The sequence below is a fragment of the Streptomyces sp. NPDC006655 genome (assembly GCF_040703965.1).
Lineage (GTDB): Bacteria > Actinomycetota > Actinomycetes > Streptomycetales > Streptomycetaceae > Streptomyces.
The window spans coordinates 57,307-112,727 of sequence record NZ_JBEYJU010000016.1; the positions used below are offsets into that span (position 1 = coordinate 57,307).

Below are 55,421 nucleotides of genomic sequence, written 5' to 3' on the forward strand. Positions count from 1 at the left end.
CCTACCGCCCCCGCACGGTCGCCGGTGCCGTCGCCCGCGGGGTCGGCCTGGTCCCCGGCGACCGCCTCCGCGAGGGCCTGCTCCCGCGGCTGACCGTGCGGGAGAACCTGCTGGCCAACCCCCGCGCGGACGGCGTCCCGGCGCTCGCCCTGATCCGCCCGCGCCGGGAACGGGCCGAGGCCGCCGCACTGATCAGGGCACTCGCGGTGCGCCCCCACGACCCCGAGGCGCCCGTCGCCACCCTCTCCGGCGGCAACCAGCAGAAGGTCATGATCGGCCGCTGGCTGCGGGTGGGCCCCCGGCTGCTGATCCTGGAGGAACCCACCGCCGGCGTCGACGTCGGCGCGAAGGACGCGATCCACCGGCTCCTCGACGAGGCCCTCGCCAAGGGGCTCGCGATCCTGCTCGTCTCCACCGACTTCGACGAGGTCGCCGACGTCTGCCGACGCGCCCTCGTCCTGGTCCGCGGCTCGGTGACGGCCGAGCCCGGCGGCGGCGCCCTCACCGCCGCGGCGCTCACCCGGGCCGCCTCGGCCGTGCCCCCGTCCGGAACCGGGGGCGGCCCATGACCGGTCGCACGCCCCGCCCCGCCGGCCACCTGATCGGCTCCTACGGCCTGCCGGCCCTCACCGTCCTGCTCGTCCTGGTCTTCTCGCTCGCGCTGCCCCGGACCTTCCCCACCTTCGACACCGCCGACTCGATCCTCTCCACCCAGTCCATCCCGGCCGTCCTCGCCCTCGCCGCCATGGTCCCCGTCGTCACCGGAGCCTTCGACCTCTCCCTCGGCTACGGCCTCGGACTCGCCCACGTCCTGGTGCTGAAGCTGATCGTCGACGAGGGCTGGCCCTGGCCGCTCGCCTGCCTCGCCGTGGCCGTGGGCGGCGCCGCCGCCGGGGCCCTCAACGGGGTCGTCGTGGAGTTCGGACGGATCGACTCCTTCATCGCCACCCTCGGCACCGGCAGCATGATGTACGCGCTCACCGGCTGGGTCACCGGCGGCAGCCGGATCGTGCCGGGCCCCCAGGGCCTGCCGCCCGCCTTCACCGACCTCTACGACGCCCGGTTCCTCGGCCTGCCGGTCCCCGCCTTCTACGTCCTCGCCCTCGCCGCCGTCCTCTGGCTGGTGCTGGAGCGGCTGCCGCTCGGCCGCTACCTGTACGTCGTCGGCTCCAACCCGCGCGCGGCCGAACTGGTCGGCGTGCGGACCCGTACCTGCACGGTGTACGCGTTCACCGCGGCGGGACTGCTCGTCGGCCTGGCCGGGGTGCTGCTCGCCGCCCAGCAGCGACAGGGCAACCCCAGCGTCGGCCTCGACTACCTGCTGCCCGCCTTCACCGGGGCCCTCCTCGGCTCGACGGCGATCCGGCCCGGCCGCCCGAACGTGCTCGGCACGATCGTCGCCGTCGCGGTGCTCGCCGTCGGCCTCACCGGCATCGGCCAGCTGGGCGCCGACTTCTGGACCGTGCCCCTCTTCTACGGCGGCACCCTGCTGATCGCCGTGGCCCTGGCCGGTTACGCGTCCCGGCGCCGGCTTCGCGCCGGTACCGTCTCCCCGCCCGGCCCGCCGCAGCCGGCGGAGGGCGGCGCCGAATGAGCCCCGGCCCGCCGCGCGCCGCCACCCCGTCCCGGAACGGGCTCCCCGGGGCCCGACCGGGCCGGGTCGCCCGGTGCGCCGTCGCCCTGCTGGCGACGGCGACCGTGCTCACCGGCTGCGACCACGGGTCGGCTCGGCACGCGCCGGGGGAGTCGGCCACCGGTCCGAGCGGCTGCCCCGCCGCCTACGACACCGCCCGCGCATCCGTCGCGCGCGCGGAACGCGCCGACGTCCCCTGGAACGGTCCCACCACCGGGCCACGCGCGGTGACCGGCAAGTCCCTCGTCTACGTGGCCCAGACCATGACCAACCCCGGGGTCGCCGGGGCCGAGCAGGGCGTCCGGGAGGCGGCGCGGATCGTCGGGTGGAACGTCCGGGTGATCGACGGCGGCGGCACCCCGGCCGGCATCCAGGCGGCGATGGGCCAGGCGGTCGCGCTCAGGCCCTCCGGCATCGTCGTCGGCGGCTTCGACCCCGGCACCACCTCGCAGCAGGTCGCCCGGGCCGCCGCCCAGCACATCCCGCTGGTCGGCTGGCACGCGGTCGCCGCCCCCGGCCCCAGCCGCAGGCCCCCGCTGTTCACCAACGTCACCACACACGTCCAGGACGTCGCCCGGATCAGCGCCCGGTGGATCATCCAGAACGCGCACGGGCGGGCCGGTGCCGTGATCTTCACCGACGACTCCATCCCGTTCGCCCGCACGAAGTCCCGGCTGATCGCGGCGGAACTCGCCACCTGCGCGGGCGTGCACGTCCTCGCCTACGAGAACATCCCCATCCCGGACGCGAGCACCCGGATCCCGCGCGAGGCCGCCTCGCTCCTGTCCCGGTTCGGCGCCCGCTGGACCCACTCCGTGGCCATCAACGACCTCTACTTCGCCGACGCCGCCCCCGCTCTCCGCGCGGCCGGCGCACCGGGTGCGGGACCGCCGTTCAACATCGGCGCGGGGGACGGCGATCCGTCGGCCTTCCAGCGCATCAACAGCGGTCAGTACCAGTCCGCCACCGTCCCGGAGCCGCTGACCCAGCAGGGCTGGCAGATCGTGGACGAGTTCAACCGCGCCTTCTCGCACGCCCGGCCCAGCGGATACGCGGCCCCGGTGCACGTCGCCACCGCGGGCGACTCCCACGGGGCGACCACGTGGGACCCGGCGGGCTACCGGCAGGCGTACCGGAAGATCTGGCGCGGCTGACGGCCGGGGCGTGTCAGACCGCCGACAGGTCGATCGCCCGGTCCAGGTCGCGGGGGCGCAGGACGCGCAGGATCGCCTCGAGGAGGTAGTGGCCGGCACAGGGGAGAGAGATCTCGACGCCGTCCTCGGCGGGGCGGTTGCGGGTGCAGCGGGCCACCACGGCCTCGGCGCGTGTGGAGGAGTCTTGCATGCCGACTCCGGTCCCGAACATACATGTGCGCAAAGTTCATGTACGTGACTGGGTGGGCGGCCGTCGAAGGCTCGCGATCCCCCCGGCCGGCACCTGCCGCCGCGTCGGCAGCGCGCTGTGTCGTGCCCCCGACCGCACCACGCTGTTCGCGACCCCGGACACCTTCGTCGGCGACGACAGCCCCATCTCCTACGGCGCCAGGTGCGGCGCGGGCGGGGTCCTCGGCCCGGCGGCCGGCGCCTGCGACACCGACGCGGCCAACCCGCCGTGGGCCTGGGACGACGCCGACGCGGCCAACCCGCCGTGGGCCTGGGACGACGCCGACGACCAGCCCGGCCGTGGCCACCTCGCCACCGACCCCGCCGAACTCGTCTGGGACTACTTCTCCTGGCCCGGCCGGCCCGCCGCACCGGACGTCGCCTACACCTGGGACCAGTACCACGGCATCACCTCGTGATCAGGGCTCGGCGCGCGTGATCGGTCCGGAGCTGGTGTGCTGGGGAGGAGGTTCCGGACCGTTTCCGTCGTACCCGCTCCGGGAGAGGCGCCATGAGTACCTACCGAGTCGCGCAGGTGTCCGCCGCGGGCGGGTCGTTCGAGATCGTCGAACGCGAGGTGCCCCGGCCGGGACCGCGCCACGTGCGGATCGCGGTCGAGGCCTGCGGCATCTGCCACAGCGACACCCTCTTCGTGGACGCGGTCGTACCGGGCATCACCTTCCCGGTGGTGCCCGGGCACGAGATCGCCGGGCGGATCGAGGAGATCGGCGAGGGCATCGAGGACTGGGGCTGGGCCGTCGGCGACCGGGTGGCGGTCGGCTGGTTCGGCGGCAGCTGCGGCCACTGCACGCCCTGTCGGCAGGGCGACTTCGTCGTGTGCGAGACGATGAAGACGCCCGGCTGGGCCTACGACGGCGGCTTCGGCACGAAGGTGATCGCCCCGGTCGACGCCCTGGCCCGGATCCCCGACGGGCTGACCGCGGCCGACGCCGGCCCCATGGCCTGCGCGGGCGTGACCACCTTCAACGGCCTCAGACGCAGCCCCGCCCAACCCGGTGACCTGGTCGCCGTCGTCGGCCTCGGCGGACTCGGCCACCTCGGCGTGAAGTATGCGCTGGCCATGGGCTTCGAGACGGTGGCCGTCGCCCGCGGCCCCGAGAAGGCCGACCTCGCCAAACAACTCGGCGCCCACCACTACGTCGACTCCACGGCCGCGACCCCCGTCGCGGAGGCCCTCCGGTCGCTCGGCGCCGCCAAGGTCGTCCTCGCCACCGCGGGCAACTCCCAGGCCATCTCGGCGGCCGTGGACGGGCTGGCACCCCGCGGTGAACTGGTGGTGATCGGCGCCGACCCCGAGCCCCTCGGCATCACCCCGTTCCACCTGATCATGCCCGGCCGGGTGGTCCGCGGCCACCCCTCCGGCACGGCGCAGGACGTGCAGGACACCATGGAGTTCAGCGCCCTGCACGGGATCCGCCCGACGATCGAGACCGTACCGCTGGAGCAGGCGGACGAGGCCTACCGGAAGATGCTCACGGGGGCCGCGCGCTTCCGCATGGTGCTCACCTACGACTGACCTCGGGATCACGTCCGCACGGCGCGGGCCGCGAGCAGCGCGATGTCGTCCTCCGAGCCGGCGGCGAGGCGGGACAGGACGGTGTCGACGATCTGGTCCAGCGGATCGGTGGGGCACAACGGCAGCGTCGTCAGCCGCGCCAGACCACGGTCGATGTCCTCCCCGCGCCGCTCCACCAGCCCGTCGGTGTACAGCAGCAGCACACCCCCGCGCTCCGGGGTGACCCGCTGCTCGTACCGGCCGAGCCCGCTGCCCAGCGGCGGGCCGACCGGCACCGGCACCAGCTGCATCGTGCCCTCGGGGGTCAGCCAGGCCGGCGGCAGGTGCCCGGCGCTCGCGTAGGTGAGCGTGGCGACGTCCGCGTCACCGAGCGCCAGGAAGCAGGTGGCCACCCGTTCGAAGCCGGAGTCCGCGACCATGCGGTCCGCGTGCTGAAGGATGTGGCGCGGCGCGAGCCCCGCGAGGGCCAGGGCGCGCAGCGTCGAACGGTAGTGGCTCATGGCCACGGCCGCGTCCACGCCGTGCCCCATCACGTCCCCGATGACCAGCATCGTCCGGCCGCCGGGCAGCGCCACGACGTCGTACCAGTCACCGCCGATCAGCGAACCGTCGTCGGCCGGCCGGTAGCGGGCGGTCGTCTCCACACCGGCGTACCGCTGCAACTGGCCCGGCTCGGAGAGCAGGGCTCGTTGCAGCTCCAGGGCCATGGTGTGCTCGCGCTGGAAGCGGACCGCCCGGTCGAGGGCACGGGCCGCGCGGGCGGCGAGTTCGCGGGCCACCGTGGCGTCCTCGGTCGAGAACGGCGCCGACTCCCCGGCCCGGGCCAGCAGCAGGATGCCGAGCACCCGGCCGTCCGCGACCACCGGTGCCAGCAGCACCGAGTGGACGCCCGCGGCCAGACAGGCCAGGGCGGGCGGCCAGCGTGGGACCAGCGACCGCCACTGCGCCTCGGTGATCGCGTTGCGCCGCCACACGCGGCCCGCCGCCAGGTTCCGCCGGGTGCCGGTGCCGCGCGGCCAGCCGACCAGCTCACCGCGCGCGTCCAGCGCGGCCAGGCCCATGGCCAGCCCGGGACGCGTGGCGTAGGCCGCGAGCCTGGTGGGTGTCCGCCGCGCCGCCACGGTGTCCGGCGGAGTGAGCTCCACCCCGGCCGCGTCCGCCAGCTCCGGTACGACGAACTCGGCCAGCTCCCGGCAGGTCTCGGCGACGTCGGTGCCGGTGCCGATCCGGGACGCGGCGGCGTCCAGCAGCGCCAGCCGCCGGTGGGCGCGCTCCAGCTCGTACACGTACTGCTGCGGCTCACTGATCTCCAGGCCCACCCCGGCGACCCCCACCACCCTGCCCGCGCTGTCCACGAGCCGGTGGTACACACAGCGCCACTCCCGGACCTGGTACGGCGAGTCGACCCAGGTCCGCCCGGTCACGACCAGCTCGCGCGGCCGTCCGTCGCGCAGGATGTCCCGCAGCACCTGCTCGGAGCGCTGGATGTGCGGCAGCACCTCGGGCAGCCGGTGCCCGAGGTAGGCGGCGGCGGGCAGCCCCGTCATCCGCGCCATGTGCGGATTGACGTACAGGTAGCGCAGCTCGGTGTCGAGGACGGCGAAACCGGCGCCGGAGTCCTCGACGATGCCGCGCAGCATGTCGACATAGGCGATACCGGCGGGCGGCGCGGCCGGTGCCGGGGAGGCGGCCGGTGCGGTGCCGGTGGCCGCTCGTCGTGAGGAGGTGTCCCTGTCCACCCGGTCCTCCTCGCCTGCCCCCTCCCACGGCCGCCCCCATCGTCCATCAGGTCGCCGGGACGCGCATCTCGTACGGCCGGGACGCGCATCTCGTACGGGTCCGCTCACAGCGCCGGGCACGGGTCTGTGCGGCGGGCTTAACCCCCGTCGATCGGGAGCGGTGACGCCCACGTAATCAGCGGTCCCTACGGTCGAGCCCGAACCGAAGAGGCCGACCAGCAGGAACAGGGGGCGCCCGTGGCCGCGCCGGACTCGCGCAGCACCGGCACCGACCGGGTGCGGACGGTCTGCTCGTACTGCGGGGTGGGCTGCGGCATGGTCCTGGACATCGGCCGGGGCCCGGACGGCCGCCGTACCGTCCTGAAGGCGTCCGGGGACAAGGAGCATCCCGCGAACTTCGGGCGGCTGTGCACCAAGGGCGCCACCACGGCCGACATGCTCGCCGCGCCCGGCCGGCTGACCACCGCCCTGCTGCGGCCCGAGCGGGGCGAGGAGGCCGTGCCCACCGCCGTGGACGCGGCGGTCGCCGAGACCGCGCGGCGGCTGCGCGCGATCGTCGACGAGCACGGCCCGGACGCGGTCGCCCTCTACGTCTCCGGGCAGCTGAGCCTCGAAGCGCAGTACCTCGCGAACAAGCTCACCAAGGGCTACCTGCGCACCAACAACATCGAGTCGAACTCCCGGCTGTGCATGGCGAGCGCGGGCACCGGCTACAAGCTCTCCCTCGGCGCCGACGGCCCGCCCGGCTCGTACGAGGACTTCGACAAGGCGGATGTCTTCCTGGTCATCGGCTCCAACATGGCCGACTGCCACCCCGTCCTCTTCCTGCGCATGACGGACCGGCTGAAGGCGGGCGCGAAGCTGATCGTCGTCGACCCGCGCCGCACCGCGACCGCGGCCAAGGCCGACCTCTTCCTCCAGGTCAGACCCGGCACCGACCTCGCCCTCCTCAACGGCCTGCTGCACCTCCTGCACGCGAACGGCCACACCGACCCCGACTTCGTCGCCGCGTACACCGAGGGCTGGGAGGCGATGCCGGAGTTCCTGGCCGACTACCCGCCCGCCGTCGTCGCCGAGATCACCGGCGTCCCCGAGGCCGACCTGCGCACGGCGGCCCGGCTGATCGGCGAGGCGGGGGAGTGGACCAGCTGCTGGACCATGGGCCTCAACCAGTCCACGCACGGCACCTGGAACACCAACGCCCTGATCAACCTGCACCTCGCGACCGGCAAGATCTGCCGTCCGGGCAGCGGACCGTTCTCGCTGACCGGGCAGCCCAACGCCATGGGCGGCCGGGAAATGGGTTACATGGGCCCCGGGCTGCCCGGCCAGCGGTCCGTCCTGGCGGACGCCGACCGCGCCTTCGTCGAGGAGGTGTGGGGTCTCGAGCCCGGCACGATCCGCGCCGACGGCGTCGGCAGGGGCACCGTCGAGATGTTCCGGAAGATGGCCGAGGGCGAGATCAAGGCCTGCTGGATCATCTGCACCAACCCGGTCGCCTCCGTCGGCAACCGCAGGACCGTCATCGAGGGCCTGGAGGCCGCCGAGTTCGTCGTCACCCAGGACGTCTTCGGCGACACCGAGACCAACGCCTACGCCGACGTGGTCCTGCCCGGCGCCCTGTGGACGGAGACCGAGGGCGTCCTCATCAACAGCGAACGCAACCTCACCCTCGCCCGGCCCGCCGCCGACGCCCCGGGCGAGGCCGTCGCCGACTGGCGGCTGATCGCGGAGGTCGCCCGTGCGATGGGCTACGAGGACGGCTTCCGGTACGACACCGCGGAGGAGATCTTCGAGGAGATCAAGCGCTTCCACAATCCGGGGACCGGCTACGACCTGCGGGGCGTGACCTACGACCGGCTCCGCGCGGGCCCCGTCCAGTGGCCCGCCGCCCCCGACGGTCCCGAGCGCAACCCCGTCCGGTACGTCGCCGCCGACGGAACCCTCACCTTCGCCACCGCCTCCGGACGCGCCGTCTTCCACGCCCGTCCGCACCTGGCACCTGCCGAGCTGCCCGACGACGACTACCCGTTCGTCCTGAACACCGGACGGCTCCAGCACCAGTGGCACACCCTCACCAAGACCGCCAAGGTCGCCAAGCTGAACAAGCTCGACCCGGGCCCCTTCGTGGAGATCCACCCCGCGGACGCGACCGCCCTCGGCATCGCCGGAGGCGACTCCGTCGAGGTGGCCTCGCGGCGCGGCCGGGCGGTGCTGCCGGCGCTCGTCACCGACCGGGTGCGGCCCGGCTCGTGCTTCGCGCCCTTCCACTGGAACGACCTGTTCGGCGAGTACCTCAGCGTCAACGCGGTGACCGGCGACGCCGTCGACCCGCTGTCCTTCCAGCCCGAGTTGAAGGTGTGCGCGGTCTCGCTGACCAAGGTGTCCACCCCGGTGACCGTGCAGGCGCCGGGCACCGAGGGGACCCCCGCCACCGTCCTCGCGCCCCCGGCCGTGCCGTCCGCCGTCGCCGGCGACGGAGCCGCCGTACCGCCTGCCGCCTCGGTCCTCGGGTCGGCCCCCGCCCCGCCGCCGGTCCTCACCGAGACCGAACGGCACTACCTGGCCGGTTTCCTCGCGGGCATCCCGGTCGGTTCCCCCGGCGTCCCCGTCCTGCCCCCCGACGCGCCCTTCAGCCCCGAGCACGCCCTGTGGGTCAACGGCACCCTCGCCGGCATGTACTCCCGCTCGTCACCGCCCGCCGGCCCGGCGCCCGCACCGGCCACCCGCCAGGTGGTGATCCTCTGGGCCTCGCAGACCGGCAACGCCGAGGACTTCGCCACGACCGCCGCCGAGCGGCTCACCTCCCGCGGCCACACCGCCTCCCTCGTCGCCATGGACGAGGCCGACCCGGCCGCCCTGCCCAGCGGCGCGGACCTGCTGCTGATCACCAGTACCTTCGGCGACGGCGACGCCCCCGACAACGGCGCCGGCTTCTGGGACGCCCTGGCCGCCCTCGAGTCCGGACGCCTCACCGGACGCCGGTTCGCCGTCCTGGCCTTCGGTGACTCCAGCTACGACGACTTCTGCGGGCACGGACGACGCCTGGACAGCCGTATGGACGAACTCGGCGCGGTCCGGCTCGCCCCGCGCACCGACTGCGAACCGGACTACGCGTCACAGGCGGAGGCCTGGCTCGACCAGGTGCTCACGGCGCTCAAGGACGCGCCCCCCACGCCTTCCCCCACCCCCACGCCTTCCCCCGCGCCCGCGGTCTCCTCCGCCCCCGCGGTTGCCGCCCCGTCCGCCCCAGACGCCCCGTCCGCCCCAGACGCCCTGTCCGCCCCAGCCGCCCCGTCCGCCCCGGCCGGGTCACGGCGCCCCGCCCCCACCGCCGCCCGTCTCGTCGGCAACCGGCTGCTCAGCCTGCCCGGCGCCGGGAAGGAGGTCCGCAGGTTCACCTTCGACATCGGCGACAGCGCGACCCCGCTCCTGTACGAGGCGGGCGACGCGCTGAGCGTGCGGCCCCGCAACTCGGCCTCGCTCGTGCGGGAGTGGCTGGACGTCACCGGGCTCGACGCCGCGACCGCCGTGGAGATCGACGGAGTCGGCGCCGTACCCCTCTCCGACGCGCTGTCGCGGCATCTGGACATCACCCGGATCACCCCCGGCCTGCTGCGTTTTGTCGCCGCCCGCGCCCGTGACCCGCGCGAGCTGCGGAAACTGCTGCGGCCCGACAACAAGGACGAGCTGGCCAAGTGGTCCTGGGGGCGGCAGGCGATCGACGTCGTCGCCGAGTTCGGGATCAGGGCCGGCGCCGGGGACTGGGCGGGCGTCCTCGGCAGGCTGCAACCGCGGCTGTACTCCATCTCCTCCAGCCCGCTGACCGACCCCCGCCAGGTCTCGCTCACCGTCTCCGTGGTCCGGTACGAGAACCTGCACGGCACCCCCCGGCAGGGGGTCTGCTCCCCGTTCCTCGCCGACGCCGAGCCCGGCACACCGGTCCCGGTGCACGTCCGGCGCTCCCCGCACTTCCGGCCGCCCGCCGACCCGGCGACCCCCATGGTGATGGTCGGCCCCGGCACCGGCGTGGCGCCCTTCGTCGGCTTCCTCGAGGAGCGCCGGGCCCGCGGCCACCGGGCCCCCAACTGGCTCTTCTTCGGCGAACAGCACCGGGCCACCGACTTCTACTACGAGGAGGAGCTCACGGCGCTGCGCGCGGAGGGCACCCTGAGCCGCCTCGACACCGCCTTCTCCCGCGACCAGCGCGCCAAGGTGTACGTCCAGGACCGGATGCGCGAGCACGGCGCGCACCTGTGGTCATGGCTCCAGGACGGCGCCCACTTCTACGTCTGCGGCGACGCCTCCCGGATGGCCAAGGACGTCGACCGCGCCCTGCGGGACGTCGCGACCGCGCACGGCGGACTCACCGAGGACGAGGCGACGGCGTACGTCAAACAACTGGCCTCGGACAAGCGCTACGTCCGGGACGTCTACTGACCTGGGGAGCCGCCGCCGCGGTCACCGATGCTTCATCGGGTGGCGCGGGTGCCCCGCGACGCGGCCGGAGGCGGACGCCGGCGGTGGCACGCGCAGGGGCCGGAGCTGAGCTCCGGCCCCTGCGTGCGGGACGTGGGTCAGGCGGCCACGCCCACGTTGCCGTGCAGACGCGCGACGACCTCGGTGAGCTGCGCGGCCACCTCGGCGTCGTCGGCCGGGTGGGTCTCGGCGAAGCGGACCACGGAGCCGGGGATGGACAGCTTGACGTCCTCCAGCACCTTGCCACCGGCGATGCCGACGGCCTTGCGGGTCTCGTCCTGCGCCCACACGCCGCCGAACTGGCCGAAGGCGGTGCCGACGACGGCGACCGGCTTGCCGCCGAAGGCGCCGGCGCCGTACGGGCGGGACAGCCAGTCGATGGCGTTCTTCAGGACGGCCGGGATGGTGCCGTTGTACTCGGGGGAGAAGAGCAGGAACGCGTCGGCGGCCTGGGCGGCCTCGCGCAGCTTCGCGGCCGCGGCCGGGACGCTGCCCTCGACGTCGATGTCCTCGTTGTAGAACGGGATGTCGGCAAGGCCCTCGAAGACCTCGACCTCGGCACCCTCGGGGGCCAGCTTGACAGCCGCCTCGGCGAGCTGGCGGTTGTGCGAACCGGCGCGGAGGCTGCCGACGAGAGCAAGGATGCGGACAGACATGGGGGAACTCCAAGGGGGCTGAAACACTGCTGTCACATAACCGGACCAAGGTCCGGTTAATTTCTAGCATCTCAAACGGACCGCGGTCCAGTTATGTTCCCGATGCTTTACGCTGTCTTCATGTCCAGCGCCCTGCCGCCCTTCCCGCAGCCCCAGGAGCCCTTCGACACCCCCGAGTTGCTCGAAGTGGGGCCCGCCCCGGAAGAGCCCTGCCTGCGCGCGGACGCGGCCCGCAACCGCGCCCGGCTGCTGGAGGCCGCCGCCCGGCTGATCGCCGAGCACGGAGTGGCCGGGGTCACCATGGAGGCCGTGGCCGCGGCCGCCGAGGTCGGCAAGGGCACGGTCTTCCGGCGCTTCGGCGACCGCACCGGACTGCTGATGGCGCTGCTCGACCATTCCTCGCGGCAGCTCCAGGCGGACTTCCTCGGCGGCCCGCCGCCCCTGGGCCCCGGCGCGCCGCCGGTGGACCGGCTGCGGGCGTTCGGCATCGCCGTGCTGTACCGCACGGCCGAGCAGCTGGACCTCAGGCTGGCCGCCGAGCAGGAGCCCGCCCGGCGCTACGCGCACCCCTCGCTGCGGGCCCTGCGCATCCACGTCGTGATGCTGCTGCGGCAGATCCAGCCGGACGCCGACTGCGAACTGCTCGCCCAGACGCTGCTCGGCTATCTGGACCCCGCCCAGATCCACCACCTGACCAGGCAGTGCGGGATGCCGATGGAGCGCCTGGAGGCAGGCTGGACCGACCTGGTCGCCCGGGTCACCCGCACGGACCCGCCCCACTGAGCGCCGCCGCCTCCGGGACGGAGCCCGACGGCGTGTCCGGCCCGGTGGAGGACGCCCAGTTCGTCCAACGGTGAACCACCTCGCCCCGCGCGTCCCCCCTCGCAGGCCTTCTGCCACTATGCCGTACGTCATGGTGCAGATACCGAAACCGCCCTCGGCGGCGTCGCCGACACCGCGCTCGGTCCCCACGAGCGCCGATGTGGCCCGTCTGGCCGGCGTCTCCCGCGCGACCGTCTCCTACGTCCTCAACAACACCAGTGCCGTACGGATCAGCGAACCCACCCGCCGCCGGGTCCACCAGGCCGCGAAGGAACTGGGGTACGTCCCGCACGCGGCCGCCCGCACCCTGCGCGCCGGCCACAGCCGCATGGTCCTGATGCCCGCCCCGGCCATCCCGGTGGGCCCGCTGTACGGCCAGTTCATCAACGATCTCCAGTGGGCCCTCAGCCGCCTCGACTACACGGTCGTCCAGTACGGCACCGCGGGCGTCCGCGGCGACGAAGCCGCCCGCGCCTGGGCCGAGTTGAGGCCGGTGGCGGTACTGGTGCCCGGCTCGGGACTCGGCCCGGAGGGGGTCGCGGTCCTCAAGCGGGCCGGTGCCCGGGCCGTGGTGACCCTCGGACCCGAACGCGTCCACGGCGCCCACGCCCTGCTGATGGACCACGGCGTCGTGGGCCACTGCGCCGGCGCCCACCTCTACGCCCGCGGCCGGCGGCGGATCGGCGTGGTCGTCCCGGACGACGCCGGCCTGGAGACCTTCTCCCGGCCCCGGCTCGAAGGCGTCCGCCAGGCCCTGCGTGGCACCGACGCGACGGTGACCGAGCTGCCGCTCGGCTACACCGAGCGCTCGGCGGCCGAACTCATCTCCCGCTGGCCGGAGTTGGGCATCGATGCGGTGTTCGCCTACAACGACGAGTACGCCATGCTGGTCATGCGTGCCCTCCAGGACGCGGGCGTGCGGGTCCCCGACGAGACGGCCGTGGTCGGCGCCGACGACCTGATGCTCGGCCGACTGCTGCGCCCCCGCCTCTCCACGGTCCGCATCGACCTGCCGTCCGGCCGTGAACTCGCCGAACTGGTCGACCGCGTGGTGCGCGACTGCGGCGACGAGCCCGAGACGCACAGGGTCCTCGGCGCCTCGGTGGTGCGGCGCGAGTCCAGCTGAGGGGCCACGCTGGTCGGGGGCGGTGCGTTTCCCGGCCCCCGGACTAGGATGTTGCGCGCTCAACCAACGGTTCACGGGTGCCGTGGGCCGCGCCGTCCCGGCGATCGAACGGAGAGCCGTCATGCCGTTGCTCGACCCGAAGGCCTGGCAGGCGAATGCCCTGTCCGGCGCGCAGTACGACGTCACCGAGCCCGCCACCGGCGACGCGCTCGGCACGGTCGTCCTCGCCGCCCCCGCCGATGTCTCCCCGGCGGCCACGACCGCCCACGCCGCGCACCGCGACTGGGCCAGCGCACCGCACTTCGTGCGCGCCCAGGTCCTGCGCAGGGCGGGCGACCTGTTCACGGAGCACGCCGCCGAACTGCGCGAGTGGATCGTCCGCGAGTCCGGCTCCGTACCCGGCAAGGCCGACTTCGAACTGCACGTCGCCGCCCAGGAGTGCTACGAGGCCGCCGCCCTCGCCTCCCGGCCGGCCGGCCAGGTGCTGCCCAGCGAGGCGCCGAGACTGTCGTACACCCGCCGGGTGCCGGTCGGCGTGGTCGGGGTGATCGCCCCGTTCAACGCGCCGCTGATCCTCTCCATCCGCTCGGTCGCGCCCGCCCTCGCCCTCGGCAACGGCGTGGTGCTCAAGCCGGATCCGCGTACCGCCGTCTGCGGCGGGCTCTCGCTCGCCGCGGTGTTCGCCGAGGCCGGGCTGCCGGAGGGGCTGCTGCACGTGCTGCCCGGCGGCGCCGACGTCGGTGCGGCGCTGGTGGCGGACCCACGGGTGCCGGTGATCTCCTTCACCGGCTCCACCGCGGCCGGTCGCGCGGTCGGCGAGGCGGCGGGCCGCCACCTCAAGCGCGCCCACCTCGAACTCGGCGGCAACTCCGCCCTGATCGTCCTGGAGGACGCCGACCTCGACGCGGTGATCTCCACGGCCGCCTGGGGATCCTTCTTCCACCAGGGCCAGATCTGCATGACCACCGGACGGCACCTGGTGCACAGCTCGCTGGTCGAGGAGTACGTCGAACGCCTCGCCGCCAAGGCCGACTCCCTCGCCGTCGGCGACCCGCACCGCGAGCAGGTCCACCTCGGCCCGATCATCGACGCCGCCCAACTCGCCAAGATCCACGGCCTGGTGGAGTCGAGCACCGCCCACGGCGCGCGACTGGCCGCCGGCGGCACCCACGAGCACCTCTTCTACCGGCCCACGGTCCTGGCCGGCGTCGACGACCGCACGCCTGCCTACGCCGAGGAGGTCTTCGGACCGGTCGCGCCCGTCCGTGCCTTCGCCGACGCGGAGGAGGCCGCCGCCCTCGCGGCCGACAGCTCCTACGGACTCTCGCTCGGCATCGTCACCCGCGACGCGGCCCGCGGCCTCGACCTCGCGGAGCGCATTCCCACCGGCATCGTCCACATCAACGACCAGACCGTGAACGACGAGGCGGTGGCCCCCTTCGGCGGAGTCGCCGCGTCCGGCACCGGAGCCCGGTTCGGCGGCGACGCCAACCTGGAGGCGTTCACGGACGTGCGGTGGACGACCGTCCGCGGTGACGTGGCGCCCTACCCCTTCTGACTTCTGTCAGCGGGTGTCACTCGCCCTGGGTGCCGCCCTGCTGTGCGGCGATGCTCTTGCGGACCTCGTCCATGTCGAGCCTGCGGGCCTGGCCGATGACGTCCGCCAGGGCCGCCTCCGGCAGGGCGCCCGGCTGGGCGAACACGGCGACCTGGTCGCGGACGATCATCAGGGTCGGGATCGACTGGATGTCGAAGGCCTGCGCCAGCTCCGGCTGCGCCTCGGTGTCGACCTTGGCGAACACCAGGTCGGGGTTGGCCTGCGCCGCCTTCTCGTAGACCGGGGCGAACATCCGGCACGGGCCGCACCACGACGCCCAGAAGTCGATGAGGACGAACTCGTTCTCGGTGACCGTCTGGTCGAAGTTCTCCTTGGTGAGCTCCACGGTGCTGCTCATGTGTGCTTCCCTCTTCCTGATGTGGGGGCGCCCCGGTGCAGGGCGGAACCGCTCGCCACAACATGCCCGACCGGGCGGGTATTCCGCGCGCCCACCGATGTGGCCCCAGCGCACGCCACCCGCGAGACTGACCCCATGACGGAAACGGAATCCATCGCTTACGACGTCGTGGTGCTCGGGGCCGGACCCGTGGGGGAGAACGTGGCCGACCGCACCCGTGCGGCCGGTCTCTCCACCGCGGTCGTGGAGAGCGAACTCGTCGGCGGCGAATGCTCGTACTGGGCCTGTATGCCCAGCAAGGCCCTGCTGCGGCCGGTCATCGCCCAGGCCGACGCCCGCCGCCTGCCCGGCCTCGCCCAGGCGGTCCAGGGCCCCCTCGACACCCCCGCGGTCCTCGCCCGCCGCAACAACTTCACCTCGAACTGGAAGGACGACGGCCAGGTCGCCTGGCTGGACGGCATCGACGCCGACCTGTACCGCGGCCACGGCCGGCTCGCCGGGCCCCGCACGGTCACCGTGACCGGCCCCGACGGCACCGTGACCACCCTGACCGCCCGGCACGCCGTGGCCGTCGCCACCGGCACCCGCGCCCAGCTGCCCGGCCTGCCGGGGCTCGCCGAGGTCAGGCCCTGGACCAGCCGCGAGGCCACCAGCGCCCAGGAGGCGCCCGGCCGGCTGATCGTGGTCGGCGGCGGTGTCGTGGCCACCGAGATGGCCACCGCCTGGCAGGCCCTGGGCTCCCGGGTCACCCTTCTGGTGCGCGGCAAGGGCCTGCTCAACCGGATGGAGCCGTTCGCCGGCGAACTCGTCGCCGAGGCCCTCACGGACGCCGGCGTCGACGTCCGCACCGGGACCTCCGTCGAGTCGGTGACCCGCGAGAACGGCACCGTGGTCGCCGTGACCGGCGCGGGGGACCGCGTCGAGGCCGACGAGATCCTGTTCGCCACCGGACGCGTCCCGGGCACCGACGACATCGGACTCGACACCGTCGGCCTCGCCCCGGGCTCCTGGCTGTCGGTCGACGACACCCTGCTGGTCGAGGGCACCGACTGGCTCTACGCCGTGGGGGACGTCAACCACCGGGCACTCCTCACCCACCAGGGCAAGTACCAGGCCCGGATCGCGGGCGACACCATCGCCGCGCGCGCCGCGGGCACGCCGCTGCCGGACGGACCGTGGAGCGCGCACGCGGCCACCGCCGACCACCACGCCGTACCGCAGGTCGTCTTCACCGACCCCGAGGCGGCGGCCGTCGGACTCTCCCTCGCGGAGGCGGAGCAGGCGGGACACCGGGTCCGGGCCGTCGACGTCGAGTTCTCGTCCGTGGCCGGAGCGGGGCTGTACGCCGAGGGGTACAAGGGCCGCGCCCGGATGGTCGTCGACCTGGACGAGGAGATCCTGCGCGGGGTCACCTTCGTGGGGCCGGGGGTCGGCGAGCTGATCCACTCCGCGACCGTCGCCGTGGCCGGACGGGTCCCGGTCAGCCGTCTGTGGCACGCGGTCCCGTCCTACCCGACGCTGAGCGAGGTGTGGCTGCGCCTGCTGGAGGCGTACCGGGGCTGAGGCCGAAGGGGCGTGCCGGGCCGGGGCGGCCCGCCGCTCCCCGGCTCCTGCGGCACGGTGAGCCCGGTCCCGCCCCGCCCGGCGGGGGCCGCTCATCGGGGCGGCCCCCGCGTCCCGCGGGGTGCTGTCGGCCCGTCTCCCGGTGGGGCGTCGGCGGGCTACGGCAGGTCGAAGCCCAGTGCCTCGGCCGCCGTCGCCGGAGTCGGTCCGGTCCAGCGCCGCGCCACCTCCTCGTTCGACGAGAGCGAGCGCAGCTCCGCCCTGTCCAGGTACAGCGTGCCGTCGAGGTGGTCGGTCTCGTGCTGGACGATGCGCGCCGGCCACCCCGTGAAGACCTCGTCCACCGGGTGCCCGTGTTCGTCCGCGCCGGTCAGCCGTACGCTCGCCGCCCGGGCCACCACCGCCTGCCAGCCCGGCACGCTCAGGCACCCCTCGAAGAACGCGGCGCGGACGGCGCCGACGGGTTCGTAGACCGGGTTGACCAGCACCCGGAACGGCTGCGGGACCCGGCCGCGGGCGACGGCCACCTCCTGCGGTACCGGCGCCGGGTCCTCGATGACGGCGATCCGCAGCGGGACGCCGACCTGGGGCGCGGCCAGCCCCACGCCCGGTGCCGCGTGCATGGTGACGCGCAGCGCCTCGACGAACCGTGCCAGCAGCGCCGGGGCCAACTGGCCGTCGTACCGCTCGGTTCCGCGCCGCAGGACCGGGTCGCCGGCCGCGACGATGGGCAACGGGCTGCCGGAGGCGAGGAGTTCCTCGACCCGTTCGGCAAGGGGTGCGCGATCACTGGGGGATGCCATCGCGCCAGCATGCCATGCCGAGACGTGTGACACGGGTCACTTCGACTGCCTGGAACCCGGTACGGTCGCGCTCCGACCACTGGACCGTCCCCACCCCGCACACGCAGCCCCCGGAGAAACCCCCGATGTCCCTCGCCCCCTCGACGTCCAAGGACGGGCCCCCGCACCCCACGGTCCCGGCCGCGTCCCCGAGCCGCTGGGCCCCGCTGCGCCCCCTCGTCCTGCGCCTGCACTTCTACGCCGGCGTCCTGGTCGCCCCCTTCCTGCTCGTCGCCGCCGTCACCGGCCTGCTGTACGCGTGCTCCTTCCAGGCCGAGAAGCTCGTGTACGCCCATGAGCTGACCGTCCCGGTGGGGAGCACCGAGCTGCCGATCTCGAAGCAGGTCGCCGCCGCCCGCAAGGCCCACCCGGAGGGCACCGTCTCCGCGATCCGGCCGTCCCCCGAGGCGGGCGCGACCACCAGGGTGCTGCTCTCGGGCGTGCGGGGCGTCGGCGCGGACCACACCCTCGCGGTGTTCGTCGACCCGTACACCGGCACGGTGCGCGGCGCGCTCGAACAGTACGGCTCCACCGGCGCGCTCCCGCTGCGCACCTGGATCGACGAGCTCCACCGCGATCTGCACCTCGGTGACACCGGCAGGCTCTACAGCGAGTTCGCGGCGAGCTGGCTGTGGGTGGTCTCGGGCGGCGGCCTGGTGCTGTGGTTCTCCAGGCGGCGGGCGCTGCGCAGGGTGCGCGGCGCCAGCGGGCGGCGGCGCACCCTCGGCCTGCACGGCACCCTCGGCGTCTGGGCCGCGGCCGGTTTCGTCTTCCTGTCGGCGACCGGCCTGACCTGGTCCACCTACGCCGGCGCCCACATCGACGAACTGCGCACCTCCCTCGGCCAGGCCACCCCGTCCGTCTCGGCGGTCGCGAGCGGCGGCGAACACGCGGGCCACGACACGGCGTCCACGACCGGCGGCGGCGCCGAGCACGGCGTCGGCCTGGACGAGGTGCTCGCCGCGGCCCGCGCCCAAGGGCTCGACAACCCCGTCGAGATCGTGCCGCCCGCCGACGCGAACAGCGCCTACGTCGTCCGTCAGGTCCAGCGCGGCTGGCCCGAGAAGCAGGACGCGGTCGCCGTCGACGCGGGCACCGGCGAGGTGGCCGACGTACTGCGCTTCGACGACTATCCGCTGCTCGCCAAACTCACCCGCTGGGGCATCGACCTGCACACCGGGATCCTCTTCGGCCTCGTCAACCAGCTGGCCCTCGCCCTGCTCGCCCTCGCCCTGGTCCTGCTGATCGTGTGGGGCTACCGCATGTGGTGGCAGCGCGGCCGCGGCTCCGCCTTCGGCCGGCCGATCCCACGCGGGGCGTGGGCCCAGGTCCCGCCCTACCTCCTCGTGCCGGCGATGGCGGTGATCGCGGTGCTCGGCTACTTCGTGTCCCTGCTGGGCATCCCGCTCGCCGCCTTCCTCGCCGTCGACATCGCGCTCGGCGAACTCGCGCACCGCCGCGGACAGCGGACCTACCGGGCCGGGGGCAGGCCCGGCGTGAATTGACGTACTCCTCGGGCCGAAGCCCGGGGGATTCCGGCCTTCTCGATGGTTGCCGTGCCGCCAGGCGGCACGGCTTCCGGTCGGGAATCCGTGGCTTCCTGTCTCCTCGCGCTGTGCCGGGACCGCTCCCGGTCTCACCGACGCTCCGAGGGACAGGCGACGGCCCAGGCAGCCTCGATCATCTGAAAGATCTCGCCCACCGCGGCCTGCGGATCGGCCGCCTCACGGGCCAGCGAATAGGCGTCGATCACGAACCTCGCGATCGCCCGGCAGGCCGTCGGGGTCACCGACAGGTCGGGATCGGCGGCGATGGCCGTTGCCAGCGACTCGGCGTGGCGCAGCCGCATCGACTCCTCGTACTCCCGCAGCGCGGGTGATGCGTCGATCATGCGCCAGATCGGGGCGGCGCCGTCCGCCGTGCAGTGTCGCACCAAGGCCTGGATCTCGCGGCGCAGCGCGAGGACGAGCGGCTCGTGCGGTGCCCGGTCGGTGACCGCCCGCGTGAGGCGGTGCTCGAAGTCTTCGTCCTGTTCGAAGACCAGGGCCTCTTTCGAGGCGAAGTGGGAGAAGAGTGTGGTGACGGCCACGTCGGCCTCGGCGGCCACGTCCCGGATGCCCACCGCGTCGTACCCGTGCTCCAGGAAGAGCCGCAGGGCGGCGTCAGCGATCTTCTGGCGGGTCGCGGCCTTCTTGCGCTCACGGCGTCCGGTCGGCACGGTCATACCTGCACACTATCAGGTACAAATCCATAACGGATTCAAAACCCTAACGGTTAGTGTTATGTTCGACGCATGAAGAAGGTGAGCTTCGCCGAGTTCGGCGGTCCGGAGGTTCTGCACCTCATAGATGCCGAGGATCCCCACGCGGGCCCCGGCCGGATACGCATCGCCGTACGGGCGGCAGGCGTGAACCCCGTCGACTGGAGGCTCCGTGAGGGCCAGGTCCTGGGGGCCCATCCGCTCGAGTTGCCCGCCGGAGTCGGGCTGGACGCCGCCGGGGTGGTGGACGAGGTCGGTGAGGGCGTCGAGGGGGTCGAGGTCGGCGACCGCGTGTTCGGCGAAGGCGCGAGCACGTATGCCGAGTTCGCCGTGCTGTCGGCCTGGGCCCGGATGCCCGAGGGCCTGACGTTCGAGGAGGCGGCCGGCTACCCCTCCGTGGTGGAGACCGCACTGCGCATCATCCGCGAGGTCGGCGTGCGGTCCGGGCAGACGCTGCTGGTCAGCGGCGCGTCCGGGGGAGTCGGATCGGCGGTGCTGCAGATCGCCCGCGACCGAGGCATCACGACGATCGGGACCGCCGGGGCGGCGAACCAGGACTATCTGCGCAGCCTGGGCGCCCTCGCCACGACATACGGCGAGGGCTGGGTCGAGCGGGTGCGGCAGCTCGGCCGTGTCGACACAGCCCTCGACCTGGCCGGGTCGGGCGTGATCCGCGAGCTCGTCGAACTGACCGGGGACCCGCGGAAGGTCGTCTCCATCGCCGATCTCGGTGCGCCCGAGCTCGGTGTCCGGTTCTCCGGCGTGGCCGGGAGCGTGCCGGAAGCGCTCGCCGAAGCCGTCGGCCTCATCTCGCGGGGAAAGCTCCACATCCCGGTCGAGAGGTCGTACTCCCTCGCCGAGGCCGCGGCGGCGCACACCGACAGCCAGGCCGGTCACACACGCGGACGCCGGGTCCTGGTGGTCTGAAAACCCTTCACCTCGGTGATCAGCGCCCGGGACGACGATCGCTCCGGAAAGCTCGAACACCCACTGCCACCGGGGACATGTGCGCGAGATGTCGCCTGCCCCCGGCACTGCCCGGCTCCGCCGGAACAACGCGGCGACGCCCCGCGTCACCCCCACCAGAGTCGCTTCACCCCGGCCTGAAGGCCGGAGCCCCGCGAATGGATCCCGGTAGCGTGGTGGGACACGCCGGCACCGCGAACGGCGAGTCCGCCGGACGGGCGCCCGGTGTCCGGAGGCCACCCGCGTGCAGCGCCGAGGGCCTGAGCTCCGCCCGCCTCCGGGGCACCGGCTCCGGCGTCGCGGAGGCGGGCGGAGCCCGGAAGGGGGTGACGGAACCATGGGCCGGACCCGGCGCGGGCAGGGGGAGCTGGAGGGCCAGGTGCTCGGCGCGCTCAGGGAGGCCGGAGGTCCCGTCACGGCGGCCTGGGTGCGGGAGCGGCTCGGCGGCGACCTCGCCCACACCACCGTGGTGACCATCCTGACCCGGCTGCTCGCCAAGGACGTCGTCGCCCGCGAGCGGCAGGGCCGGTCCTTCCTGTGGACGCCGACCGCCGACGTGGCCCGCCTCGCCGCCCTGCGGATGCGCCGTCTGCTCGACGGCGAACAGGACCGGGAGGCCGTCCTCGCCAGCTTCGTCACCGCCCTGCCGCCCGGCGACGAACAGGTCCTGCGCGCCCTCCTGGAGGCCGCGGGACCGCGCGGACCGGACCCCCGCCCCGGCACCCACGCGGACCACGCGGACCACGACGACACACAGGCCTGACCGCCCTGGCGCCCCGGAGGGACGGACCGATTTCCCGGGGTCCTTCGGCGGGCGGTCAGGGTCACTCACTCCTGCGGAAAGTCCCCGGCCAGCGCCGAGGCGATCCGCAGGTGCGGCTCCGCCTCCGTGTGCCGGGCCTGCCGCTGGAGGGTGCGGCCCAGCATCAGCCGGGCGTAGTGCTCCACCGGGTCCCGCTCGATGATCGTGCGCAACTCCGCCTCGGCGCGGCTCAGTTGGGCCGAGTGGTAGTAGGAGCGCGCCAGCAGCAGCCGGGGGCCGGTCTGCTCCGGCACCTCCTCGACCAGCCCCGCGAGCACTCGCGCGGCTCCGGCGTAGTCCTTGGCGTCGAAGAACAGCTGCGCCCGCTCCCAGCGCTCCGCGGCGGTTCCCTGGTCGTAGTACGTGGTGTCCACTCGTGACCTCCTTCGAGGGCACCAACGGACAGAGATTGTTGAAAATTCCACTACGCGACGGGGCCCGGGAACCGACCGGTCGTGGGGGATCCCGCGCGGGGGTGACGGCGGTGGGCCGCGCCGCCCGCCATGACGGCCAGTGCCAGGCAGAAGATCAACGCCAGCGCCAGACCGGCACAGAAGATCGCCAGCGGCCCGAGAGTGGCGATGTGGTGATCGAGTACGGACACCGTGTAACCCGGGCCGCCGGACAGGTTGCCGGCGATGGCCAGGGCGACGAAGGCGACGGTGGCCGCGAGCAGGAGCAGTCCGAGAAGAAGCAACATCCCAGTCATCTCCTTCGGGAAATGGTTCTGCCGCGTCGAGTACCTGCGGTGCGGCGGATTACACGGCCCGGCCTCGGTCTTCCCTTGTCCCCGCCCGTCCCCGCCACGCTCTCACCGACAACTTCGATTTCCTTGACAATTTTTATTGTCGGTCAGATCCTGGACCTGCGAAGCCGGCTCCCCAACGGACACCTGACGGCGAGGAAACCCCGATGCGTACCCTGATCAGCACCGCCTTCATCTCGCTCGACGGCGTCGTCGAGGCCCCGGGCGGCGAGCCCGGCTACCGGAACTCCGGCTGGACCTTCAAGCACGTCGAGTTCGTGCCCGAGGCCTTCGAGATCAAGGGCCGCGAGCAGAGGGAATCGACCGCCATGCTGCTCGGCCGGGTCAGCTACGAGGCCTTCAGCCCGGTCTGGCCCGGCATGGCGGAGTTCGCGTACTACAGGACGGTGCCGAAGTACGTCGTCTCCACCACCCTCGCCGAGGGCGACCTGGTCTCCGACTGGGGCGAGACCACGATCCTGCGCTCGCTCGCCGAGGTCGCCGCCCTCAAGGAGACCGACGGCGGCCCGATCATCGTGCACGGCAGTGCCGAGCTGAACCACGCGCTGTCCGACGCCGACCTGATCGACCGCTACCATCTGCTCGTCTTCCCCCTGCTGCTCGGCGCGGGCAAGCGGTTGTTCAGCACCGCCGACAAGGACGCCCGGCGGCTGCGGCTGGTCGAGCACGAGGCCTACGCCAACGGCCTCCAGAAGAACGTCCTCGACGTGATCCGCTGACCCGGCCCCGGCGCCGCATGATCTCCTCCCCGAAAGGGCATTCGGACACCATGGGAGGCGCGCCTGTGATCGTGCAGCCGCCGGGCCCCGACGGTGGCCGGCGGGTCAGCATCCGCGGGGAGTACGTCGGCACCGCTCGCCATCTGCTCGACGTGGTCGAGTTCCTGCGCCGGGCGGGCCTGCCCGAGGCCAGTACCACGGTGGACGACCCCGAGCTGATCGAGTGGCAGGGCATCGGGCCGAGCGCCTGGACGGCCGCGGACTGAGCCGTACGCGCCCGGGAGTTGTTCGACCCTACGAACTTCTGTGTGACGGGTACACAACATCGGCCATCACTGATAGGAAACCTTCCTATCGATGACTGTCGATGACCGACCCCTCACCCCCCACAGGAGCCCCCATGAGGCATCCGGACCACGCCCCGACGAACCCCGTCCTGACCTCCCGCCGCACGCTGCTCGCGATGCTCGGCGCCGCCACCGCCGGGGCCGTGCTGCTGCGCCCCGCACACGCGTCCGCCGCCGTCGCCGCGAGCTGTGCCGGCCTGGACGACCCGGCGAAGAAGGAGATCGCCATGAAGCTGGTGTCGAGTGCGGAGAACTCCTCGCTCGACTGGAAGGCGCAGTACAAGTACATCGAGGACATCGGCGACGGCCGCGGCTACACCGCCGGGATCATCGGCTTCTGCTCCGGCACCGGTGACATGCTCGACCTCGTCCAGCTCTACACCGACCGCAAGCCCGGCAACGTCCTCGCCAAGTACCTGCCGGCCCTGCGCCGGGTGAACGGCAGCGACTCGCACGCGGGCCTGGACCCGAACTTCCCCGCCGACTGGCGCAAGGCCGCCCAGGACACCGCGTTCCAGCAGGCGCAGAACGACGAGCGCGACCGCGTGTACTTCAACCCGGCCGTCCAGCAGGGCAAGACCGACGGCCTGGGCACCCTCGGGCAGTTCACCTACTACGACGCCATCGTGATGCACGGCGACGGCGACGACGCCACCAGCTTCCGCAACATACGCAAGCGCGCCCTCGGCCACGCCAAGCCGCCGGCCCAGGGTGGCAACGAGACGACGTACCTCAACGCCTTCCTCGACGCCCGCGTCTGGGCCATGAAGCAGGAGGAGGCGCACAGCGACACCACGCGGGTCGACACCGAACAGCGGGTCTTCCTGCGCAACGGCAACCTGTGCCTCGACACCCCGCTCAACTGGAAGGTGTACGGCGACAGCTACCACATCGGCTGACACCCCCGGGCTGTCGTACCGCACCCCCATGCGGTACGACAGCCCAGGGGCCCTTCCCCCCTCGCAGTGGTCCTACGGCTTGATGCCCACCCCGGTCCACAGGCTGACCTCCGCGTCGGTGGCGGTCGGCTCGGTGTCCGGGCGCCAGCGGTGGCCCACCGAGACACCGGGGTCGAGCAGGTCGAGCCCGTCGAAGAACCGCGTCACGTCCGCGCGCGAGCGGAACTGCACCGGCGTGCCGGCGTTGTGGTAGATGTCGGTGACCTTCTGCCAGGTCGCGGGGTCGAAGTCGGGCGTGCAGTGGCTCAGCGCGAGCGCGCTGCCCGAGGGCAGCACGTCCAGCAGCCGGCTCACGATGCCGTACGGGTCCTGCGCGTCCGTGACGAAGTGCATCAGGGCGTTGAGGGACAGCGCCACCGGCTTTTCGAGGTCCAGGATCTCCGCCAGCTCGGGCGCGTCGAGCAGCGTCTGCGGGTCGTTGACGTCCGCTTCTATGTACGTCGTCCGGCCCTCCGCCGTGCTGCGCATCAGCCGCTCGGCGTACTTCAGCACCAGCGGGTCGTTGTCGGCGTACACCACCCGTGCGTCGGGGACCACGGACTGGGCGACCTGGTGCAGGTTGGGCTCGGTGGGGATGCCGGTGCCGATGTCGAGCCACTGCCGGATGCCGTGCTCGCGGGCGAGGACACGGGTGGCGCGGTGCATGAAGGCACGGTTCTCCCGGGCGCAGACGAAGATGCCCGGGTAGGCGGACGCCACGGTCTCGGCCGCGACCTTGTCGACGTCGAAGTGGTCCTTGCCGCCCAGGTAGTAGTCGTACATGCGGGCGGAGTGGGGCCTGCTGGTGTCGATGTCCCGCGCCGCGGGCGAGTTGCTCATCATGAACCTTTCCAGGGGGTTTCGAGGGGGAGGAGTCAGCCGGTGGTCAGATGGTCCGCGAGGCCCCGTTTGACCCCCGCGACGAACGCGGTGATCTCCTCCGGGGTGTAGATCAGGGCGGGGCCCGCGGGATCGGTCGACTGCCGCAGCGCGATCCTGCCGTCGGCGAGCTGCTTCGTCTGTACGCACTGACCGCCGTTGGGGCCGCTCCAGGGCGACTCCCAGCCCTGCTCGCCGAGGTCCGATGCGGGCATGCCGTTGTACACGTCGTGGGCGCTGCCGTCGATGATGGTCATGAGTACTCCTTGCGCATGCGGTTCAGGAGCGCCCTGCTCTGCGCGTCGGAAGTGAGCAGGGACATGCGGTTGTGCGCCTCCAGGTGCGCCACGACGTCGGAGCGCTGGTCCAGGTACATCGCGCCGGAGAGGATCTCGCTGTAGACGACGTCCGGCAGCTCCGGCTCCGCGAACCGGAAGTAGGTGAACGGGGCGCACGCGCCCATGTGGGCGCCGGCCGTGAACGGGACGACGTCGACGCTGACGTGCTTCAGTTCGGAGACCTCCAGGAGCCGTTCGATCTGCTCCCGCATCACCTCGGGGCCGCCGACCACCCGGTGCAGCACGGCCTCCTCCATCACCACCCACAGGGTCGGCGCGTCGGGCCGCTCCAGCAGGGCCTGTCTGCGCAGCCGCAGGTTCACCCGCCGGGCCAGGTCCTCGTCGCTGTCGTGGGGGAACCCGCCACTGAGCACGTGGCGTGCGTAGGCGTTCGTCTGCAGCAGCCCCGTGACGTAGTGCGGCTCGTAGGTGCGCAGGGTCGACGCCCCGGTCTCCAGACTCACGTAGGCGCTGAACCAGGTGGGCAGTACGTCACGGTAGGTGTGCCACCAGCCGGGCTCGTTGGCCCGCTCGGCGAAGGCGACGAACTCGTCCAGCTCCTGCCGGTCGGCACCGTAGGTCTGGAGCAGCTTCTCGACGTACAGGGGCTTGAGGGCGACCTCTGCCTTCTCCAGGCGGCGGATGGTCAGCGGGGTGACCCGAAGCGCCCGCGCGGCGTCCTCCAGCGACACGCCGGCGCCCTGGCGCCGCTCCTGGAGCCTCCGGCCCAGGATCATGCGCAGCACGGTGGGCGCACTGGCGCTGCCCGCGTTCGAACGGCCTTCGCTCACGCCCTGACCTCCTGAGGAACCGTCACCGCACCGAGTGTGACAGGCACTTGGTGCAGCGACCAGACCGATACCGGCATTCTGAAATTATCAGGGAGTCGGTTGCAGCCTGAACTCGGATGCGCGCATAGTTACGTGAGTCAATCGCGTCCACTGCACGGACAACGTCCCTTTCCCGTGCGGACGTTGCTCCGCACTGCCCGCTCCTCGCCGCGCACCCCCGCCTTACGGAAGGCAGCCACCGTGTCCCCCCACACGACCTCCCCCCGTGACCTGCTGGACATTGCCGCTCCCGATCAGGCGCACTGGATCGAGTTGCCCTCGCACCGCTCCAGCGTCAGGGTCGCCCGCCGCTCCATGCGGACCCGCCTGAGCGAGTGGGGGCTGTCGAGGGAACTGTGCGAGAACGCGGTGCTGCTCGTGTCCGAGCTGGCCACCAACGCCGTCATCCACACGCTCAGTGTGCGGATCCTGTGCGGCATGGGCCTGGTGTCCGAGGGGTGCCTGCGGCTCGAGGTCCACGACCACGACTACTCGCGCCGGAGCCTGCCCCGTCGTGAGCCCGGTCCCGACGACGAGGGCGGCCGGGGGCTGCTGCTCGTCGAGCAGCTCGCCGACTCCTGGGGGGTCGACCGGTCGCGGCTCACCAGCGGCCACGCGGTGTGGGCGACGCTGACGGCCTGACGCCGGGCTTCCCGTGCTCCCAACCGTGCACGGCAAAGCGGGACTTGGCGATTTCACGGGGCGTGCGCCGCTGCATATGATCTTGGTCGTGACTGTGCAGAACTCTGACAAGACGCTCTCCCGCAAGCAGCGGCTCCAGGAGAAGCAGCGCCGCCAGCTGGCCGTGGTGGACACCGTGGACAAGGCCGAGGTCAAGGTCCGCAAGGCGGAGGCCGAACTGTCGGTCGCCGTCGCCGAGGCGGTGCAGGTGTTCGGTGACGAGCGCGCCGCCTCCGAGGGCCTCGACATGCCCGTGGAGGCCATCCGCCGGTTCGTCGCCATCGCGGCGACCGAGACGGCCGCCGCGGACACCACCGCCGTGTGAGGCCGACGCGCCGGCGCCGGGCGACCCCGGCGCCGACGCGGGGTGGGACACCGCCCGGGGGGCCGCCGATCGGGTGATTCGCGCGTTCCCCGTCCGGGCGGGAAAGCAGGGAAATACAGGCCCGACGACTCCTTCGCGGCGCCTTCTCCCCCCAACGGGACAAGTGGCAGGCAAAGCCGCTATCCGGACAAACTGAATCCGCCGGTTCGTGATCAGGAACATTGACGTTCTTCAGGAGATCGCATGGTGGAGCAGTCCTCCGAGGTCGTGTCGGAGCCGGACGAACCTGCCGTCGCCCTGACCGACACGCACCCCGGCCGAGCCCCTGTCGAGCAGCGCCTCGCACAGGCCCTGGCCGGCCTCCTCGACACCGGGCATGTCCCCGTCGACGGCCACTTCTTCACCGACCTGGGCGCCAACTCCCTGGTCATGGCCCAGTTCTGCGCGCGCATACGCAAGCAGCCGGACCTGCCGTCGCCGACCATGAAGGACATCTACCGGCACCCCACCATCCGGAGCCTGGCAGCCGCTCTCGGCGCGACCATGCCCACCGACGCGCCACCGGCCCCGCCGGCCCCCGAGCCGGACCCGGACCCCGGTCCCCGCCGGAAGCGATGGGACCACCTGCTGTGCGGAACCCTCCAGCTGCTGGCCTTCCTCGGCTACTCCCTCGTCTCCGGATACGTCACCGCCACCGGCTACGAGTGGATAGCCACCGGCAAGGGCCTCGCCGACGTCTACCTGCGGTCGCTGCTCTTCGGAGGCGTCGCGTTCGTGGCGCTGTGCGCTTTCCCGATCGCCGCGAAATGGCTGCTCGTCGGCCGTTGGCGACCCGCCGAGTTCCCGGTCTGGAGCCCGGCGTACCTGCGCTTCTGGCTCGTCAAGGTGCTGATCCACGCCAACCCCATGGTCTTCCTCACCGGGACCCCGCTGTACGTGCTGTACCTGCGGGCCCTCGGCGCCCGGATCGGCAAGGGCGTCACGATCCTCACCCACTCCGTCCCGGTCTGCACCGACCTGCTGACGATCGGCGCGGGCACGGTCATCCGCAAGGACTCCTTCCTGCTCGGCTACCGGGCGCGCGCGGGACACATCCAGACCGGCCGGATCACCCTCGGCACGGACGTCTTCGTCGGCGAGAAGACCGTCCTCGACATCGACACGACGATGGGCCACGGAGCCCAGCTCGGTCACTCGTCCGCGCTGCACCGCGGCCAGGCCGTCCCGGACGGCGAGCACTGGCACGGCTCTCCCGCGGAGCCCACGACGACCGACTACGTCAGGGCCGCACCGGCCCACTGCGGCACCGCGCGCCGCTTCTGGTTCGGCCTGGGCACCCTGGTGCAGCTGTTCGTCCTGTACATCCCGCTGGCCGTCGGCGGCCTCTACATGCTGTTCACCCAGATACCGGCGATCGGCAAGCGACTCGACCCGACCACGACCGCGCTGTCCTGGCCGGAACTGGTCTCCGACGCCCTGCTGCTCTCCCTCGTGCTGTTCTTCGGGTTCGTCGTCCTCGGGCTGCTGGCCCTGTACACGCTCCCGCGCCTGCTCGGCCTGGTCGTCAGGCCCGACCGGACCTACCCGCTCTACGGACCGCACTACGCGCTGCACCGCGCCACGGCCCGGATGACGAACGTCAAGTTCTTCGCCTGGCTCTTCGGCGACAGCTCCTACATCGTGTTCCATCTCCGCGGCCTCGGCTACGACCTGTCCCGGGTCGAGCAGACCGGGTCGAACTTCGGTACCGAGGTGCAGCACGAGACGCCCCTGCTGGTCACCGTGGGCAGCGGCACGATGGTGGCCGACGGCCTCTCCATCCTCAACGCCGACTTCTCCAGCACGTCCTTCCGGCTGTCGAGGGTGTCGATCGGACCGCACAACTTCCTGGGCAACAACATCGCCTACCCGGCGGGCGGCCGGACGGGCGACAACTGCCTGCTCGCGACCAAGGTGATGATCCCCCTCGACGGCCAGGTCCGGGAAGGCGTCGGACTGCTCGGCTCCCCGTGCTTCGAGATCCCCCGCTCGGTGGACCGCGACACCCGCTTCGACCACTTCAGGACCGGCGACACCCTGCGACGCCGGCTCGCCGCGAAGAACCGCTACAACCTGCGCTCCATGGCCCTCATGCTGTTCGTGCGCTGGCTGCACACCTTCTGGCTCACCCTGTTCGGCCTCGCCTCCGTTGATCTGTACGGCGTGCTCGGCCATGTGGTGATCGCCGGATACCTGGCGTTCACGCTCGTCTTCTCCACCGCGTACTACATCCTCGTCGAGCGCTGGCTCGCCTCCTTCCGGGCGCTGCGACCCCGGCTGTGCTCCATCTACGAGCCGTACTTCTGGTGGCACGAGCGGCTGTGGAAGGTGCCCGACCACTTCCTCAACATCTACAACGGCACCCCCTTCAAGAGCCTGGTGTGGCGGCTGCTGGGCGTGCGCATCGGCAGCAGGGTCTTCGACGACGGCTGCTACCTGACCGAGCGGACCCTCACCACCATCGGCGACGAGTGCACCCTCAACGCCGGCAGCAAGATCCAGTGCCACTCCCAGGAGGACGGCACCTTCAAGTCCGACGGCACCACCCTGGGCGCCCGCTGCACGCTGGGCGTCGCCGCCCACGTGCACTACGGCGTGACCATGGGCGACGGCTCCGTACTGGCACCCGACGCCTTCCTGATGAAGGGCGAGGAAGTCCCCCCGAACGCCCGGTGGGGCGGCAATCCCGCGGTCGACATGCCCGAGCCCGACAGCCGGCCCGCCGGCCCGGGCCGGGCGAAGCCGACCACCGACGCCGCCGCGGCGACCGTGAGTTGAGGAAGGCCATTCGATGCGAACGCGCGTGGAGACGGACCGGGAGTTCTGGAGCCGGACACTGACCGCCGGCGGTGTCACCGCCGTGCCCCGGTGGGCGGCGGAGCCCGCGCCGGGCACGGCCGGGCACGGGGCACCCGCCCCGGGAACGGACGAGCACGAGATACCGGTGCCGGACGACCTGACCGCGGAGCTGCGGGCCCTGGCCGCGCACCGCGAACTGCCGGTCGGCACCCTGCTGCTGGCCGCGCATCTCAAGGTGCTGGCCGTCCTGTCCGGCGAGCCGGAGGTGGTCACCGGTCACAGCACCGGCGGATCCGCCGAACCGCTGCCCTGCCGGACGTCCGTACCCGCCGGCTCCTGGCACACCCTGCTGACCGCCACCCGGTCGGCCGAGACCGAGGTGCTCACGCGCCGGGACTTCCCGGTGGAGAAGCTGCGCCGGGAACTGGGGCTGACCGAGCCGCCGTACGAGATCGTGTGCGGCCCCCTCGAGACCGGCGCTGCCCACGCCGACGCCGGCGATCTGCACGTGCGCTGGTCCGACCGGGCCGGACGGCTCACCCTGCGCCTGCGGCACCGCACGGACGTACTGGACACCGCGGCGGCGGTCCGGATCGGCGGCTACCACCTGACGGCCCTGCGCCTGATGACCGCCGGCCCGGACGCCGACCACACCCGGCAGAGTCTGCTGTCCGCCGAGGAAAGGCTCGAACAGCTCGACGGCATGGCGGGTCCGCACCGGACGCTGCCGGACGCCCGCGCCCATGAACTGTTCGAGCAGCGGGTACGGGCGCATCCGCAGGCGGTGGCGGCCGTGCACGGTGAGCGGGAGTGGACGTACGAGGAACTCAACCGGCGGGCGAACCGGTTGGCGCGGGCGCTGCTGGCGAGGGGCCTGGACCGGGAGGGCGTGGTCGCCGTCGTCACCGAGCGCACCCTCGACTGGCCGGCGGCGGTCCTCGCGGTGTTCAAGGCCGGCGGTGTCTACCTGCCGATCGAACCGCACTTCCCGGCCGGCCGGATCGCCGCGACCCTCTCCCGGGCCGGCTGCCGGCTGGTCCTGACCGGCACCGGCCCCACCGACACCCTCGACGAGGCCCTGGCCGGCCTGCCGGGGACCCGGAAGCTGCCGGTCGAGGAGGCGTACACCGAACCGCACGCCGACGACGACCCCGGCATCCCGGTCGACCCCGGCCAACTCGCCTACATCTACTTCACGTCCGGCTCCACCGGTGAGCCGAAGGGCGCGATGTGCGAGCACGCGGGCATGCTCAACCACCTCCACGCCAAGATCGACGACCTGGCGATCGGGGAGGGCTGCGTCGTCGCCCAGACCGCCCCGCAGTGCTTCGACATCTCCCTGTGGCAGCTCCTCGCACCGCTCCTGGTGGGCGGCCGGACCCTGCTGGTCGAGCAGGACGTGATCACGGACGTGGCGCGGTTCGTCGACACCCTGGAGCGCGGCCGGGTCGGCGTGGCGCAGCTGGTGCCGTCGTACCTGGAGGTCGTGGTCTCCTACCTGGAGCGGAACCCGCGCCCGCTGCCCGACCTGCGCTGCGTGTCGGTGACCGGCGAGGCGCTCAGACGCGAGCTGGTGCAGCGCTGGCTCGCGGTCCAGCCGGGCATCGGGCTGCTCAACGCCTACGGGCTGACGGAGACGTCCGACGACACCAACCACGAGCTGCTCCGCGAGGTGCCCGACCGGGTGCTGCTCGGCAGGCCCGTCGGCAACGTCCGGGTCTACGTCGTGGACGAGCACCTGTCGCTGCTGCCGCTGGGCGCCCCGGGACTGATCGCGTTCTCCGGTGTCTGCGTGGGCCGCGGATACGTCAACGACCCCGAGCGCACCCGGGAGGCGTACCGGACCGACCCCTACCGGCCAGGCGAACGGCTCTATCTGGGCGGCGACTGGGGGCGCTGGCACCCCGGCGGCAAACTGGAGTTCCTCGGCCGCCGGGACAGCCAGGTCAAGATCCGCGGCTTCCGGATCGAGATCGGCGAGATCGAGAACGCGCTGCTGCGCGTGGCCGGAGTACGGGACGGCGCGGTGGTCGTCGCCGAACGCGGCGGTGGCGGCACGCACCTGATCGCCTTCCACAGCGGCGAACGGCGGCCCGCCGAGCAGCTGCGGGAGGCGCTCGCCGGCACCCTGCCCGACTACATGGTGCCCTCGGCCTTCCACTGGCGGGAGAGCCTGCCGCTGACCCCCAACGGCAAGATCGACCGCAAGGCCCTGACGAGGCAGGCCGAGGAGGCGTCCCGGCCCGCCGAGCCGTCCGCGGGGGACCTGAGCCCGGCCGAACGGCGGCTGGCCGCGGTCTGGGCCGAACTGCTCGGCGTACCCGAGGAGCGGATCGGCCGCACGGACCACTTCTTCGACTCCGGCGGCACCTCCCTGACCGCGGTCAAGCTCAGCCTCGCGTTGGACCGCGCGGTCTCCCTCAAGGACATCACCCGGCACCCGGTCCTCGCCGACCTGGCCGCCCTGCTGGCGGGCACGCCGGCCCGGCCGCGGCAGGAACTGCTGGTGTCCCTCTCGGGCGGGAGCGGCAGGGCCGACCGTGCCCTGGTGTGCTTCCCGTACGCGGGCGGCAACGCGGTCAACTACCAGCCGATGGCGAGCGCGCTGGCCGACAGCGGCCTGGCGGTGCTCGCCGTGGACCTGCCCGGCCACAACCTGGCCGCACCCCCCGAACCCTTCGCCCCGATCGAGGAGGTGGCCGAACGGGTCGCCGGGGAGATCGCGGCACGCGGCCTGACCCAGGTCATGCTGTGGGGACACTCGTCGGGAGCCGCGCCCGCCGTGGAGACGGCCAGGCGGCTCCAGCAGCGGGGCGTCCGGGTGACACGCCTCTTCCTCGGCGCCCACCGGCTCGGCACCGCAGCCGAACGGCAGGCCGCCGTCGCCGAACTGACGGCCCGCAGCGACCGCGAGATCGCGGCGCGACTGGCCGCCGACGGCGGCCACGCCGAACTCGCCGAGCTGAACCCCCGGCACGCCGAGCACATCGCCGCCGCCTACCGCCACGACTGCCTCTCGGCGCACCGCTACTTCCACGCGGCCCTTCAGACCCCACCGCCGGTCAGGCTGTCCGCACCGGTGACGGTGGTCGTCGCCGCCGACGACCCGCACACCGCGGGCCACGACCGCCGGCACCGGGACTGGCAGCTCCTCGCCGACCACGTCGAGCTCCACGAACTCAGCGACGGCGGACACCACTTCACCCGCACCCGGCCCGCCGAGGCGGCACGAGCCGTCCTGGACACCGTCCTCCCCCTCGCCCCCTCCTGACCGACGTCCGACGTCCGACGTCCTGACCCGTCACACCCCAGGCGGTCGACCGAAAGGAACCCGAGATGCCGTCCTCATCCCTGGCATCACCACTCGACGTGGAGCTGCGGCCCGACAGACCGGCACTGCTGCGCGTCGAACCGCCCGACGACGCCCCGAAGTGGGCGGCCGAGCACCGCGACGCGCTGCGCGCCCAGGTCACCGAACACGGCGCGCTGCTCGTGCGCGGCCTCGGGCTGCGGGACGCCGGCCGGACGGGCGCCGTCTTCGCGGGGCTGGCCGGTGAACTCATGACGGAGCGTGAGGCCTTCGCCCCCCGCGAGGCGCACGGCCGGGGGCTCTACTCGTCCACGCCCTGGCCGGCCAACCAGCCGATGTGCATGCACCACGAGCTGAGCTACCCGCTCCAGGTGCCCGGCCTGATGCTGTTCGCCTGCCTCACCGCTCCCGAGCAGGGCGGGGCGACCGCGCTGGCCGACGCCGAGGAGGTGCTGCGGGCACTGCCCAGCGGCCTCACCGAACGGTTCGAGCGGGAGGGCTGGATCCTGACCCGCACCTACAACGACGAGATCGGCGCCGGCCTCACGGAGTCCTTCGGCACCGGCGACCGCACCGAGATCGAGCGCTACTGCCGGGCGAACGCCATCGACTGCACCTGGCAGCCCGACGGCACCCTGCGCACCGAGCAGCGCCGCAACGCCGTCGTCCGGCACCCGGTCACCGGCCGGCGCTGCTGGTTCAACCAGATCGCCTTCCTCAACGAGTGGACGCTCGCCCCCGAGGTGCGCGAGTACCTGGTGGACGTCTACGGCGCCGACGGACTGCCCTTCAACACCCGCCACGGCGACGGCTCCCCGATCCCCGAGGACGTCGTCCGGACCATCAACGCCACCTACGAGGCGCACACCCGGCGCGACCCCTGGCAGCCGGGCGACCTGCTGCTGGTGGACAACATCCGCACCGCGCACAGCCGAGAGGCGTTCAGCGGAGACCGGCAGGTCCTCGTCGGCATGGGCGAGCCCGTACGGCCGGCCGAGGACTGCCCTGCCCTGGAGGCGAGCGAGCGATGACCGACACACTGCCGACGGCCACCGCGTCCGCCGGACCCGCACCGGCGCACCTGCCGACCTTCGCCGTGATCACCGGCGAACAGGTGCAACAGGCGCTGAGCGGGCGCGAGAAACAGCTCGTGGAGCTGGTGGAGGCCGCCTACCGGCTGCACGACGCCGGCGACTCCGTCAACCCGCCGTCGTACTTCCTGCGCTTCCCCGACCGGCCCAGCTCGCGGATCATCGCGCTGCCGGCCTCGCTGGGCGGCCCGGTCCAGGTGGACGGGCTGAAGTGGATCTCCAGCTTCCCGGAGAACGTGAGCGCCGGACTGCCGCGGGCGTCCGCGGTGCTCATCCTCAACGAGCACGACACCGGCTACCCGTTCGCCTGCCTGGAGAGCTCGATCATCAGCGCCACCAGGACGGCTGCCTCCGCGGCCCTGGCCGCCGACTGGCTCAGCCGCGGCCGCTCCCGCCCCACCCGGGTCGGGTTCTTCGGCACGGGCCTGATCGCCCGTTACATCCACACCTTCCTGGCCGGGACCGGCTGGGACTTCGACGAGGTCGGCGTGCACGACCTGTCCGCCGACAGCGCCGCCGGCTTCAGCGGCTACCTGCGGGGGACCGGCAGCGCCGCCCGGATCACCGTCCACGACAGCGCCGAGGACCTGGTCCGCGGCAGCGACCTCGTGGTCTTCGCCACCATCGCGGGCCGGCCCCATGTCACCGACCCCGCCTGGTTCACCCACAACCCGCTGGTCCTGCACGTCTCCCTGCGCGACCTCGCCCCCGAGGTCCTGCTGGGCGCGGCCAACTTCGTCGACGACGTCGACCACTGCCTGAAGGCCGACACGTCGCCCCACCTGGCCGAACAGCTCACCGGCGACCGGGACTTCCTGAACGGGACCCTCGGCGACGTCATGTCCGGCCGGGCCGCCCCGCCGCCCGACCGCCCGGTGATCTTCTCGCCCTTCGGACTCGGCGTCCTCGACCTAGCCGTCGGCAAGTACGTCTACGACGAGGTGTCCCGGTCGGGAGACCTGCGTCTCATCGATGACTTCTTCCACGAACTGCGCCGGTACGGCTGAGACCGTCGTCCTCGGCCCGGCACCAGGAGGCCCGCCGTGCCTGTCATCTCCGCTCCCCACGCCTTCAACGAGGGCGATCTCTTCGTCGACCTGGAGTCCATCTGCGGACACGCGCTCTATCTGAAGTGCGAGGCCTTCAACTTCGCCGGATCCATCAAACTGAAGGCCGCGAACGAGATGGTGGAGAGCGCCGAACGGGACGGACTCCTGAAGGCTGACTCCGTCCTCGTCGAGTCCTCGTCCGGGAACCTGGGCGTCGCGCTCAGCATGATCGCCGCGAGCAAGGGCTACCGGTTCCTGTGCGTGACGGACTCCCGCTGCAACCTGTCGACCAGGCTCCTCATGGAGGCGCTCGGCAGCGACGTGCACATCGTGGCCGACCAGGACTCCAACGGCGGCTTCCTGGGCACCCGCATCGAGTACGTCCGCAACCTGTGCGCCTCGGACGACAGATACGTCTGGCTCAGCCAGTACACCAACCCCGGCAACTGGTCGGCGCACTACCGCACCACGGCGCCGGAGATCGCCCGCCGGTTCCCGGAACTGGACGTCCTGTTCGTCGGGGCGGGCACCACCGGAACCCTGATGGGCTGCGCCCGCTACTTCCGGGAGTGGCACCGGCCGGTGCGGATCGTCGCCGTGGACGCGGTGGGTTCGGTGGCGTTCGGCGGCGAACCGGGCCGCCGGATGATCCCGGGCCTCGGCATGAGCATGCGGCCGCCGCTGCTCGACGAGTCCTTCGTGGACGAGGTGATCCGCGTCGAGGAGCCGGACACCATCCGGATGTGCCACCGCATGGCCAGGCACGGCTTCCTGTTCGGCGGCTCCACCGGCACGGTGGTCAGCGGCGCGACGGACTGGCTGTCCCGGCACGGCACCTCCGACCTCACCGCGGTCGCCATCGCACCGGACCTCGGCGAGCGCTACCTCGACACCATCTACCAGAGCAACTGGCTGCAGGACCTCTACGGCGACCACGTGCTCGACACCGAGGACACCGAGGACGCCGAGGACACCGCACGGCCCGGGGCCGAGCCCCACCGCCTGCCCCGGGAGCCCAAGTCCGCCTCACGCGCCCCGGCGCGCCGCCGCAGCCCCTGATGCCGCCCGGCGGACCGCACCGCACGGAGCCCCTCGAAGCCGCCTCCGCGGCGACCCCGAGGGGCCCCGGCACATCCGCCCCGGCCGCACTCGCGCCGTGCCCGCGCCGTGCCCGGGTCAGCGCCGCGCCAGTTCCGCCAGCCACGGATGCCCGGGATGCACGTGCGCCAGCCACCCGCCGAGCCGGTCGCGGCGCGCCCGGCCCAGCAGCGGCAGCACCCCCGCGAAGTCGGCGTGGTCCTTGGCCCGCGAGTCCTTCGACTTGAACAGCAGCACCAACTCCGGCACCAGGTAAGGGATCCCGTCCGCGCTCCACGCGACCACCGCCTCGTACGGCAGCTGCAGGCTCGCGTCCCGCCGGAAGATCCACGTCCCGCCCTCGTGCGGCTCACGGAACACGTCCAGGAGGTACCGGCCGTTCGCCGGATCCCGCACCCAGGTCTGGTGCGTGGCCGCGAGCAACTCCGCCCCCGCCTCCGGCCAGATCCGTCCCGAACCCACCGCGTCGAACGCGTACGCGGGGAAGCGTTCCCGGACCTCGGGGAAGCCTGCCGCGGGCACCGCGATCTCCAGATCCCCGTGGGACCGGGACTGCCGCCCACGGAACAGGTCCAGCGCCCAGCCCGCCGCCACGCACCAGGGCACCCCGACCCCGCGCAGCCGCTCGGCGACCTCCGCCGGCCGCCAGCACCCCGCCCACCGCGCGGCCACGTCGCCGGCGTCCGGAACGACACCGCCGGCCGGCACAGGATCAGTCACCGGACCAACCTACGTCAGCCGGAGACCGGGGTGCCGTCGGCCGCGTCGGGGGAGCGCAGCAGGCGCAAGAAGGCCTTCACGCCCGCGATGATCTCCTGGTTGTCGGTGAGACGGTTCACGGTGGACTCGAACTCCCGGCCCAGCGCGGCGATCCTGCGATCCGTCTCCTCGGCCCGCTCGTACGTGCTCATCGCCAGCGCGTCCACGGTGCGGCGCAGTTCGGCCAGGGCCCGGTACTGTTCCTCCGCCTTCTCCTCCAGGACCCGTGTCCCGGCCTCGGCCCGGTCCAGGCGCAGGTGCAGTTCGACGACGTCGTCCCGCGGATACGTGACCTCCCTCAGGAGGGTGCCGAGGCGCCGCCGCAGCTGCGCGAAGTACGCGCCGGCCGGCCGGAAGAAGGTGCTCAGCAGGAAGAAGCCGGCGAACCAGTAGCCCGTGAACGCGCGGGTCGCCCAGGCGACCGCGACGACGGCCCCGGCCGTCAGGAGGTGCCCCGCGACCGCCGCCCGCAGCATCGCACGGGCGATGCGCGCGGCCTCGGCGTCCCTGGCCGGGGGGATCTCCATGCCCCTGGCACGGCTGACCGCCGTCTCGGCGAGCACCGCGTGCGCGCGGAAGTACAGGTTCCAGGGAACCGTGAGCAGGAGCAGCAGCCACAACAGGCTCAGCGCGCCCGCCCCGACGGTGAACACCACCGTGGGCGGTGCCCCCGCGACGTACGCGAGGACCAGCGCGGCCCCCGCCGCCACGACGGCCACCACCGCACCCAGAAATCTGCCCATGGCCCCGTCTCCCGTCCGCCCGCCGACACGACCCATCGTCCCCGCCCCGGGTGCGGGGCGGCATGAGTAGGCGTACTCAGCCGGGCGGCCGGAGTGCACGCGCCTGTTACCGAACGCGGACAGACCCGGGTGAACGACGCCCGCCCCGGCGCCCTCTCACGGGGTGCAGCGAAACCTGTCCTGACCAGTTCATGGGGGAGCTTTCATCATGACCACGCACCGTGCCCGCCGTACCGCCCGTTCCGCCGCCCTGCTCGCCGTCGCCGCCGCGGCGGCACTGTCCCTGACCGCCTGCCAGAGCGAGGGCAAGGACGCCGCCGGCCGGACGAAGGACGTCTCCGCGGCCACGTCCGGTGCGAGCCGGGCCAGGACCACCGCGGACGAGACCCGGAGCGGTTTGCGGACGCAGACGACCGCCGCGCGGCGCGCCACCGCCGCTGCCGCCACGCCCAGGTCGGCGTCCCCGGTCCGCACCCAGACCCTGCCCGACGGCAGCAAGGCCGAGATCCGCAGGCTCGGTGCCCAGCACTACCTGCTCAAGCTCGTGCACCACGGTGACGTCCTGGCCACGATGGAGGCGAACCACCGGGACGCCGGGCTCGACGCCAACGACATGTTCCTCGTGCTCACCAAGGACGGCCGGGTCGAGGCCTGGATGGGCGGCGGACACGAGGGGCCGGGCACCTTCGAGCTCATGGGCGGCTGGACGGCCAAGGTCACGAAGGTCGGCGAGAACCACTACCGCGCGCGGGTCCTCGGCGACGCCGGCGGTGTGTCCGCGACGATGGACGCGAACGGGCGGGACGCCGGTGTCGAGATCGACCGTGTCTACGTCGTGCTCAGCGCCGGCGGCGTGGTCAGCGCCCACTCCTGAGGGAGCGGTTGACGATGTCGACGCGGAAGGAGCCGACGAGCAAGGGGTGACGCTCCACGATCGCCTCCCCGTACGCCTCGCCGTCGCCGCCGAGCAGCGCGCGGGCGGCGGCGAGGCATCGGCGGACGTCCGCGTGGATCTCCGGTCCGTGCGGCCAGCAGATCCAGGGCCCGCTCCCAGCCGGTGATGCCGTTGTCGCCGAGGTACAGTTCGAGATCGTCGACCTGGCGGCGCTGCACAAGCGGAGCCTGCGGGTGGGGCGGCGGTCCGACCTGGTGCACCGGGTCGACTTCCACACCCTCACCAACTTCGGCAAGTTCTCCACCCACCACACGGGTCTGACCCCGGGCGCTTTACGGCACACGCACCGGGACGGTTACTTCCCCCACAGGGGGTGGCCCGCCGGGCTTCGCGCGGCCAGAATGGCCGGATGCGCCGTCTGGTCGTCCTTGACGCTCCGTCGAATCTCGGCCTCCGGCCGCCCACCGCGGGCAGCGTGCCCGGGTGCTACAAGCTGGCCGGGGCGCTGCGCGAGCAACGGCTGGTGCAGCGGCTCGGGGCGGACGAGGGCGGGGTGGTGGTGCCGCCCCGTTACGACCGCGGCGACTGGGCGGAGGGCGACGGTGTGTTCAACGCCGCGGCGATCGCCACGTACACCCGCAAGCTCGCCCACCGCATCGAACACCACGTCCGGGCCGGAGACTTCCCGGTCGTGCTGGGCGGGGACTGTTCCATCCAGCTCGGCGCCTCGCTCGCCCTCCGCCGTATCGGGCGGTACGCGATCGCCGTCATCGACGGATCCGCGGACTTCCGGCACCCCGGCAACTCCGACCGCATCGGTGCCGCGGGCGGCGAAGAGCTGGCCATCGCGACCGGCCGAGGCCAGCGGGATCTGACGGACCTCGAAGGGCTGCGGCCGTACATCAGGGACGAGGACGTGCGGCTCTTCGGCATCCGGGACTACGACGAACAGCGCGCCGAACTCACCGAGTTGAAGATCATGAATGCGACGGTGGGGGAGATCCGGGAGCGGGGCGCCGAGGAGCTGGCGGACGCGGTCCTGCGGACGCTCGAAGAGCCCGTGACCGACGGATTCTGGGTCCATCTGGACGCGGACGTGCTGGACCCGTCAGTCATGCCCGCCGTCGACAGCCCGGACCCGGGCGGCCTCCTGCCCCACGAACTCGTGCCGTTGCTGGGGACCTTGGTGCGGTCAGAACGGTGCGTGGGCCTGAACCTCACCATCTACGACCCCGATCTCGACCCCGACGGCTCCTGCGCGGCCCTCCTCGCCGACATCCTCCAGACGGCCTTCACCGGTTCCCCGCCGGACGTCAGTCGATCGTGGTCGTGCAACTGCTCGTGAACGAGAGGACGTGATCAGGGTGTCGAGCTTGCCCGAGACGGGCGCCACCACCTTCAGCAATCCCGTGATCCCCGGCTTCCACCCCGACCCGAGCATCTGCCGGGTGGGCGAGGACTACTACCTCGCGTGCTCCAGCTTCGAGTACTTCCCCGGCGTCCCGGTCTTCCACAGCCGCGACCTGGTGCACTGGTCCCAGATCGGCAACGCGCTGGACCGGCCGGCCCAGCTCCGCCTGCCGCTCGACTCGCGCTCCTCGGGCGGCATCTACGCTCCCACGCTGCGCCACCACGACGGCCGGTTCTGGCTGATCGTCACGAATGTCAGCAGCGACGGCAACATGCTGTTCACGGCCACCGACCCGGCAGGCCCCTGGTCCGATCCGGTCCGGCTGCCCGCAGTCCCCGGCATCGACCCGGATCTCGCCTGGGACGAGGACGGCACCTGCTGGTGCACGGTCGCGGGCGTGGGCCAGGTCCGCCTCGATCCCCGCACCGGCGAGACCCTCGGCCCCGTCCGCAAGGTGTGGTCCGGGTCGCCCGGCGCCAAGGCCCCGGAGGCACCTCACCTGTACCGGATCGGTGACTACTGGTACCTGCTGATCGCGGAGGGGGGCACCGAGCGCGGCCACGGCGTCTCGATCGCCCGGAGCCGCACCCCCGACGGCCCTTTCGAGCCGTGCCCGGCCAACCCGGTCCTCACCCACCGCGGTATCGACCACCCCGTCCAGAACACCGGCCACGCGGACCTCGTGCAGGCACCCGACGGCTCCTGGTGGATGGTGCTGCTCGGGGTACGGCCGGGCGGCGGCACCCCCGGCTGGCACGTGCTCGGCAGAGAGACCTTCCTGGTGCCGGTCGACTGGGTCGACGGCTGGCCGGTCGTCGGCGAACTCTCCTTGCGGGCCCCCGCGCCACCGTGGCCTCTCCAGCCGGTCCCGGTCACCCCGGTCCGCGACGACTTCGACCTCAGCGTGCTAGCTCCGCACTGGGTCTCGCTGCGCCACCGTCCCCCGGAGGACTGCACCACGAAGGAACGGCCCGGCTGGCTCACCCTGCGCGCCCGCGGCGCGTCACTCGACGACACCGACGTGACCTTCCTCGGCCGGCGCCAGCAGCACCTGTCCTGCCGGGCCCGGATCCTGGTCGACGTCGGCGAGGGACGAGGCGGCCTGGCCGTCCGGCTCGACGAGCGGCACCACTACGACATCGAGGCCGCGTCCGAAGAGGTGCGGGTCCTCGCCCGGATCGGCTCGGTGAGCACGGTCGTGGCCTCCCGGCCGGTACCGCCCGGACCCCTCGTCCTCCGCGTCGAGACGGCCGCCGTCGACACCCTGACCGACGCACTCACCGGCCCCGACACCGTCACCCTCGGCATCGAGGAACCGGACGGCACCTTCGCCGGGCTCGCCGCGCTCGACGGCCGGTACCTGTCCACCGAGGTCGCCGGCGGCTTCACCGGACGGGTTCTCGGCATGTTCGCCTCGTCGGGCGCGGTGCACTTCGACTGGTTCGACTACGAGCCGATCGACCGCTGAACGCCGGTGACACCCGCGGTGCGCGACTCGGGGGAACCCGCGTCGCGCACCGCGCCTGGCGTCAGGCGGAACCCGTGCCGTTGCCGGGGTACCGGTGGTTCGGGCGGCAACTCCTCGACTGCGCCCGCCGATCCCGGGGCATCAAGAGCCTTGGGATTTCTGCTCGCGCGCATGCCCCGCCTCCGTGTCCGAGGCATTGACGACTGACACCACCGTGTCGGACGGCTTCACGATGTGCCCGCGCGTGCCGCTCGGCAGGGGAGCGGGGCGACGGCGCACCGAGGCCACCGGGGTGCCGCCGGCGGTAACGTCGACGAGTACCTGCGCGTCTTCGGCCGCCCCGAGCGACTCGCGGTCTGGCGCGAGAACCGCTCCTACGTCGCGCAGGTCAGCGCGGGAGCCGGCCGGAGGAGAGCAGCTCATGACCACGTTCCCCACCGCACAGGCCGTGCGGACCACCCCGGAAGGCCTCCTCTGGGAGCCCGGCGAGCGCTGGGTGCGCGGCCGCAAGGGCGAGGTGACGGTCGTCGACAGCCGGCACCCCGTCCTGGTCTGGGAGCCGGGTGTCCCCGTCCCGCTGTACGCCTTTCCGCGCACCGAGGTCCGCGAGGACCTGCTCCGCCCCGCGAAGAACCCCCCGACCGGTACGCACACCGGCTCACGGATCTTCTACGACCTCGACATCGACGGCGACCTGCTGGAGAACGCCGCCTGGACCTTCCCGGCCGCCGACCTCGCCGACCACATCGCCTTCGAATGGTTCCGGCGCACCGGCCGGGGCCTCGACCACTGGTACGAGGAGGAGGAAGAGATCTTCATCCACCCGCGCGACCCGCACAAACGCGTGGACGCCATCCCGAGCAGCCGCCACCTCGTGGTCCGGATCGACGGCACGGTCGTCGCGGACACCCACCGTCCGGTGCTGCTGTTCGAGACCGGCCTGCCCACGCGCTACTACATCCCCCGCGAGGACGTCCGCCTCGACCTGTTCGAACCCACCGACCACCGCACCGGCTGCCCCTACAAGGGCACGGCGGAGTACTGGTCCTGGCGCGGCGATTCCGACATCCCGGCGAACGTCGTCTGGAGCTACCCGGACCCGCTGCCCGCGGTCGGCCCGATCAAGGGACTCCTCGCCTTCTACAACGAGGCCGTCGACATCACCGTCGACGGCGAACCCCAGGAACGCCCCGTCACCCACTTCACCAGGACGCTCTCGCAGAGACCGCAGGCATGACACCGGCTCGGCAGCCGCGAAACCGGTCCCGCGAAGTCAGGACGTCGGCCTACTCGACGTCTCCGGTTCCAGCGAACCGTCCTCCACCAGGCATACCTGACGCCGTGCCGAGGCGGCGTCGATGTGCTCGCTGTCGGCAGGTCGCTCCGCAGTACCGGGCGGGCCGGCCGGTGGGCCGGAGCTCGAGCCAGGCGCCGCATTCCTCGCACTGTGACGCTGTGTGAAAAGCACCGGGGATGTCACGAAACCCCTGGCCTTGCGTGACGGACGAGGGCGCCCGCAGGCTCTCCAGTGCCAGCCGCACCATGCGGGCACCTCCGTCGCGGTCGCGGTGCGCGGCCCGCATCGTCGCGCACCCGACGGTCAGGGCTGCGACATCGTCCGCGTTCACGTCGGTGCGGACGCCGCCGCCGCGCTGGGCCGCGCGAAGCATGTGGTCAAGGGCCTGTCGGAAGCGTCGCGCCGACGCGGCCAGGCTCGGCCGTGGCCAGCTCGTCCGGGTGGTCAAGGCGTCGCATGTGTGCTTGCGCCCGTGGGACGTGTCGACGACCTCCAGGAGGAAGCCGAGGAGTGCCGAGGCGGGGTCGGTTCGCGCCGCCCACTGTCGAGCGGTCTCCACGAGGTCGTCCAGCTGCTGGACGAGTACGGCCTCCAGCAGGATCTCCTTGCTGGGGAAGTGCCGGTAGACGGTGCCGGCGCCGACCCCCGCCTGCCGCGCGATCGCGCCGAGCGAGACGTCCAGGCCGTGCTCGTCGAACGCCTGCGAGGCGGCGGCGAGCACCTTCCTGCGGTTACGGCGGGCATCGGCCCGGCTCGCGTCCCGGGGAGCTGCGGTCATGTCACGTAATCCCTTGTCCGTGCCACTCAACCGGGTGGAGCATTCCACATCGACCCCGGGTCCAACCCCACCTGTCCACCGACCGTCCCGGGGCGGAGGACGACATGACTCCCAATGAAGATGTCAAGCCGCCTCGGTCGCGGGTGGTGTGAGTTGGTAGCACCGTCCGTCACGCAGCAGGGCCCACAGGACGTTGACGCGTCGGCGGGCCAGGGCGAGTACGGCCTGGACGTGCCGTTTACCCTCAGAGCGTTTGCGATCGTAGAAGCGGCGGGACTCCTCGCAGCAGCGGATGCTGATCAGCGCGGAGGTATAGAAGACCCGTTGCAGTCCGCGGTGGTAGCGGGCGGGGCGGTGCAGGTTGCCGCTGATGCGTCCGGAATCGCGGGGAGCCGGGGCCAGGCCGGCGAAGCCCGCGAGGCGGTCAGGAGTACCGAAGCGAGCCATGTCCCCGCTCGTGGCGGCCAGGAACTCGGCGCCGAGCAAGGGGCCGATCCCGGGCAGGCTGACGATCACCTCGGCCTGGCCGTGGCTGCGAAACCGTCCCTCGATGAGTTTGTCGATCTCGTCGACCTTCTCGTGGCCGAGGTTCAGGACGTCAGCGATCAGGGCGAGCAGCTCGGGTTCGTCGTTGGCCACCCGGCGGGACAGCAGGTGTCTGCCGTCCGTATCGATCACCGCACAGTGGTGGTGCGTCTTGCCGATGTCCACCCCGGCCCATATGCAGCCCATCGTCCCTCCGGCGCTCGTGCCTGTCGTGTCCGCAGACGACCTCGCCGGCAGGTCCTTACACAGCGATCTGTTCGCAAATCCCAATCAGCGGCCGAGTCGTCGCGGGGCGTGAGACGGCCAGTCATAGGAAGCCACGGTCGGCAGACCACTGAAAGCCACACCTCACGCCCCTCGGATGCCCCAACCCTACGAATGGCTGGACCAAACCGATGACCAACGTAAGGACCACTGACCGCTTGGTCGTCGTGACCGGTGCGACCGGTCGGCAGGGCGGTGCCACCGCACACCGGCTCCTGGCGGCCGGAAGGCCGGTGCGCGCGCTGGTGCGGGACACGACCGCGCCCGCCGCCGCATCACTGGAAAACGCCGGAGCGGAGCTCGTGCGCGGCGACTTCGACGACCCGTCGAGTCTGCCCGCCGCGCTGGAGGGGGCAGCGGCACTGTTCGCCGTACCGCCCGTGGCGTTCGGGCCGACCGGCGCGGACGTGGAGCTGGAGTTCGCCCGGGGCCGGGCACTGATCGATGCCGCGGCCGCGGCGGGAGTCGAGCACGTCGTGTTCACCGGAGTCGCGTCCACGCCGGGCCGCCCGGGCGGCTCCGAGGGGAAGAAACGCATCGAGGACTACCTGCGTGAACGGATCCGGTCGGTGACCGCGCTGCGTCCGGTGCGGTTCATGTCGAACTATCTGGGTTCGACGCCCATCGGCCTCGACGGCATCGTCCATGGCGTGCACCGGCACATCTTCCCGCCGGACGAACCCGTCCAGATCATCGCGGTGGAGGACATCGCCGAGTTCGCCGCGCTGGTCTTCGACCGGCCGGACCGGTTCGCGGGACGGAGTCTGGAACTGGCCGGGGACGCCCCCACCCCGGTCGAGGCGGTCGCCGCGATCAGCGAGGCCACCGGGGTCACCGTGCGCTACGAGCAGCTCACCCACGCCGAGGCCACCGCACTCCACCCCGAGATCGCCCGGGTGCGGGGACGCTGGGCAGCCGGATCGCGCTGGCACGCCGACATCGAGGCGCTGCGGGTGATCCATCCCGGACTGCGGACCCTCGCGCACTGGCTCGCCGAATCCGGCGCCGACTCCCTGCGGAAGAGGCTCGTCGAAACCGCGTCTCCGGGACTGTGAAGCAATGACGTGACTGCGGCCCGCTGGTGGGGAGCCGTGTCAGCGGGAGCCGGTTCCGTGGACGCCGTACCGGTCGATCAGGCCGAGTTCCTCGTCCGTCAGCGGCGGGAACTCGAGCGCCTTGAGGTTGTGGTCCAGTTGCCACGTGGAGCTCGCGCCGATGAGTGCGCTGGTCACCTGGGGCTGTCGCAGGGCCCACTGCAGTGCCAGCTGCGCCAACGACTGGCCCCGCCGCCGGGCGATCTCGTCGAGTGCCGTGGCCCGCTCGCGGTAGGTGTCGTCGACGGCGTCGGGCGACAGGAAGGCGCTGTCGCGGGCGCGGGCGCCCGGGGGGATCGTGCCGTCGGGATACTTGTCGGTGAGCAGTCCCTGGGCGAGCGGACTGTAGACGACGAGGCCGAAGCCGTCCCGGGCGGCGAGATCGAACAGACCGTTGAGTTCCGGGGTGCGGTCGAAGATCGAGTAACGCGGCTGGTGGACCAGCAGCGGGACTCCGGCCCGGCGCAGCAACTCCGCGGCCTCGTGCGCCCGTTCAGGGGTGTAGTTGGAGATGCCCGCGTAGCGCGCCTTTCCTGACCGGACCGCCGTCACCAGGGCTCCGACGGTCTCCTCCAGCGGAGTGCAGAGGTCGGGGCTGTGGCTGTAGAAGATGTCGACGTAGTCGGTGCCGAGGTCGCGCAGGCTGTGATCCAGCGAGGCCAGCAGTGACTTGCGGGAACCACCCTTCAGGTAGGGACTCGGGCCGAGCGGGTTGCCGGCCTTGGTCGACAGCACGAGCTCGTCCCGGTAGGGCGCGAGGTCCCTGCGCAACACGGTGCCGAAGAACTCCTCGGCGGCGCGCGCGGGTGGACCGTAACGGTTGGCGTTGTCGAAGTGGGTGATGCCGAGGTCGAACGCGTGCAGCACGATGTCGCGCCGGGTCGTGTAGGGGCGGTCGGCGCCGAACTTCTGCCAGAGGCCGAACGAGAAGGCGGGGAGGACGAGGCCCGAGTCGCCGGCCCTGCGGTGTTCGCCGAGCTTTTCGTAGCGGTCGTCGGCCGCCCGGTGGGAAGGAGCGCCGAATGTCATGCGTGGAAGCTCCGTTCAGGTGGGGACAGGAGACAGGAGAAATACAACCAGGCCGGAAGCGGCAGTTGGCGGGTGGCTCCGCACCGGCGGTGCAGCGGATCGGGCACATTGACATTCCGATCCATCACTCGGAGACTCGATCCCATGCCCGAGGTCCTGCTGCTCACCAGCGAGCGATGTGTCGACCTCGTACGCGTGTCCAGCGCGCAGTGTTGATCCCCTGGCCCCTTTCGCCGTTCCACTGTCGCGTGCCGTCGCCACTTTGACCTGCGAGGACGGACGTCCGGCTGCCCCGGGCGTCCGTGTTCGACACCGATCCGCGCGCAGTGTCCGAGGCACCCTCCGACGGCCACCACCCCGCACAGCGATCGGAAGCATGATGAGCCCGGAATTCCTCTGGTACATCCCCAACACCGTCGAGCCGGGGCACCGCGGTGACGACACGACGACCGGCTGGGGCTCCGTCGAGTACTCCACCGACCTCGCCCGCACGGCCGAGGAACACGGCTGGGGCGGCGCGCTCCTGGGAACCGGATGGGGGCGCCCGGACACCTTCACCGTCGCCACCGCGCTGGCCGCCCGGACCACCACCTTCAAGCCCCTGATCGCGATCCGTCCCGGCTACTGGCAGCCGGCTCACTTCGCCAGTGCGGCGGCGACACTCGACCAGCTCAGCCGCGGCCGGGTCCTGGTCAACATCGTCAGCGGACTGGACAACCTGGCCGCGTACGGGGACACGCGCAGTGATCCCGCGCAACGGTACGACCGCACCAGGGAGTTCCTCCATCTCGTACGACGGCTGTGGACCGAGGAGGACGTGACGTTCGACGGCGAGCATTTCCAGGTCGGCCGGTCCACGGTGGCCCCACGTCCGTACCCGGCCGACGCGAGAGCGCATCCGACGCTCTATTTCGGCGGTGCTTCCGAGGCCGCCGAGCGGGTGTCGGCGGCGGAGGCGGACGTCCAGCTCTTCTGGGGCGAGCCGCTCGACGGACTTGCCGAACGGATCGACCGGCTCAAGGCGTTGAGCGAGCAGGTGGGCCGCCGGCACCGGCCGCTGGAGTTCGGGCTGCGGATCACCACGGTGGTGCGCGACACCACCGAGGAGGCGTGGCGCGCGGCCGAGCAGCGGGTCGCGAGGATGGCGGCGGAGGGCGGGAAGGAACTGACCTGGGCGGGGGACCGCAGGACCGCCGTCGGGCAGCGGCGGCTCTTCGACCTCGCCGCTCGGGGTGAGGTGCTCGACACCTGCCTGTACACCACCCCCGGAAAGTTCGGTGGCGGGGGAGCGGGGACCACCTGGCTGGTCGGCTCGGCCGCCGACGTCGCCACGGCGCTGGAGAACTACCGCAAGCTCGGCATCACCCACTTCGTCCTCTCCGACACCCCCTACAAGCAGGAGATCAGCCGTGTCGGAGACCAGGTGCTGCCCCTGCTGCGCTGACCGTCGTGCGAGCGATCCACCAGAAAAGCCGCCCCTCCCGGATGCCGGCGACATCGATGAGAACGGATGAACAGTGAGCGCAGAGCAGCCCAGAACACTGAAGACCGTGACCGGAGCCGGTGGCACGTCGGAGACGTACGACCTGGCGATCGACCCGACCCGATCCACCCTGGACACCGCCGTGCGGGTGGCGAGGCTCGCCGAAGCGGCGCGGTTCGACGCGCTGTTCACCGCCGACCTGCTCAGGTTCGACGCCCAGGGTGCGATCGGCTCACAGGAGCCGCTGGTCTTCGTCTCGGCGCTGAGCCAGGTGACCTCGCGGATCGGCCTGATCGCGACGGTGTCGAGCACCTTCCACCACCCGTTCAACCTGGCCCGGCTCTTCGGCACCCTCGATCACGTCAGCAACGGGCGGGCCGCCTGGAACCTGGTGACCTCCTCGATCGGTGAGGAGAACTTCGGCGCCGGCGAACTGCCCAGCCCGGAGGAGCGCTACGCGCGCGCCGCGGAGACGCTGGACGTGGTCAACGCGCTGTGGGACAGCTGGGAACCCGGCGCGCTGACGGCCGGTGCGGACGGGAGGGCGGTGCTGCACCGCGACCGGGTGCACCCGATCCACCACTCCGGCCGGTTCTTCACCGTCAGCGGTCCGCTGAACATCCCGCCACTGCCGCAGCGCCGCCCGGTGCAGATACAGGCCGGGCAGTCCGAGGCGGGGACGGCGCTGGGCGCCCGCTACGCGGAGATCGTGTTCACGTCGCTGCCCACCCTCGACCACGCCCTGGACTTCACCCGGAAGATCCGCGACCAGGCCCGGAGCCTGGGACGGGCCGACGGACTGCCGCTGATCTTCAGCTCGCTCCATGCCACGTACGGCGCCACCGAGGAGGAGGCGAAGCGGCTCGTACGAGAGAAGCGGGAGTCGATCGACTTCGACCGCGGCCGTGGCCGGCTGGCCGACATGCTCGGCGGTGGAGTCGACCTGTCGGAGCTTCCGCTCGACGCACCCCTGCCGGAGAGCCTGCTGCCCGACGTGGCGTCGGTGAACCGCCGCCGTGGCCGGGTCGACATCTTCACCGGCTACGCGCGGCAGGGCCACACGCTGCGGGAGCTCATCATCGCGGCACAGGACACCGGACACTGGGCGGCCGCGGGAACTCCAGAGCAACTCGCCGACGCCGTCGAGGAACGCTTCCGCGCAGGCGTCCTGGACGTGATCTCGCTGGGCGGTCTCGCGGACCCACGCCAGCACGACTTCGTCGTCAACGGTCTCCTGCACGAGCTGCGCAAACGGAAGATCGTAGCCGCCGACTACACCGGCACGACGCTCCGCGAGAACCTCGGACTCGAACTGCCGGCCCCCGACGCGGCACCCGCCCGGGTCTGAACCGAGCCGCGCCCGGGACCTACCGGTCCCGGGCGCGGATCACCGCTTCACCGAATCCCAACTACCGTTCACCACATCTTCGTTGACACCGACTGGACGACGTGCTTGCATCGCGTCATGTCTCCGCCGGAGCCTCTGACCCGTCGCCGCGCCGTGGACCTCGTCCGGGTCGCCGCCGCGCTGTGTCGGTTCCCCGGCTGATCGGTCTTCTCCCCGGGGTCTCTTCTTCGACGGCCGCGTCGCGCACGCGCTGTCGGTTTCCGTCTCCGCGGGCCTGCCGAGGACGCTCCTGGCGCGTCGGTGCCGCGCTCCGCGCGGGCGCCCGTCCCCATCCCTCACCCATGACGGGACAGCCATGTCTGCTGCCGGTTCCGCCGCCCACCACGAGATCGCCCACGACCGCCGCAGGCTGCGCCAGTGGCTCGCAGGGGAGGCCAGAGCGGACGGGGTCACGCGGCGCCGGCTGCTGACGCTGCTGGCCGCCACCGCCGCCGTCGGCGCACTCCCGGTGCCCGATCCCGCTCGCGCCGCCGACTCGCCGATCCTCAAACCGCTGCCGCCCGAGTGGTTCATCCAGCGCGGCACCAACGCCGAGACCCGCTGGGAGGCGCTGCCTGGCACCGGCCACCACACCCCCAACGCCCTGTTCTTCGTCCGCAACCACACCGCGACGCCCGTCCTGGACGCCGCCGACTGGCGGCTGAGACTGTGGGGTGACGGGCTGCGCGGCGCACCCGCCGAGGACAGGCCGGTGGAATTCGGGTACGACGATCTGCGCGCTCTGCCGACCGTCACCCGTACCGCCTTCGTCGAGTGCGCGGGAAACGGCCGCAGTCACTACTCGACACAACAGGGCGAGACGGTCACCGGCACCCCATGGACGCTGGGCGCGGTCGGCGTCGCGCGCTGGCGCGGGGTGCGCCTGGCCGACGTACTGCACAGGGTCGGGCTGTCCTCGTACGCCGTCGACGTGCAACCCCGTGGCCTCGACGCCGAGTACGTCAGCGGCGGCGAGAGCCTCGGCCGGGTGCGTCGCCCGCTGCCGCTGGCCAAGGCTCTGGACGACGTGCTGCTCGCGTACGAGATGAACGGCGAGCCGCTTCCTTACGACCACGGCCACCCGGTGCGGGTCCTCGTGCCCTCGTGGGTGGGGATCGCCTCGATCAAATGGGTCGGCGACATCGAGGTGTCGGCACAGCCGCTGTACTCGCCGTGGAACACCACCTTCTACCGGCTGTTCGGCCCCGCCTACCCGCAGGAGGGCAGTGCGCCGCTGACCCGGCAGACGATCAAGAGCGCCTTCGAGCTGGCGAGCGGCGCGACGTTCCGGGCGGGGGAGAGCCAGGTGCTGCACGGCCGGTCCTGGTCGGGTGAGGGCGCCGTCGCGCGGGTCGACGTCAGCACCGACGGCGGGACGCAGTGGCGGCGGGCCCGACTGCACGACCGGCCGCGTTCCGGCACCTGGACGCGCTGGTCCGTCCCCTGGACACCTGGTGCGCCCGGCCCGACACATGTGCTGGCACGCGCCACGGACACGGCGGGCCACACCCAGCCGGACAGCGCCGTGTTCAACACGCAGGGCTATCTGTTCGACGCGGTGGTGCCACCCGGTGACCGTGCTCTGACGCCGGCATGCTTTCCCCGAACGACGACGATCTTCTGGCGTCTGCCCCGTCAGTCGATCCCGGACCGTTCCACGCCCGCCGTGATCCACCGCTGGAAGCACAGGAACACGACCAGCAACGGCAGGATCGACACGGCCGCCGCGAGGAACAGCTCGTGGAGCCTGACGACCTGGGACGTGGTGAAGGAGGACAGGGCCACCTGCACCGTCCAGGCGTCGCGGTCCTGCCCGATCACCAGCGGCCACAGGAAGGAGTTCCAGGCGCCGATGAACACGATCGTCCCCACAGGGGCGAAGACGGGCCGTGCATTCGGTACGACGATCAGCCAGTACGTCCGCCAGTGGCCCAGCCCGTCGACCTGCGCCGCGTCCTGCAACTCCGTGGGGAAGCCCAGGAAGTACTGCCGGAAGACGAAGCAGGCGAAGGCCGAGAACAGCGTCGGGACGATCAGCCCCCGATACGTCGAGATCCAGCCCAGCGACGACACGAGGACGAAGCTCGGGACGAAGGTGACGGTGGCCGGGACCATCAGCGTGCCGAGGACGGCGTAGAAGACCTTGTTCGCGTGCCGGTAGGGGATGCGGGCGAGGCCGTACCCGGCGAGCGAGGCGAGCAGCAGGGTGCCGAGCGTCGTGGCGACGGCGATCAGCGCGGAGTTGAACAGCGAGCGGGCGAAGGGAACGGAGGTGTCGTCGAAGAGTTCCCGCACGTTCCCCCAGCGCACCCTGGAGGGGAAGAAGGTCCATTCGGGAGCCGTGATGTCCTGTTCGCTCGACAGCCCGTTGCGCACGAGGAGATAGAAGGGGATGAGGAAGAGCAGGGTCAGCGCGATCAGCAGGACGAGCCGCAGGGCGCGTCCGACCCGTACCACCGCGTCCTCCATCTCACTCCTCCCTCCTGCCCAGACCGAACCAGCGTGCCTGGCCCACCGTCACCACCACGATGATCAGCGAGAGGATCACCGCGCCCGCGCTGCCGAGCCCGAGGTTCTGCCCCTGGCCGAGGGCGACGTAGTAGAGGTAGACGAGCGGCGGACGGGCGTAGGGCGGGTAACCGCGGGCGTCCGAGAGGAGGTTGTAGAACTCGTCGAAGGCCTGGAAGGCGTTGATGACGAGGAGCAGGACGACCGCGACCGACGTGGCACGCAGCTGGGGCAGGGTGATGTTCCGCAGCACCTGCCAGCCGGGCCGGGCGCCGTCGACCGCGGCGGCCTCGTACAGCCCGGGGTCGATCCGCTGCAGCCCGGCCAGGAAGAGGATCATGTAGAAGCCCGCCTGGAGCCAGAGCCGTACCGACACGATCACCAGCCAGTACCAGGGCGGATCGGTGGTGGACAACCAGGCGACCGGATCACCGCCGAACCAGCCGAGCACGGTGTTGGCGAGCCCGAACCGCACTCCGTTGAAGACGGACATCTTCCAGACGAGGGCGGCGACGACGTAACTGCACGCCGCCGGAAGGAAGAACACCGACCGGAAGAACGCCCGCGCCCTGCGTACCCGGTTGACCATCAGGGCGAGGGCCAGTGAGCACACGTACGTCGTGGGCACGATGAACGCCGTGAAGACCAGGAAGGTGCGCAGGCTCTCGACGAAGGCGTCGTCCGACAGCAAGGCCGTGTAGTTGCCGAGGCCGACGAAATCGGTGGGCGTCACGGTGTTGTGGGCGTCGAAGAAGCTGAGGGCGACGCTCCACAGCAGCGGGACGTACGTGAACAGACCCAGCCCGAGGGCGAACGGGCCGACGAAGATCCAGAACCAGAGCGTGCGGTTGCGCCCTCTGCGTCGGGCCGTGACGACTTCCGCCGTCACGACTTCTTCCTCACCCGGTCCAGTTCGGCCGCCACCTTCCGGACGGCCGCCCGCAGCTCGGTCTCCGGGTTCGCCCCACTCCTGATGATCCGGCTCAGCGCGTCCTGATAGGCGGTCTGACCGGCCGGGGTCCACAACAGGGGCTGCGCGTAGCCGTGTTCGGTGGTGAGGCGAACGGCCTCGGCTGCCGCGCCCGTCTTCAGCTTGTCGGCCTCCTTGGCGAGGGAGAGACGGGCGGGGATGTGGAAGCCGTAGGAGAGCGCGAAGTCCTCCTGGTAGTCGGTGCGTTCGACCCACAGCCACTTCACGAAGGCCTTGGCCGCGGCCCGGTGGTTGCTGCGGGCGCTGACGGCGGCCCCGTACGCGCCGACGGGGACGGAGGGTGCGCCCGATCCGTCCTTGGGGAACGGCAGCACCCCGAAGTCGTCGCCGAGTTCCTTGTGCACCTGGGGCAGCAGTCAGCGGGCGATGGAGATCGCGAAGGGTGTGAATCCGGCGGACCGGATGACGTGCGGTACGAACAGGATCGCGGCCTCTGTGGCGCGGGCGGTCCGGATCCCGCCGAGGTCGGTGATCCATTCCCCTTGCCAGCCGAGGTCGGTGAGCAGGTCGCGGACGGTCTGCTTGGCCTGCGGGTCCTCGCCGGAGAGGAACGCGGTCGGAGTCCGGGCGAGCGTGGCCGGCGAGGTCATCACCGGGAAGAGCATGGTGTTGAGCGTCTTGACGACGCGCGTTTCGGGGAGCGCTTCCTGGAGTTGTTCGGCGAGGCTCGAGCCGGGGTAGATCAGATCGGCGGGCAGCCCGTCCGGTCCGTCGGTGGTCGCGTTGGAGACGTCGACGAGGATCTTGTCCCGGAGTTCTTCGCGTAGCGCGGCCAGCCGGTCCAGCGACCCGGCACCCGGGGTGGCGTTGACGACGATCCGGGCAGTCCGGGCGGCGTCCGCGGCGACGCCCGGCGTGCGGTCCGCCACGGTCACTTCGTGTCCTGCCCGGGCGAGGGCTGCGGCCAGGTTGCCGCCGACGCGGCCGTTTCCGAGAACTGCGATCGTGGTCATGATGATCTGGTCCTTCCGTGCGTGCGGGCTGTGGTGCGCGGTCAGCGCGAGAGCGTGGATACGGCCCCGGCGTGGACGCCGGGCGCGGCAGCCAGGAAGCTCTGGCTCCCTGGGGTCCAGGGGCGGCCCTCGGCGTCGGAGATCCGTCCGCCGGCCTCGGTGACGAGCAGCGCTCCGGGGAGCAGGTCCGCGCGGGCACCGGCGAACTGCCAGAAGGCGTCGATCCGGCCGGCGGCCACGTTCAGCAGGTGCAGGGTCGCGGGCACGGCGGTGCGGACGACGAGCGCGTCGAAGAGCATCGCGGTGATCGAGGAGCCGACGCGCCGCACGACCTCTTCGTCCTCGTCCGGCCGGGCCTGGCTGGTGGCCACGATGCCGAGGCCGAGGTCCGCGGTCCGGGAGACGTGCAGCGGCCGGCCGTCGAGGTGGGCGCCCGCGCCGGCCTGCGCGGTGTAGGTCTCGCCGGTCAGCGGCAGGTGGACCGCGGTGAGCACCGGCTGGTTCTCACGCACGAGGGTGGCGGTCACCGCCCACTCCGGCAGGGCGTGCAGGTGGTTGACGTTGCCCTCGGCCGGATCCACGACCCACCATTCACCGGACGGCAGCGCCCCGCCGTCCAGTTCGTCCGCCACCCAGCGGGCGCCCGGGCGCAGGCGCGTGAGGCGGGGGCGCAGGATGTCGAGGGCCGTGTCGTCGTTGGCGGCGAGCGCGCGCATGAGCTCTTCGCGGGTCCGGTACCGGACCACCTCGCCGAAGCGGTCGCGCAGGGCCGCACCCGCCTCACGCACGGCGATCGCGGTCTGGACGAGCAGGTCGGCGTCGGAGGCGGCGACGTCGATGGTCT

At 72.2% G+C, this 55,421-nt stretch carries 52 protein-coding genes and 2 pseudogenes (2 of these 54 only partly in view); 32 read left to right on the forward strand and 22 right to left on the reverse strand.

The window, feature by feature from the left end:
- The 3 genes in view from AB0958_RS12380 to AB0958_RS12390 are tightly spaced (each overlapping or abutting the next) and all read left to right on the forward strand, a layout consistent with a single transcriptional unit that may run on beyond the window.
- Positions 1–569 carry the 3' portion of a sugar ABC transporter ATP-binding protein gene (locus AB0958_RS12380; RefSeq protein WP_366890320.1) on the forward strand. The gene continues 976 nt to the left of window position 1, outside the view, so the window shows 569 of its 1,545 coding nt (coding positions 977–1,545); the start codon falls outside the window, past its left edge; its stop codon occupies positions 567–569.
- Entirely contained in the window at positions 566–1,594 is a 1,029-nt protein-coding gene (locus AB0958_RS12385; protein ID WP_366890321.1) for an ABC transporter permease, read from the forward strand. Before AB0958_RS12380 ends, AB0958_RS12385 begins: the two co-directional genes overlap by 4 nt.
- Complete coding sequence (locus AB0958_RS12390; protein ID WP_366890322.1) at positions 1,591–2,787, forward strand: substrate-binding domain-containing protein; 1,197 nt, start codon at positions 1,591–1,593, stop codon at positions 2,785–2,787. The genes AB0958_RS12385 and AB0958_RS12390 overlap by 4 nt, the downstream gene beginning before the upstream one ends.
- Before the next feature lie 13 nt (positions 2,788–2,800).
- Here AB0958_RS12390 and AB0958_RS12395 read toward each other — a convergent pair whose 3' ends face one another.
- Complete coding sequence (locus AB0958_RS12395; protein ID WP_366890323.1) at positions 2,801–2,977, reverse strand: hypothetical protein; 177 nt, start codon at positions 2,975–2,977, stop codon at positions 2,801–2,803.
- On the opposite strand from AB0958_RS12395, the gene AB0958_RS12400 reads away from it, so the two are divergent.
- Positions 2,976–3,434 carry a hypothetical protein gene (locus AB0958_RS12400; protein WP_366890324.1) on the forward strand — a complete coding sequence of 153 codons (459 nt, stop codon included), beginning with the start codon at positions 2,976–2,978 and terminating at the stop codon, positions 3,432–3,434. The genes AB0958_RS12395 and AB0958_RS12400 overlap by 2 nt on opposite strands.
- Positions 3,435–3,526: 92 nt before the next feature.
- Positions 3,527–4,552: an alcohol dehydrogenase gene (locus tag AB0958_RS12405; protein WP_366890326.1), complete on the forward strand. Its 1,026-nt coding sequence runs from the start codon at positions 3,527–3,529 to the stop codon at positions 4,550–4,552.
- A gap of 8 nt (positions 4,553–4,560) precedes the next feature.
- Here AB0958_RS12405 and AB0958_RS12410 read toward each other — a convergent pair whose 3' ends face one another.
- The gene (locus AB0958_RS12410) at positions 4,561–6,291 is read right to left on the reverse strand and encodes a SpoIIE family protein phosphatase (protein WP_366890328.1); all 1,731 of its coding nucleotides are present in this window, start codon (positions 6,289–6,291) and stop codon (positions 4,561–4,563) included.
- Between the two features lie 237 nt (positions 6,292–6,528).
- On the opposite strand from AB0958_RS12410, the gene AB0958_RS12415 reads away from it, so the two are divergent.
- The gene (locus tag AB0958_RS12415) at positions 6,529–10,731 is read left to right on the forward strand and encodes a molybdopterin-dependent oxidoreductase (protein ID WP_366890329.1); all 4,203 of its coding nucleotides are present in this window, start codon (positions 6,529–6,531) and stop codon (positions 10,729–10,731) included.
- Between the two features lie 137 nt (positions 10,732–10,868).
- On the opposite strand, the gene AB0958_RS12420 is transcribed toward AB0958_RS12415, so the two are convergent.
- The gene (locus AB0958_RS12420; protein WP_366890330.1) at positions 10,869–11,426 is read right to left on the reverse strand and encodes an NAD(P)H-dependent oxidoreductase; all 558 of its coding nucleotides are present in this window, start codon (positions 11,424–11,426) and stop codon (positions 10,869–10,871) included.
- Between the two features lie 102 nt (positions 11,427–11,528).
- Here AB0958_RS12420 and AB0958_RS12425 point away from each other — a divergent pair, with 102 nt between their 5' ends.
- The 3 genes from AB0958_RS12425 to AB0958_RS12435 all read left to right on the forward strand — a co-directional run bounded on the left by AB0958_RS12425 (position 11,529) and on the right by AB0958_RS12435 (position 14,932).
- Entirely contained in the window at positions 11,529–12,209 is a 681-nt protein-coding gene (locus AB0958_RS12425; protein ID WP_366890331.1) for a TetR/AcrR family transcriptional regulator, read from the forward strand.
- Between the two features lie 118 nt (positions 12,210–12,327).
- A complete protein-coding gene (locus AB0958_RS12430; RefSeq protein WP_366890333.1) occupies positions 12,328–13,374 on the forward strand; it encodes a LacI family DNA-binding transcriptional regulator in 1,047 nt (348 codons plus the stop codon).
- A gap of 121 nt (positions 13,375–13,495) precedes the next feature.
- Positions 13,496–14,932 carry an aldehyde dehydrogenase family protein gene (locus AB0958_RS12435; RefSeq protein ID WP_366890334.1) on the forward strand — a complete coding sequence of 479 codons (1,437 nt, stop codon included), beginning with the start codon at positions 13,496–13,498 and terminating at the stop codon, positions 14,930–14,932.
- A 16-nt stretch (positions 14,933–14,948) separates the two neighbouring features.
- Here the strand turns inward: AB0958_RS12435 and trxA are convergent, their stop codons facing one another.
- Entirely contained in the window at positions 14,949–15,329 is a 381-nt protein-coding gene (gene trxA, locus AB0958_RS12440) for a thioredoxin (protein WP_366890335.1), read from the reverse strand.
- A gap of 135 nt (positions 15,330–15,464) precedes the next feature.
- On the opposite strand from trxA, the gene AB0958_RS12445 reads away from it, so the two are divergent.
- The gene (locus AB0958_RS12445) at positions 15,465–16,892 is read left to right on the forward strand and encodes an NAD(P)/FAD-dependent oxidoreductase (protein ID WP_366890336.1); all 1,428 of its coding nucleotides are present in this window, start codon (positions 15,465–15,467) and stop codon (positions 16,890–16,892) included.
- Between the two features lie 158 nt (positions 16,893–17,050).
- On the opposite strand, the gene AB0958_RS12450 is transcribed toward AB0958_RS12445, so the two are convergent.
- Positions 17,051–17,695, reverse strand: coding sequence for a peptide deformylase (locus AB0958_RS12450; protein ID WP_366890337.1), 645 nt, complete (start codon positions 17,693–17,695; stop codon positions 17,051–17,053).
- Positions 17,696–17,820: 125 nt separating this feature from the next.
- Between AB0958_RS12450 and AB0958_RS12455 the strand changes: the two genes are divergently transcribed.
- Positions 17,821–19,239 carry a PepSY domain-containing protein gene (locus AB0958_RS12455; RefSeq protein ID WP_366890338.1) on the forward strand — a complete coding sequence of 473 codons (1,419 nt, stop codon included), beginning with the start codon at positions 17,821–17,823 and terminating at the stop codon, positions 19,237–19,239.
- Positions 19,240–19,370: 131 nt separating this feature from the next.
- Here AB0958_RS12455 and AB0958_RS12460 read toward each other — a convergent pair whose 3' ends face one another.
- Positions 19,371–19,958 (reverse strand): helix-turn-helix domain-containing protein, encoded by a 588-nt coding sequence (locus tag AB0958_RS12460; protein ID WP_366890339.1) that lies wholly within the window; start codon positions 19,956–19,958, stop codon positions 19,371–19,373.
- A 69-nt stretch (positions 19,959–20,027) separates the two neighbouring features.
- Here AB0958_RS12460 and AB0958_RS12465 point away from each other — a divergent pair, with 69 nt between their 5' ends.
- Positions 20,028–20,921, forward strand: coding sequence for an NADP-dependent oxidoreductase (locus AB0958_RS12465; protein ID WP_366890340.1), 894 nt, complete (start codon positions 20,028–20,030; stop codon positions 20,919–20,921).
- A gap of 376 nt (positions 20,922–21,297) precedes the next feature.
- A complete protein-coding gene (locus tag AB0958_RS12470; protein ID WP_366890341.1) occupies positions 21,298–21,723 on the forward strand; it encodes a BlaI/MecI/CopY family transcriptional regulator in 426 nt (141 codons plus the stop codon).
- A gap of 65 nt (positions 21,724–21,788) precedes the next feature.
- On the opposite strand, the gene AB0958_RS12475 is transcribed toward AB0958_RS12470, so the two are convergent.
- Together AB0958_RS12475 and AB0958_RS12480 are read right to left on the reverse strand one after the other, a co-directional pair.
- Positions 21,789–22,136: a tetratricopeptide repeat protein gene (locus tag AB0958_RS12475; RefSeq protein ID WP_132888062.1), complete on the reverse strand. Its 348-nt coding sequence runs from the start codon at positions 22,134–22,136 to the stop codon at positions 21,789–21,791.
- Between the two features lie 50 nt (positions 22,137–22,186).
- On the reverse strand, positions 22,187–22,462 hold the full coding sequence (locus tag AB0958_RS12480) for a hypothetical protein (RefSeq protein ID WP_366890342.1): 276 nt from the start codon (positions 22,460–22,462) through the stop codon (positions 22,187–22,189).
- A 212-nt stretch (positions 22,463–22,674) separates the two neighbouring features.
- On the opposite strand from AB0958_RS12480, the gene AB0958_RS12485 reads away from it, so the two are divergent.
- The 3 genes from AB0958_RS12485 (at position 22,675) to AB0958_RS12495 (ending at position 24,493) form a co-directional block, all read left to right on the forward strand.
- Positions 22,675–23,247 (forward strand): dihydrofolate reductase family protein, encoded by a 573-nt coding sequence (locus AB0958_RS12485; RefSeq protein WP_366890343.1) that lies wholly within the window; start codon positions 22,675–22,677, stop codon positions 23,245–23,247.
- Positions 23,248–23,297: 50 nt separating this feature from the next.
- Complete coding sequence (locus AB0958_RS12490; RefSeq protein ID WP_366890345.1) at positions 23,298–23,513, forward strand: hypothetical protein; 216 nt, start codon at positions 23,298–23,300, stop codon at positions 23,511–23,513.
- Positions 23,514–23,647: 134 nt separating this feature from the next.
- The gene (locus tag AB0958_RS12495) at positions 23,648–24,493 is read left to right on the forward strand and encodes a chitosanase (protein WP_366890347.1); all 846 of its coding nucleotides are present in this window, start codon (positions 23,648–23,650) and stop codon (positions 24,491–24,493) included.
- 72 nt (positions 24,494–24,565) lie between these two features.
- Here the strand turns inward: AB0958_RS12495 and AB0958_RS12500 are convergent, their stop codons facing one another.
- From AB0958_RS12500 to AB0958_RS12510, 3 genes are read right to left on the reverse strand one after another with little or no spacing between them, the layout of a single operon-like run.
- Complete coding sequence (locus tag AB0958_RS12500; RefSeq protein WP_366890391.1) at positions 24,566–25,372, reverse strand: SAM-dependent methyltransferase; 807 nt, start codon at positions 25,370–25,372, stop codon at positions 24,566–24,568.
- A gap of 35 nt (positions 25,373–25,407) precedes the next feature.
- A complete protein-coding gene (locus AB0958_RS12505) occupies positions 25,408–25,668 on the reverse strand; it encodes a DUF397 domain-containing protein (protein ID WP_132888066.1) in 261 nt (86 codons plus the stop codon).
- Complete coding sequence (locus AB0958_RS12510) at positions 25,665–26,540, reverse strand: helix-turn-helix transcriptional regulator (RefSeq protein ID WP_366890349.1); 876 nt, start codon at positions 26,538–26,540, stop codon at positions 25,665–25,667. The genes AB0958_RS12505 and AB0958_RS12510 overlap by 4 nt, the downstream gene beginning before the upstream one ends.
- A gap of 240 nt (positions 26,541–26,780) precedes the next feature.
- Here AB0958_RS12510 and AB0958_RS12515 point away from each other — a divergent pair, with 240 nt between their 5' ends.
- The 7 genes from AB0958_RS12515 to sbnA all read left to right on the forward strand — a co-directional run bounded on the left by AB0958_RS12515 (position 26,781) and on the right by sbnA (position 36,932).
- On the forward strand, positions 26,781–27,221 hold the full coding sequence (locus tag AB0958_RS12515) for an ATP-binding protein (protein ID WP_366890350.1): 441 nt from the start codon (positions 26,781–26,783) through the stop codon (positions 27,219–27,221).
- An 88-nt stretch (positions 27,222–27,309) separates the two neighbouring features.
- Positions 27,310–27,585 (forward strand): hypothetical protein, encoded by a 276-nt coding sequence (locus AB0958_RS12520; protein ID WP_366890352.1) that lies wholly within the window; start codon positions 27,310–27,312, stop codon positions 27,583–27,585.
- A 243-nt stretch (positions 27,586–27,828) separates the two neighbouring features.
- The gene (locus AB0958_RS12525) at positions 27,829–30,402 is read left to right on the forward strand and encodes a Pls/PosA family non-ribosomal peptide synthetase (RefSeq protein WP_366890353.1); all 2,574 of its coding nucleotides are present in this window, start codon (positions 27,829–27,831) and stop codon (positions 30,400–30,402) included.
- Positions 30,403–30,415: 13 nt separating this feature from the next.
- Positions 30,416–33,694, forward strand: coding sequence for an amino acid adenylation domain-containing protein (locus AB0958_RS12530; RefSeq protein ID WP_366890355.1), 3,279 nt, complete (start codon positions 30,416–30,418; stop codon positions 33,692–33,694).
- Between the two features lie 65 nt (positions 33,695–33,759).
- Complete coding sequence (locus tag AB0958_RS12535; RefSeq protein WP_366890356.1) at positions 33,760–34,764, forward strand: TauD/TfdA family dioxygenase; 1,005 nt, start codon at positions 33,760–33,762, stop codon at positions 34,762–34,764.
- Positions 34,761–35,831 carry a 2,3-diaminopropionate biosynthesis protein SbnB gene (sbnB, locus tag AB0958_RS12540; protein WP_366890357.1) on the forward strand — a complete coding sequence of 357 codons (1,071 nt, stop codon included), beginning with the start codon at positions 34,761–34,763 and terminating at the stop codon, positions 35,829–35,831. Before AB0958_RS12535 ends, sbnB begins: the two co-directional genes overlap by 4 nt.
- A 36-nt stretch (positions 35,832–35,867) precedes the next feature.
- Positions 35,868–36,932, forward strand: coding sequence for a 2,3-diaminopropionate biosynthesis protein SbnA (gene sbnA, locus AB0958_RS12545; protein WP_366890358.1), 1,065 nt, complete (start codon positions 35,868–35,870; stop codon positions 36,930–36,932).
- Positions 36,933–37,049: 117 nt separating this feature from the next.
- Here sbnA and AB0958_RS12550 read toward each other — a convergent pair whose 3' ends face one another.
- Positions 37,050–37,691, reverse strand: coding sequence for a hypothetical protein (locus AB0958_RS12550; protein ID WP_366890359.1), 642 nt, complete (start codon positions 37,689–37,691; stop codon positions 37,050–37,052).
- 14 nt (positions 37,692–37,705) lie between these two features.
- Positions 37,706–38,473, reverse strand: a complete 768-nt coding sequence (locus tag AB0958_RS12555; protein ID WP_366890360.1) for a hypothetical protein — start codon at positions 38,471–38,473, stop codon at positions 37,706–37,708.
- 208 nt (positions 38,474–38,681) lie between these two features.
- Between AB0958_RS12555 and AB0958_RS12560 the strand changes: the two genes are divergently transcribed.
- Positions 38,682–39,347: a hypothetical protein gene (locus AB0958_RS12560; RefSeq protein ID WP_366890361.1), complete on the forward strand. Its 666-nt coding sequence runs from the start codon at positions 38,682–38,684 to the stop codon at positions 39,345–39,347.
- On the opposite strand, the gene AB0958_RS12565 is transcribed toward AB0958_RS12560, so the two are convergent.
- On the reverse strand, positions 39,331–39,663 hold the full coding sequence (locus AB0958_RS12565; RefSeq protein ID WP_366890362.1) for a hypothetical protein: 333 nt from the start codon (positions 39,661–39,663) through the stop codon (positions 39,331–39,333). The genes AB0958_RS12560 and AB0958_RS12565 overlap by 17 nt on opposite strands.
- Before the next feature lie 114 nt (positions 39,664–39,777).
- On the opposite strand from AB0958_RS12565, the gene AB0958_RS12570 reads away from it, so the two are divergent.
- From AB0958_RS12570 to AB0958_RS12580, 3 genes are all read left to right on the forward strand, one after another.
- Entirely contained in the window at positions 39,778–40,713 is a 936-nt protein-coding gene (locus tag AB0958_RS12570) for an arginase family protein (RefSeq protein ID WP_366890363.1), read from the forward strand.
- A 19-nt stretch (positions 40,714–40,732) separates the two neighbouring features.
- The gene (locus tag AB0958_RS12575; protein ID WP_366890364.1) at positions 40,733–42,247 is read left to right on the forward strand and encodes a glycoside hydrolase family 43 protein; all 1,515 of its coding nucleotides are present in this window, start codon (positions 40,733–40,735) and stop codon (positions 42,245–42,247) included.
- 421 nt (positions 42,248–42,668) lie between these two features.
- Positions 42,669–43,484, forward strand: coding sequence for a DUF427 domain-containing protein (locus tag AB0958_RS12580; protein WP_366890365.1), 816 nt, complete (start codon positions 42,669–42,671; stop codon positions 43,482–43,484).
- A 49-nt stretch (positions 43,485–43,533) separates the two neighbouring features.
- Here the strand turns inward: AB0958_RS12580 and AB0958_RS12585 are convergent, their stop codons facing one another.
- Both AB0958_RS12585 and AB0958_RS12590 read right to left on the reverse strand, forming a co-directional pair.
- Positions 43,534–44,322, reverse strand: a complete 789-nt coding sequence (locus tag AB0958_RS12585) for a TetR/AcrR family transcriptional regulator (protein WP_366890366.1) — start codon at positions 44,320–44,322, stop codon at positions 43,534–43,536.
- Between the two features lie 123 nt (positions 44,323–44,445).
- The gene (locus AB0958_RS12590) at positions 44,446–45,054 is read right to left on the reverse strand and encodes a transposase (RefSeq protein WP_366890367.1); all 609 of its coding nucleotides are present in this window, start codon (positions 45,052–45,054) and stop codon (positions 44,446–44,448) included.
- Positions 45,055–45,263: 209 nt separating this feature from the next.
- On the opposite strand from AB0958_RS12590, the gene AB0958_RS12595 reads away from it, so the two are divergent.
- Positions 45,264–46,187 (forward strand): NmrA/HSCARG family protein, encoded by a 924-nt coding sequence (locus AB0958_RS12595; RefSeq protein ID WP_366890368.1) that lies wholly within the window; start codon positions 45,264–45,266, stop codon positions 46,185–46,187.
- 39 nt (positions 46,188–46,226) lie between these two features.
- Here the strand turns inward: AB0958_RS12595 and AB0958_RS12600 are convergent, their stop codons facing one another.
- The gene (locus AB0958_RS12600) at positions 46,227–47,255 is read right to left on the reverse strand and encodes an aldo/keto reductase (protein WP_366890369.1); all 1,029 of its coding nucleotides are present in this window, start codon (positions 47,253–47,255) and stop codon (positions 46,227–46,229) included.
- 376 nt (positions 47,256–47,631) lie between these two features.
- Here AB0958_RS12600 and AB0958_RS12605 point away from each other — a divergent pair, with 376 nt between their 5' ends.
- The 4 genes and pseudogenes from AB0958_RS12605 (at position 47,632) to AB0958_RS12620 (ending at position 51,711) form a co-directional block, all read left to right on the forward strand.
- Positions 47,632–48,699 carry an LLM class flavin-dependent oxidoreductase gene (locus AB0958_RS12605; RefSeq protein ID WP_366890370.1) on the forward strand — a complete coding sequence of 356 codons (1,068 nt, stop codon included), beginning with the start codon at positions 47,632–47,634 and terminating at the stop codon, positions 48,697–48,699.
- A gap of 106 nt (positions 48,700–48,805) precedes the next feature.
- Entirely contained in the window at positions 48,806–50,086 is a 1,281-nt protein-coding gene (locus AB0958_RS12610; protein ID WP_366890371.1) for an NtaA/DmoA family FMN-dependent monooxygenase, read from the forward strand.
- A gap of 117 nt (positions 50,087–50,203) precedes the next feature.
- Positions 50,204–50,287 (forward strand): putative leader peptide, encoded by an 84-nt coding sequence (locus tag AB0958_RS12615; RefSeq protein ID WP_366890392.1) that lies wholly within the window; start codon positions 50,204–50,206, stop codon positions 50,285–50,287.
- A gap of 154 nt (positions 50,288–50,441) precedes the next feature.
- Positions 50,442–51,711: pseudogene (locus AB0958_RS12620) on the forward strand (sulfite oxidase).
- A 49-nt stretch (positions 51,712–51,760) separates the two neighbouring features.
- Here the strand turns inward: AB0958_RS12620 and AB0958_RS12625 are convergent.
- The 5 genes and pseudogenes from AB0958_RS12625 to AB0958_RS12645 form a co-directional block, all read right to left on the reverse strand.
- On the reverse strand, positions 51,761–52,594 hold the full coding sequence (locus AB0958_RS12625; RefSeq protein WP_366890372.1) for a carbohydrate ABC transporter permease: 834 nt from the start codon (positions 52,592–52,594) through the stop codon (positions 51,761–51,763).
- 1 nt (position 52,595) lies between these two features.
- Complete coding sequence (locus AB0958_RS12630) at positions 52,596–53,522, reverse strand: sugar ABC transporter permease (RefSeq protein WP_366890373.1); 927 nt, start codon at positions 53,520–53,522, stop codon at positions 52,596–52,598.
- A pseudogene (locus AB0958_RS12635) lies at positions 53,519–53,977 on the reverse strand (extracellular solute-binding protein); the annotation flags it as partial. The pseudogene AB0958_RS12635 and the gene AB0958_RS12630, both read right to left, overlap by 4 nt.
- Before the next feature lie 3 nt (positions 53,978–53,980).
- The gene (locus tag AB0958_RS12640) at positions 53,981–54,577 is read right to left on the reverse strand and encodes an NAD(P)-binding domain-containing protein (protein WP_366890374.1); all 597 of its coding nucleotides are present in this window, start codon (positions 54,575–54,577) and stop codon (positions 53,981–53,983) included.
- Positions 54,578–54,618: 41 nt separating this feature from the next.
- Positions 54,619–55,421, reverse strand: partial view of a 3'(2'),5'-bisphosphate nucleotidase CysQ gene (locus AB0958_RS12645; protein WP_366890375.1) — the 3' portion only. 16 nt of this gene lie beyond the right edge of the window; the window shows 803 of its 819 coding nt (coding positions 17–819); the start codon falls outside the window, past its right edge; its stop codon occupies positions 54,619–54,621.

Bases quoted from the DNA above. Each gene is read 5' to 3' on its own strand.
- AB0958_RS12385 (WP_366890321.1), top strand. From the start codon at position 566: ATGACCGGTCGCACGCCCCGCCCCGCCGGCCACCTGATCGGCTCCTAC.
- AB0958_RS12390 (WP_366890322.1), top strand. From the start codon at position 1,591: ATGAGCCCCGGCCCGCCGCGCGCCGCCACCCCGTCCCGGAACGGGCTC.
- AB0958_RS12400 (WP_366890324.1), top strand. From the start codon at position 2,976: ATGCCGACTCCGGTCCCGAACATACATGTGCGCAAAGTTCATGTACGT.
- AB0958_RS12395 (WP_366890323.1), bottom strand. From the start codon at position 2,977: ATGCAAGACTCCTCCACACGCGCCGAGGCCGTGGTGGCCCGCTGCACC.
- AB0958_RS12405 (WP_366890326.1), top strand. From the start codon at position 3,527: ATGAGTACCTACCGAGTCGCGCAGGTGTCCGCCGCGGGCGGGTCGTTC.
- AB0958_RS12420 (WP_366890330.1), bottom strand. From the start codon at position 11,426: ATGTCTGTCCGCATCCTTGCTCTCGTCGGCAGCCTCCGCGCCGGTTCG.
- AB0958_RS12425 (WP_366890331.1), top strand. From the start codon at position 11,529: ATGCTTTACGCTGTCTTCATGTCCAGCGCCCTGCCGCCCTTCCCGCAG.
- AB0958_RS12430 (WP_366890333.1), top strand. From the start codon at position 12,328: ATGCCGTACGTCATGGTGCAGATACCGAAACCGCCCTCGGCGGCGTCG.
- AB0958_RS12435 (WP_366890334.1), top strand. From the start codon at position 13,496: ATGCCGTTGCTCGACCCGAAGGCCTGGCAGGCGAATGCCCTGTCCGGC.
- trxA (WP_366890335.1), bottom strand. From the start codon at position 15,329: ATGAGCAGCACCGTGGAGCTCACCAAGGAGAACTTCGACCAGACGGTC.
- AB0958_RS12445 (WP_366890336.1), top strand. From the start codon at position 15,465: ATGACGGAAACGGAATCCATCGCTTACGACGTCGTGGTGCTCGGGGCC.
- AB0958_RS12450 (WP_366890337.1), bottom strand. From the start codon at position 17,695: ATGGCATCCCCCAGTGATCGCGCACCCCTTGCCGAACGGGTCGAGGAA.
- AB0958_RS12455 (WP_366890338.1), top strand. From the start codon at position 17,821: ATGTCCCTCGCCCCCTCGACGTCCAAGGACGGGCCCCCGCACCCCACG.
- AB0958_RS12460 (WP_366890339.1), bottom strand. From the start codon at position 19,958: ATGACCGTGCCGACCGGACGCCGTGAGCGCAAGAAGGCCGCGACCCGC.
- AB0958_RS12465 (WP_366890340.1), top strand. From the start codon at position 20,028: ATGAAGAAGGTGAGCTTCGCCGAGTTCGGCGGTCCGGAGGTTCTGCAC.
- AB0958_RS12470 (WP_366890341.1), top strand. From the start codon at position 21,298: ATGGGCCGGACCCGGCGCGGGCAGGGGGAGCTGGAGGGCCAGGTGCTC.
- AB0958_RS12480 (WP_366890342.1), bottom strand. From the start codon at position 22,462: ATGTTGCTTCTTCTCGGACTGCTCCTGCTCGCGGCCACCGTCGCCTTC.
- AB0958_RS12485 (WP_366890343.1), top strand. From the start codon at position 22,675: ATGCGTACCCTGATCAGCACCGCCTTCATCTCGCTCGACGGCGTCGTC.
- AB0958_RS12490 (WP_366890345.1), top strand. From the start codon at position 23,298: ATGGGAGGCGCGCCTGTGATCGTGCAGCCGCCGGGCCCCGACGGTGGC.
- AB0958_RS12495 (WP_366890347.1), top strand. From the start codon at position 23,648: ATGAGGCATCCGGACCACGCCCCGACGAACCCCGTCCTGACCTCCCGC.
- AB0958_RS12500 (WP_366890391.1), bottom strand. From the start codon at position 25,372: ATGAGCAACTCGCCCGCGGCGCGGGACATCGACACCAGCAGGCCCCAC.
- AB0958_RS12505 (WP_132888066.1), bottom strand. From the start codon at position 25,668: ATGACCATCATCGACGGCAGCGCCCACGACGTGTACAACGGCATGCCC.
- AB0958_RS12525 (WP_366890353.1), top strand. From the start codon at position 27,829: ATGGTGGAGCAGTCCTCCGAGGTCGTGTCGGAGCCGGACGAACCTGCC.
- AB0958_RS12530 (WP_366890355.1), top strand. From the start codon at position 30,416: ATGCGAACGCGCGTGGAGACGGACCGGGAGTTCTGGAGCCGGACACTG.
- AB0958_RS12535 (WP_366890356.1), top strand. From the start codon at position 33,760: ATGCCGTCCTCATCCCTGGCATCACCACTCGACGTGGAGCTGCGGCCC.
- sbnB (WP_366890357.1), top strand. From the start codon at position 34,761: ATGACCGACACACTGCCGACGGCCACCGCGTCCGCCGGACCCGCACCG.
- AB0958_RS12555 (WP_366890360.1), bottom strand. From the start codon at position 38,473: ATGGGCAGATTTCTGGGTGCGGTGGTGGCCGTCGTGGCGGCGGGGGCC.
- AB0958_RS12560 (WP_366890361.1), top strand. From the start codon at position 38,682: ATGACCACGCACCGTGCCCGCCGTACCGCCCGTTCCGCCGCCCTGCTC.
- AB0958_RS12570 (WP_366890363.1), top strand. From the start codon at position 39,778: ATGCGCCGTCTGGTCGTCCTTGACGCTCCGTCGAATCTCGGCCTCCGG.
- AB0958_RS12580 (WP_366890365.1), top strand. From the start codon at position 42,669: ATGACCACGTTCCCCACCGCACAGGCCGTGCGGACCACCCCGGAAGGC.
- AB0958_RS12585 (WP_366890366.1), bottom strand. From the start codon at position 44,322: ATGACCGCAGCTCCCCGGGACGCGAGCCGGGCCGATGCCCGCCGTAAC.
- AB0958_RS12590 (WP_366890367.1), bottom strand. From the start codon at position 45,054: ATGGGCTGCATATGGGCCGGGGTGGACATCGGCAAGACGCACCACCAC.
- AB0958_RS12595 (WP_366890368.1), top strand. From the start codon at position 45,264: ATGACCAACGTAAGGACCACTGACCGCTTGGTCGTCGTGACCGGTGCG.
- AB0958_RS12600 (WP_366890369.1), bottom strand. From the start codon at position 47,255: ATGACATTCGGCGCTCCTTCCCACCGGGCGGCCGACGACCGCTACGAA.
- AB0958_RS12605 (WP_366890370.1), top strand. From the start codon at position 47,632: ATGATGAGCCCGGAATTCCTCTGGTACATCCCCAACACCGTCGAGCCG.
- AB0958_RS12615 (WP_366890392.1), top strand. From the start codon at position 50,204: ATGTCTCCGCCGGAGCCTCTGACCCGTCGCCGCGCCGTGGACCTCGTC.
- AB0958_RS12625 (WP_366890372.1), bottom strand. From the start codon at position 52,594: ATGGAGGACGCGGTGGTACGGGTCGGACGCGCCCTGCGGCTCGTCCTG.
- AB0958_RS12640 (WP_366890374.1), bottom strand. From the start codon at position 54,577: ATGACCACGATCGCAGTTCTCGGAAACGGCCGCGTCGGCGGCAACCTG.